The organism is Streptomyces endophytica, from assembly GCF_026153355.1.
GTDB classification, from domain to species: domain Bacteria; phylum Actinomycetota; class Actinomycetes; order Streptomycetales; family Streptomycetaceae; genus Streptomyces; species Streptomyces endophytica.
In genome coordinates this window covers 1384117-1439117 of sequence record NZ_CP110636.1, presented here as the reverse complement: position 1 = coordinate 1439117, position 55001 = coordinate 1384117, and the positions used below count along the sequence as shown (strand labels likewise).

The 55001-nt window shown below is 72.2% G+C and carries 54 protein-coding genes and 8 pseudogenes (2 of these 62 only partly in view); 26 read left to right on the top strand and 36 right to left on the bottom strand.

The window, feature by feature from the left end:
- Both OJ254_RS06535 and OJ254_RS06530 read left to right on the top strand, forming a co-directional pair.
- Nucleotides 1-395: the 3' portion of a C40 family peptidase gene (locus OJ254_RS06535; RefSeq protein WP_265361608.1), read on the top strand. It extends 706 nt beyond the left edge of the window; 395 of the gene's 1101 nt are visible here — the last part of the coding sequence; its start codon lies beyond the left edge, outside the window; it ends in the stop codon at nt 393-395.
- A 292-nt stretch (nt 396-687) separates the two neighbouring features.
- Nucleotides 688-2085, top strand: coding sequence for a PP2C family protein-serine/threonine phosphatase (locus OJ254_RS06530; protein ID WP_265361607.1), 1398 nt, complete (start codon nt 688-690; stop codon nt 2083-2085).
- A 71-nt stretch (nt 2086-2156) separates the two neighbouring features.
- Here the strand turns inward: OJ254_RS06530 and OJ254_RS06525 are convergent, their stop codons facing one another.
- The 3 genes from OJ254_RS06525 to OJ254_RS06515 all read right to left on the bottom strand — a co-directional run bounded on the left by OJ254_RS06525 (nt 2157) and on the right by OJ254_RS06515 (nt 3825).
- A complete protein-coding gene (locus OJ254_RS06525) occupies nt 2157-2501 on the bottom strand; it encodes a DUF2516 family protein (RefSeq protein WP_265361606.1) in 345 nt (114 codons plus the stop codon).
- A 189-nt stretch (nt 2502-2690) separates the two neighbouring features.
- Entirely contained in the window at nt 2691-3350 is a 660-nt protein-coding gene (locus OJ254_RS06520) for a hypothetical protein (protein WP_265361605.1), read from the bottom strand.
- A 31-nt stretch (nt 3351-3381) separates the two neighbouring features.
- Complete coding sequence (locus OJ254_RS06515) at nt 3382-3825, bottom strand: helix-turn-helix domain-containing protein (RefSeq protein WP_030415894.1); 444 nt, start codon at nt 3823-3825, stop codon at nt 3382-3384.
- Between the two features lie 194 nt (nt 3826-4019).
- On the opposite strand from OJ254_RS06515, the gene OJ254_RS06510 reads away from it, so the two are divergent.
- Nucleotides 4020-6416, top strand: a complete 2397-nt coding sequence (locus OJ254_RS06510; protein ID WP_265361604.1) for an ATP-binding cassette domain-containing protein — start codon at nt 4020-4022, stop codon at nt 6414-6416.
- 142 nt (nt 6417-6558) lie between these two features.
- The gene (locus tag OJ254_RS06505; RefSeq protein WP_265361603.1) at nt 6559-7611 is read left to right on the top strand and encodes a methyltransferase; all 1053 of its coding nucleotides are present in this window, start codon (nt 6559-6561) and stop codon (nt 7609-7611) included.
- On the opposite strand, the gene OJ254_RS06500 is transcribed toward OJ254_RS06505, so the two are convergent.
- Nucleotides 7608-8486, bottom strand: a complete 879-nt coding sequence (locus OJ254_RS06500) for an NAD(P)H-binding protein (protein WP_265361602.1) — start codon at nt 8484-8486, stop codon at nt 7608-7610. The genes OJ254_RS06505 and OJ254_RS06500 overlap by 4 nt on opposite strands.
- Nucleotides 8487-8679: 193 nt before the next feature.
- Between OJ254_RS06500 and OJ254_RS06495 the strand changes: the two genes are divergently transcribed.
- Complete coding sequence (locus OJ254_RS06495) at nt 8680-9084, top strand: winged helix-turn-helix transcriptional regulator (protein ID WP_265361601.1); 405 nt, start codon at nt 8680-8682, stop codon at nt 9082-9084.
- Between the two features lie 66 nt (nt 9085-9150).
- On the opposite strand, the gene OJ254_RS06490 is transcribed toward OJ254_RS06495, so the two are convergent.
- Both OJ254_RS06490 and OJ254_RS06485 read right to left on the bottom strand, forming a co-directional pair.
- Nucleotides 9151-9951 carry a maleylpyruvate isomerase family mycothiol-dependent enzyme gene (locus OJ254_RS06490; protein ID WP_265361600.1) on the bottom strand — a complete coding sequence of 267 codons (801 nt, stop codon included), beginning with the start codon at nt 9949-9951 and terminating at the stop codon, nt 9151-9153.
- A gap of 53 nt (nt 9952-10004) precedes the next feature.
- Nucleotides 10005-10912 (bottom strand): annotated as a pseudogene (locus OJ254_RS06485) (putative protein N(5)-glutamine methyltransferase).
- A 304-nt stretch (nt 10913-11216) separates the two neighbouring features.
- Here OJ254_RS06485 and OJ254_RS06480 point away from each other — a divergent pair.
- From OJ254_RS06480 to OJ254_RS06470, 3 genes are all read left to right on the top strand, one after another.
- Nucleotides 11217-11642: a hypothetical protein gene (locus OJ254_RS06480; RefSeq protein ID WP_265361599.1), complete on the top strand. Its 426-nt coding sequence runs from the start codon at nt 11217-11219 to the stop codon at nt 11640-11642.
- Nucleotides 11639-11965, top strand: a complete 327-nt coding sequence (locus OJ254_RS06475; RefSeq protein WP_265361598.1) for a winged helix-turn-helix domain-containing protein — start codon at nt 11639-11641, stop codon at nt 11963-11965. Before OJ254_RS06480 ends, OJ254_RS06475 begins: the two co-directional genes overlap by 4 nt.
- A gap of 136 nt (nt 11966-12101) precedes the next feature.
- Nucleotides 12102-13094: an aldo/keto reductase gene (locus tag OJ254_RS06470; protein WP_265361597.1), complete on the top strand. Its 993-nt coding sequence runs from the start codon at nt 12102-12104 to the stop codon at nt 13092-13094.
- A gap of 59 nt (nt 13095-13153) precedes the next feature.
- On the opposite strand, the gene OJ254_RS06465 is transcribed toward OJ254_RS06470, so the two are convergent.
- Both OJ254_RS06465 and OJ254_RS06460 read right to left on the bottom strand, forming a co-directional pair.
- A complete protein-coding gene (locus tag OJ254_RS06465) occupies nt 13154-13513 on the bottom strand; it encodes a VOC family protein (protein ID WP_265361596.1) in 360 nt (119 codons plus the stop codon).
- Between the two features lie 409 nt (nt 13514-13922).
- Entirely contained in the window at nt 13923-14525 is a 603-nt protein-coding gene (locus tag OJ254_RS06460; protein WP_265365073.1) for a TetR/AcrR family transcriptional regulator, read from the bottom strand.
- Between the two features lie 521 nt (nt 14526-15046).
- Between OJ254_RS06460 and OJ254_RS06455 the strand changes: the two genes are divergently transcribed.
- On the top strand, nt 15047-15463 hold the full coding sequence (locus OJ254_RS06455) for a VOC family protein (protein ID WP_265361595.1): 417 nt from the start codon (nt 15047-15049) through the stop codon (nt 15461-15463).
- A 79-nt stretch (nt 15464-15542) separates the two neighbouring features.
- Nucleotides 15543-16375, top strand: a pseudogene (locus OJ254_RS31460) (class I SAM-dependent methyltransferase).
- A gap of 12 nt (nt 16376-16387) precedes the next feature.
- Here OJ254_RS31460 and OJ254_RS06440 read toward each other — a convergent pair.
- Both OJ254_RS06440 and OJ254_RS06435 read right to left on the bottom strand, forming a co-directional pair.
- Nucleotides 16388-16740, bottom strand: a pseudogene (locus tag OJ254_RS06440) (winged helix-turn-helix transcriptional regulator).
- Between the two features lie 219 nt (nt 16741-16959).
- Nucleotides 16960-17313, bottom strand: a complete 354-nt coding sequence (locus OJ254_RS06435) for a VOC family protein (protein WP_265361592.1) — start codon at nt 17311-17313, stop codon at nt 16960-16962.
- Between the two features lie 174 nt (nt 17314-17487).
- Here OJ254_RS06435 and OJ254_RS06430 point away from each other — a divergent pair, with 174 nt between their 5' ends.
- Nucleotides 17488-18075, top strand: coding sequence for a TetR/AcrR family transcriptional regulator (locus tag OJ254_RS06430; RefSeq protein ID WP_265361591.1), 588 nt, complete (start codon nt 17488-17490; stop codon nt 18073-18075).
- A 151-nt stretch (nt 18076-18226) separates the two neighbouring features.
- Here OJ254_RS06430 and OJ254_RS06425 read toward each other — a convergent pair whose 3' ends face one another.
- From OJ254_RS06425 to OJ254_RS06405, 5 genes and pseudogenes are all read right to left on the bottom strand, one after another.
- On the bottom strand, nt 18227-18793 hold the full coding sequence (locus OJ254_RS06425) for an NADPH-dependent FMN reductase (RefSeq protein ID WP_265361590.1): 567 nt from the start codon (nt 18791-18793) through the stop codon (nt 18227-18229).
- A 227-nt stretch (nt 18794-19020) separates the two neighbouring features.
- The gene (locus OJ254_RS06420) at nt 19021-19452 is read right to left on the bottom strand and encodes an ankyrin repeat domain-containing protein (RefSeq protein ID WP_265361589.1); all 432 of its coding nucleotides are present in this window, start codon (nt 19450-19452) and stop codon (nt 19021-19023) included.
- 195 nt (nt 19453-19647) lie between these two features.
- A pseudogene (locus tag OJ254_RS06415) lies at nt 19648-20641 on the bottom strand (asparaginase).
- 56 nt (nt 20642-20697) lie between these two features.
- Nucleotides 20698-21243, bottom strand: coding sequence for an RsiG family protein (locus OJ254_RS06410; protein ID WP_265361588.1), 546 nt, complete (start codon nt 21241-21243; stop codon nt 20698-20700).
- A gap of 25 nt (nt 21244-21268) precedes the next feature.
- The gene (locus tag OJ254_RS06405; protein ID WP_265361587.1) at nt 21269-21550 is read right to left on the bottom strand and encodes a hypothetical protein; all 282 of its coding nucleotides are present in this window, start codon (nt 21548-21550) and stop codon (nt 21269-21271) included.
- A gap of 125 nt (nt 21551-21675) precedes the next feature.
- Here OJ254_RS06405 and dtd point away from each other — a divergent pair, with 125 nt between their 5' ends.
- Nucleotides 21676-22101, top strand: a complete 426-nt coding sequence (gene dtd, locus OJ254_RS06400; protein ID WP_265361586.1) for a D-aminoacyl-tRNA deacylase — start codon at nt 21676-21678, stop codon at nt 22099-22101.
- A gap of 150 nt (nt 22102-22251) precedes the next feature.
- On the opposite strand, the gene ygfZ is transcribed toward dtd, so the two are convergent.
- The 6 genes and pseudogenes from ygfZ to OJ254_RS06370 form a co-directional block, all read right to left on the bottom strand.
- A complete protein-coding gene (gene ygfZ / locus OJ254_RS06395; protein ID WP_265361585.1) occupies nt 22252-23232 on the bottom strand; it encodes a CAF17-like 4Fe-4S cluster assembly/insertion protein YgfZ in 981 nt (326 codons plus the stop codon).
- 44 nt (nt 23233-23276) lie between these two features.
- Nucleotides 23277-23714 carry a Fur family transcriptional regulator gene (locus tag OJ254_RS06390; protein WP_265361584.1) on the bottom strand — a complete coding sequence of 146 codons (438 nt, stop codon included), beginning with the start codon at nt 23712-23714 and terminating at the stop codon, nt 23277-23279.
- 67 nt (nt 23715-23781) lie between these two features.
- Nucleotides 23782-24814: pseudogene (locus OJ254_RS06385) on the bottom strand (ABC transporter substrate-binding protein).
- A gap of 9 nt (nt 24815-24823) precedes the next feature.
- A pseudogene (locus OJ254_RS06380) lies at nt 24824-25617 on the bottom strand (ABC transporter ATP-binding protein).
- Nucleotides 25617-26660 carry a FecCD family ABC transporter permease gene (locus OJ254_RS06375; RefSeq protein WP_265361583.1) on the bottom strand — a complete coding sequence of 348 codons (1044 nt, stop codon included), beginning with the start codon at nt 26658-26660 and terminating at the stop codon, nt 25617-25619. Before OJ254_RS06375 ends, OJ254_RS06380 begins: the two are co-directional and overlap by 1 nt.
- 232 nt (nt 26661-26892) lie before the next feature.
- Nucleotides 26893-27480, bottom strand: a complete 588-nt coding sequence (locus OJ254_RS06370) for a heme-binding beta-barrel domain-containing protein (protein WP_265361582.1) — start codon at nt 27478-27480, stop codon at nt 26893-26895.
- A gap of 261 nt (nt 27481-27741) precedes the next feature.
- Between OJ254_RS06370 and OJ254_RS06365 the strand changes: the two genes are divergently transcribed.
- Nucleotides 27742-28107, top strand: a complete 366-nt coding sequence (locus OJ254_RS06365) for a DsrE family protein (protein WP_265361581.1) — start codon at nt 27742-27744, stop codon at nt 28105-28107.
- A gap of 56 nt (nt 28108-28163) precedes the next feature.
- Here the strand turns inward: OJ254_RS06365 and OJ254_RS06360 are convergent, their stop codons facing one another.
- The 7 genes from OJ254_RS06360 to OJ254_RS06335 form a co-directional block, all read right to left on the bottom strand.
- Nucleotides 28164-28451 (bottom strand): DUF3099 domain-containing protein, encoded by a 288-nt coding sequence (locus tag OJ254_RS06360; protein ID WP_265361580.1) that lies wholly within the window; start codon nt 28449-28451, stop codon nt 28164-28166.
- Nucleotides 28452-28607: 156 nt separating this feature from the next.
- Nucleotides 28608-28895, bottom strand: coding sequence for a DUF1416 domain-containing protein (locus OJ254_RS06355; protein ID WP_030372838.1), 288 nt, complete (start codon nt 28893-28895; stop codon nt 28608-28610).
- Between the two features lie 39 nt (nt 28896-28934).
- Nucleotides 28935-29780: a sulfurtransferase gene (locus tag OJ254_RS06350; protein ID WP_265361579.1), complete on the bottom strand. Its 846-nt coding sequence runs from the start codon at nt 29778-29780 to the stop codon at nt 28935-28937.
- Nucleotides 29781-29997: 217 nt separating this feature from the next.
- Entirely contained in the window at nt 29998-30105 is a 108-nt protein-coding gene (locus tag OJ254_RS31455) for a putative leader peptide (protein ID WP_351531855.1), read from the bottom strand.
- Nucleotides 30106-30349: 244 nt separating this feature from the next.
- Nucleotides 30350-31051, bottom strand: coding sequence for an LmeA family phospholipid-binding protein (locus OJ254_RS06345; protein ID WP_261956276.1), 702 nt, complete (start codon nt 31049-31051; stop codon nt 30350-30352).
- Between the two features lie 239 nt (nt 31052-31290).
- On the bottom strand, nt 31291-32454 hold the full coding sequence (locus tag OJ254_RS06340) for a hypothetical protein (protein WP_265361578.1): 1164 nt from the start codon (nt 32452-32454) through the stop codon (nt 31291-31293).
- A 10-nt stretch (nt 32455-32464) separates the two neighbouring features.
- The gene (locus OJ254_RS06335; protein ID WP_261957493.1) at nt 32465-32710 is read right to left on the bottom strand and encodes a MoaD/ThiS family protein; all 246 of its coding nucleotides are present in this window, start codon (nt 32708-32710) and stop codon (nt 32465-32467) included.
- A gap of 208 nt (nt 32711-32918) precedes the next feature.
- On the opposite strand from OJ254_RS06335, the gene OJ254_RS06330 reads away from it, so the two are divergent.
- The 9 genes and pseudogenes from OJ254_RS06330 (at nt 32919) to OJ254_RS06290 (ending at nt 44343) form a co-directional block, all read left to right on the top strand.
- On the top strand, nt 32919-34652 hold the full coding sequence (locus tag OJ254_RS06330; protein WP_261956274.1) for an ABC transporter ATP-binding protein: 1734 nt from the start codon (nt 32919-32921) through the stop codon (nt 34650-34652).
- Between the two features lie 107 nt (nt 34653-34759).
- A complete protein-coding gene (locus OJ254_RS06325; protein WP_265365072.1) occupies nt 34760-36661 on the top strand; it encodes an ABC transporter ATP-binding protein in 1902 nt (633 codons plus the stop codon).
- A 163-nt stretch (nt 36662-36824) separates the two neighbouring features.
- Nucleotides 36825-38023 (top strand): annotated as a pseudogene (locus OJ254_RS06320) (RNA-guided endonuclease InsQ/TnpB family protein).
- 44 nt (nt 38024-38067) lie between these two features.
- On the top strand, nt 38068-38331 hold the full coding sequence (locus OJ254_RS06315; protein WP_265361577.1) for a hypothetical protein: 264 nt from the start codon (nt 38068-38070) through the stop codon (nt 38329-38331).
- A gap of 619 nt (nt 38332-38950) precedes the next feature.
- On the top strand, nt 38951-39796 hold the full coding sequence (locus OJ254_RS06310) for a response regulator transcription factor (RefSeq protein WP_265361576.1): 846 nt from the start codon (nt 38951-38953) through the stop codon (nt 39794-39796).
- Between the two features lie 24 nt (nt 39797-39820).
- Nucleotides 39821-40846, top strand: a complete 1026-nt coding sequence (locus OJ254_RS06305; protein WP_261956270.1) for a LacI family DNA-binding transcriptional regulator — start codon at nt 39821-39823, stop codon at nt 40844-40846.
- A gap of 108 nt (nt 40847-40954) precedes the next feature.
- Nucleotides 40955-42013, top strand: a complete 1059-nt coding sequence (locus OJ254_RS06300; protein WP_279349969.1) for a S1C family serine protease — start codon at nt 40955-40957, stop codon at nt 42011-42013.
- 93 nt (nt 42014-42106) lie between these two features.
- The gene (locus tag OJ254_RS06295; protein ID WP_265361575.1) at nt 42107-42844 is read left to right on the top strand and encodes a response regulator transcription factor; all 738 of its coding nucleotides are present in this window, start codon (nt 42107-42109) and stop codon (nt 42842-42844) included.
- Nucleotides 42841-44343, top strand: coding sequence for a HAMP domain-containing sensor histidine kinase (locus OJ254_RS06290; RefSeq protein ID WP_265361574.1), 1503 nt, complete (start codon nt 42841-42843; stop codon nt 44341-44343). Before OJ254_RS06295 ends, OJ254_RS06290 begins: the two co-directional genes overlap by 4 nt.
- Nucleotides 44344-44361: 18 nt before the next feature.
- On the opposite strand, the gene OJ254_RS06285 is transcribed toward OJ254_RS06290, so the two are convergent.
- Nucleotides 44362-45744 carry an LmeA family phospholipid-binding protein gene (locus OJ254_RS06285; RefSeq protein ID WP_265361573.1) on the bottom strand — a complete coding sequence of 461 codons (1383 nt, stop codon included), beginning with the start codon at nt 45742-45744 and terminating at the stop codon, nt 44362-44364.
- 189 nt (nt 45745-45933) lie between these two features.
- Between OJ254_RS06285 and OJ254_RS06280 the strand changes: the two genes are divergently transcribed.
- Nucleotides 45934-46794 (top strand): SDR family oxidoreductase, encoded by an 861-nt coding sequence (locus tag OJ254_RS06280; RefSeq protein ID WP_265361572.1) that lies wholly within the window; start codon nt 45934-45936, stop codon nt 46792-46794.
- On the opposite strand, the gene OJ254_RS06275 is transcribed toward OJ254_RS06280, so the two are convergent.
- The 4 genes from OJ254_RS06275 to OJ254_RS06260 all read right to left on the bottom strand — a co-directional run bounded on the left by OJ254_RS06275 (nt 46773) and on the right by OJ254_RS06260 (nt 49910).
- Nucleotides 46773-47303 (bottom strand): hypothetical protein, encoded by a 531-nt coding sequence (locus OJ254_RS06275; protein ID WP_265361571.1) that lies wholly within the window; start codon nt 47301-47303, stop codon nt 46773-46775. The two genes, OJ254_RS06280 and OJ254_RS06275, sit on opposite strands and share 22 nt — an antisense overlap.
- A gap of 90 nt (nt 47304-47393) precedes the next feature.
- Entirely contained in the window at nt 47394-47651 is a 258-nt protein-coding gene (locus OJ254_RS06270; RefSeq protein WP_265361570.1) for a type II toxin-antitoxin system RelE family toxin, read from the bottom strand.
- Entirely contained in the window at nt 47648-47971 is a 324-nt protein-coding gene (locus OJ254_RS06265) for a hypothetical protein (RefSeq protein WP_265361569.1), read from the bottom strand. The genes OJ254_RS06270 and OJ254_RS06265 overlap by 4 nt, the downstream gene beginning before the upstream one ends.
- Before the next feature lie 112 nt (nt 47972-48083).
- The gene (locus OJ254_RS06260; RefSeq protein ID WP_265361568.1) at nt 48084-49910 is read right to left on the bottom strand and encodes a bifunctional metallophosphatase/5'-nucleotidase; all 1827 of its coding nucleotides are present in this window, start codon (nt 49908-49910) and stop codon (nt 48084-48086) included.
- Nucleotides 49911-50129: 219 nt separating this feature from the next.
- Here OJ254_RS06260 and mshD point away from each other — a divergent pair, with 219 nt between their 5' ends.
- On the top strand, nt 50130-51050 hold the full coding sequence (gene mshD, locus OJ254_RS06255; RefSeq protein ID WP_265365071.1) for a mycothiol synthase: 921 nt from the start codon (nt 50130-50132) through the stop codon (nt 51048-51050).
- Here mshD and OJ254_RS31450 read toward each other — a convergent pair.
- From OJ254_RS31450 to OJ254_RS06245, 3 genes are all read right to left on the bottom strand, one after another.
- A complete protein-coding gene (locus OJ254_RS31450) occupies nt 50990-51250 on the bottom strand; it encodes a hypothetical protein (protein WP_423835843.1) in 261 nt (86 codons plus the stop codon). The two genes, mshD and OJ254_RS31450, sit on opposite strands and share 61 nt — an antisense overlap.
- Nucleotides 51247-51606 carry a hypothetical protein gene (locus OJ254_RS06250; protein WP_423835842.1) on the bottom strand — a complete coding sequence of 120 codons (360 nt, stop codon included), beginning with the start codon at nt 51604-51606 and terminating at the stop codon, nt 51247-51249. Before OJ254_RS06250 ends, OJ254_RS31450 begins: the two co-directional genes overlap by 4 nt.
- Before the next feature lie 287 nt (nt 51607-51893).
- Nucleotides 51894-52025: a hypothetical protein gene (locus OJ254_RS06245; protein ID WP_265361567.1), complete on the bottom strand. Its 132-nt coding sequence runs from the start codon at nt 52023-52025 to the stop codon at nt 51894-51896.
- A 417-nt stretch (nt 52026-52442) separates the two neighbouring features.
- On the opposite strand from OJ254_RS06245, the pseudogene OJ254_RS06240 reads away from it, so the two are divergent.
- Nucleotides 52443-54727: pseudogene (locus OJ254_RS06240) on the top strand (RNA degradosome polyphosphate kinase).
- Nucleotides 54711-55001, top strand: the 5' end (the start) of a protein-coding gene (locus OJ254_RS06235; protein WP_265361566.1) for a CHAD domain-containing protein. The gene runs 1017 nt beyond the window's last position; only the first 291 of its 1308 coding nucleotides appear in the window; its start codon is at nt 54711-54713; the stop codon falls past the right edge of the window. The pseudogene OJ254_RS06240 and the gene OJ254_RS06235 overlap by 17 nt, the downstream one beginning before the upstream one ends.

Here is a 55001-nt window from a genome sequence, read left to right as displayed (position 1 = left end):
CGTCGGCGGCCGGCCGTAAGGCGATTTCCTACGCCACCGCACAGCTCGGCAAGGATTACGTGTGGGGCGCCGAGGGCCCGGACACCTTCGACTGCTCCGGGCTCACCCTGCGGTCCTGGGAGCATGCCGGGCGGACGATTCCGCGGACCTCGCAGGAGCAGTGGCGGCAGCTGCCGCACGTCGCGCTGCAGGACATGCGGCCGGGCGATCTGATCATTTATTTCTCCGATGCCAGCCATGTCGGGATGTATCTCGGTGACGGCGCGATCGTGCACGCCCCGCGGCCCGGCCGGCAGGTGACGATCACCGGGGCCGGCTCGATGCCGATCCTCGGGGTGGTCCGGCCGGACGGTGATCCGCGGCACCATGACGCGGATCACGTCCGCGATAAATGACCGGATTGTTTCCTCTCCGAGAGTTGCCGGCTTGTCGCCGAATGCACTCAAGCGGGGTGATATTCGTCATTCCGTATTCCCCCCGGCCCAGGTCAAATGCCTTATCGGCCGCGGCATATGACGATGGCCGATTGCCGATGGCCATTCCGTACCGCTCCGTTCTGGCGCTATGGTCGCCTGTCAGTGCCCGGTGCGTGCCCGTTCGACAGACCCAAGAGCGGAGCGGAGCCGGGCACCGTGGTGCGCCGGTCGGCGCCCATGGCCCCTCGGGGGGAGGGAAGGAAGCAGACCCATGCCCGTACCCGTACCGCACCCGCGGACGGTCGTGCTGCCGCACCAGGCAGGACCGGTGGACGACGCCTGCGCGCTTACCGCGCAGGTCGCCGGCGCGCCGGGCGCGGGGGACGCGACGGACCGGGGCACGGACGCCCCGGAAATCGAACAGCGACTTTCGGCCGATCACGGCCCGGTCCACCAGGGCCTGACCCTGCTCCTCATCGGCGAGGACCCCAACAGCCACGTCCCCGACATGTGGGACTGGGCCGGCCGCAAGGTACGGCTGCGCACCGCCCGCAACCTCACCGAGGCCGAGCGGCTGCTCACCGACGACGTGCACTGCATCCTGCTCGACCTGCCGCCGGCCGAACCCGCCGACCGCGCCGACCGTGCCGCGGGCGAGCGCGGCAGCGGCCCTGGCGGCGGCCCTGGCGGCGGCCCTGGCGATGCCCTGGGCATGCTGCGCGACGTCCTGCGGCTGGCCCCCTCGCACGCCGTCCTCGTCCTCACCTACGAGACGGACGCCGAGCGCGCCGCCGACGCCGTACGCGTCGGCGCCCAGGACTACCTCTTCCGCGACGAACTGGACGGCGCGGTCCTCAGCCGCGCCGTGCGCTACGCCGTCGAACGCAAACGCGCCGACCTCGCCCAGCGCCAGCTCACCGAGTCGCGGATGCTCGCCCAGGAGAACGCCCGCCTGGAGCGCGGACTGCTGCCCACCCCGCTGCTGGACGGCTCCGACCTGCGGTTCGCCGCCTGCTACCGCCCCGGCCGCAGCCGCGCGCTGCTCGGCGGCGACTTCTACGACACCGTGCGCACCGCCGACGGCACCGTGCACGCCATGATCGGCGACGTCTGCGGCCACGGCCCGGACGAGGCCGCCCTCGGCGTCGAGCTGCGGATCGCCTGGCGCGCGCTGACCTTCGCCGGACTGTGCGGCGACGAGCTGCTCGCCACCCTCCAGAAGGTGCTGGAGCACGAGCGCGCGGACGACGAGATCTTCGCGACGCTGTGCACCGTCGACATCTCCGCGGACGGCCGCCGCGCCGGACTGTGCCTGGCCGGGCACCCCGCGCCGCTGCTGGCCCGGGCCGGTGAGCGCCCGCAGCTGCTGCCGTACGAATGCGGCGGTCCGGCGCTCGGCCTGCTGCCGGAGGCCCGCTGGCCGCGCCGCCAGGTCGAGCTGGGCGGCTCCTGGAGCCTGATGATGTACACCGACGGCCTGATCGAGGGCCGGATCGGCGAGGGCAACCAGCGGCTCGGCCAGGAGGGCATGGCGGAGCTCGTCGGCCGGCAGATGGAGTCCGGGCTGCAGGGCGACGCCCTGCTGGACGCGGCCGTCCGGGAGGTACGCGACCTCAACGGCGGCGAGCTGACGGACGACGTGGCCGTGCTGCTGCTGGACCGCCGCTGAGCGGCGCGGCCGCGGGCTTTCCGCACGAAGGATGACGAGGGCCCCGGAAGGATTCCGCGGGCCCCGGGGGCTCAGCGCCCGCCGTTGAACGGCCCGTAGGGCCCGTCCGAGCTGGAACCGCCGCGCCGCGGACCGCCGCCACCGCCGGAGACCGCACGCAGCGCCGGCCGGACGTCGACGGTGTAGACGATCACCGCGATCACGCCGATGATCGGCAGGAACGACATCACCGGCAGGATGAACAGCAGGGCCGTGGCGATCGCCAGGAAGATCAGCCACATGCCCTTGGTCTGCTTGCTCGCCGCGCGGTAGGCGTCCTCGCGGCGCACCGCGGCGTCGATCAGCATCACGGCGGCATAAATGCCCAGGGCGAGCTGCGCCCAGCTCAGAATCGACTGGAACCCGTAGATCAGCACGCCGTCCTCCGCCCGTTCGCCTGCCGTGTGGTCTGGTGCAGTGTGGTCCGACTGCCCGGCCATCGAGGGCCGGGGGGCGCCGGCTGCCGCCCGTGCGGCCCCACCGTACCCGCACAACGGGCCGGGCACGCCAAGTGTGCCCGGCCCGGCCGTGATCCGCGCCTCAGTGCGCGGTGCGCGGCCGTGCGCTCACTTCGCGGAGGGCGGGGTGCTCTTCTTGGCCGGCGCCGGCGCCGGCGCCGGTGCCGGCTTGCGCTGCGCGACCGGCTTCTTCGCCGCGGCCGACTTGGTCTGGGGCGAGCTGGTGGACTTGGCCGACGGGGCGGCCTTGCTCTGCGTCTTGGAGCCGTTGGCGGTGCCCGTCTTCGCGGTGCCGCTCTTGGCGGCGGGCTTGGCGGGGGCCGGCTCCGGCTCGATCGCCACCGCGACGTCCTCGGTGCGGTTGGCCACCTCACCGCGCCAGGTCGCCACCGCGCCCCGGCCGCGCTCGGCCAGCTCCTCGTAGCCCTCCCGGGCCTTCACCGCGGTCTCGGCGACCCGGCCGACGCCCTGCAGCGCCAGCTCCTGCGCCTGGTCGCGGAACTTCTTGAAGTCGCCGTCGAGCGACTCCAGCAGCTCGGCCAGCTTCTCCTGGGCGTCCTTGGCCTGCTTGGTAACCAGGGCCTGGACCTCCTTGGGATCGGTGCTGCGGACGGAATCGAAGCGCTTGGGCGCCTCGGCCCGGAGCCGCTCCACCAGCTGCGGCACCTCGCCGAGCTTCTCGGCGGCCAGATCGATGGTGCCGGCCACGGCGTAGAGCGGGGTTGCGTCGGTCAGGACCTTGCGGAGCTCATCGGTGTTGATGGCCATGACGTGGTTCCTCCTGGAACGAATCGGTTGCTCAGGTGGCGTGCGGGCCGTCGTCGGCCTCGGTCTCATGGGCGTCCGCCTCGCGTCCGTCCGCATGGCCGCCCGCTGCCCGGTCCTCGCGGCTGACCAGTCCGTTCTCCTTGCGGAAGGACTCGTAGATCTGCAGCAGGACCTGTTTCTGTCTCTCGTTCAGCGCCGGGTCGGTGAGTATCGCGGTCTGCACCTCGACCCCGTCCAGACCGCGTCGCTCATCCAGAATTCCGGCCTGGACGTACAGCGTCTCGGCGGATATACGCAGCGCCTTGGCCAGCTGCTGGAGGATCTCCGCACTGGGCTTGCGCAGGCCGCGCTCGATCTGGCTGAGGTACGGATTGGACACCCCGGCGGCATCCGCGAGCTGCCGCAGGCTCAGCTGCGCGGTGCGCCGCTGCTCCCGCAGGAACTCGCCGAGATTGCCGACGTTGAGTGATGCCATGCCTCGATGGTGCCTCGCCGTGCTAACTATTGCAAGCAAGCGCTAGCAAAAGTGGTACATGCGGGGAACGAGTGCCACACCGGTCAGGAACGAAGAAGCGCGGCCTGCCGCCCGCCCGTAGCGTGAGCCGCACGACGAGGCGCCTTCCCGCGACCCGGCGGGCACCATGGCAGTTCCAGCAGAGGGAGACACCGATGAGCAGGGCCCCGAGAGCGGACGGGCAGTCGCCGGCGCCGCACGTTGCCGACCGCCACGAGTGGATCCGCGTGCACGGCGCACGCGTGAACAACCTCAAGGACGTCAGCATCGAGATACCGAAGCGCCGGCTGACGGTGTTCACCGGCGTCTCCGGCTCGGGCAAGAGCTCGCTGGTCTTCGACACCATCGCCGCCGAGTCGCAGCGGCTGATCAACGAGACCTACAGCGCCTTCGTGCAGGGCTTCATGCCGAACCTGGCCCGGCCCGAGGTCGACGTCCTGGACGGGCTGACCACCGCGATCGCCGTCGACCAGCAGCGGATGGGCGGCGACCCCCGCTCCACGGTCGGCACCGCCACCGACGCCAACGCGATGCTGCGGATCCTCTTCAGCAGGCTCGGCAAGCCGTACGTCGGCCCGCCCGGGGCCTTCGCCTTCAACGTGCCCTCGGTCAGCGCGTCCGGTGCGATCAAGGTGGAACGCGGCGCCAAGAAGGCGGAGAAGGTCTCGTTCCACCGGGTCGGCGGCATGTGCCCGCGCTGCGAGGGCCGGGGAGCGGTCTCCGACCTGGACCTGTCCCAGCTGTACGACGACAGCAAGTCGATCAACGAGGGCGCGTTCACCGTCCCCGGCTACACCGGCGGTGGCTGGAACTCGCGGCTGTACGCGGAGTCCGGCTTCTTCGACCCGGACAAGCCGATCCGCAGGTTCACCAAGAAGGAGCTGCACGACCTCCTGTACCGCGAGCCGACCCGGATGAAGATCGCCGGCATCAACATGACCTACGAGGGTCTGATCCCGCGCATCCAGAAGTCGATGCTGTCCAAGGACACGGAGTCGATGCAGCCGCACATCCGGGCGTTCGTGGAGCGGGCGGTCACCTTCACCACCTGCCCCGACTGCGACGGCACCCGGCTCGCCGAGCACGCCAGGAAGGCCAAGATCAAGAAGATCTCGCTCGCGGACGCCTGCCGGATGGAGATCAGGGACCTCGCCGACTGGGTGCGCACCCTCAAGGAACCCTCGGTGGCGCCGCTGCTCACCGCGCTGCAGCAGACCCTCGACTCGTTCGAGGAGATCGGCCTCGGCTACCTCTCGCTCGACCGCCCGGCGGGCACCCTCTCCGGTGGCGAGGCGCAGCGCGTCAAGATGATCCGCCATCTCGGTTCCTCGCTCACCGACGTCACGTACGTCTTCGACGAGCCGACCGCGGGCCTGCACCCGCACGACATCCGGCGGATGAACGACCTGCTGCTGCGGCTGCGGGACAAGGGCAACACGGTGCTCGTCGTGGAGCACAAGCCCGAGGTGATCGCGATCGCCGACCACGTCGTCGACCTCGGCCCCGGCGCCGGTACGGCGGGCGGCACCGTCTGCTTCGAGGGCACCCTCGACGGGCTGCGCGGCAGCGACACCGTCACCGGGCGCCACCTCGGCGACCGCGCCTCGCTCAAGGACGCGGTGCGCACGCCCGACGGCGTCCTGGAGATCCGCGGCGCGACCGCGAACAACCTGCGGAACGTCGACGTGGACATCCCGCTGGGTGTGCTCACCGTGATCACCGGCGTCGCCGGCTCCGGCAAGAGCTCCCTCGTGCACGGGTCGATCCCGGCCGCGGAAGGGGTGGTGTCGGTCGACCAGGCACCGATCCGCGGCTCCCGGCGCAGCAATCCGGCGACGTACACCGGGCTGCTCGACCCGATCCGCAAGGCGTTCGCCAAGGCCAACGGCGTCAAACCGGCGCTGTTCAGCGCCAACTCGGAGGGCGCCTGCCCCACGTGCAACGGCGCCGGCGTCCTCTACACCGACCTGGCGATGATGGCCGGCACCGCCACCACCTGCGAGGACTGCGAGGGCAAGCGGTTCGAGGCCTCGGTGCTCGACTACACCTTCGGCGGGCGGGACATCGCGGAGGTGCTGGCGATGCCGGTGACGGAGGCCGAGGAGTTCTTCGCCACCGGGGAGGCACGTACCCCCGCCGCGCACAAGATCCTGCAGCGGATGTCCGATGTGGGCCTCGGCTACCTCACCCTCGGCCAGCCGCTCACCACCCTCTCCGGTGGCGAGCGGCAGCGGCTCAAACTGGCCACGCACATGGCCGAGAAGGGCGGCGGCCGATCCGTCTTCGTACTTGACGAGCCGACCGCGGGCCTCCACCTCGCCGATGTCGAGCAGCTCCTCGGCCTGCTCGACCGGCTCGTCGACGCCGGCAAGTCGGTCCTCGTCATCGAGCACCACCAGGCGGTCATGGCCCACGCCGACTGGATCATCGACCTCGGCCCCGGCGCCGGCCACGACGGCGGCCGCGTCGTCTTCGAGGGCACCCCGGCCGACCTGGTCGCCACCCGTTCCACCCTCACCGGCCAGCACCTCGCGGAGTACGTCGGGAGCTGAGGAGGGCCGGGCAGCGGGCCGCCCGCTGCCCGGCTGTCGCTGGTCGCAGGCAGGCCCCCGAACTCCCCAAAACCCTCCGTGACCTGGGCAAATACTCGATAATGGAGGTATGTCGACACATCACGACGACAGGAGTGAACCCTTGACCACCACCCCTGACCTCCGCCCGGACGCCCCCGCCGCCGGCGCACGTTTCTCGCCGCTGCAGGACCTGATGTACGGCCACATATACGCCGATGCCGTGCGCGCCGTCATCGTGCACGGCATCGCGGACCTCCTGGCCGACGGCCCGCGCACCGCCGAGGACCTGGCCGAGCGCTCGGGCACGCAGGCCGTACCCCTGCGCCGGATCCTGCGGATGCTCGCCACCCGGGGGCTGTTCCACGAGGAGAACGGGGCGTTCGCCCTGACGGAGAGCGGGACGGGCCTGCGCGCCGATGTGCCCGGCTCCCAGCGCGCCACCGCCCTGCTGTTCACCGACGAGATGTTCCGCCGGTCCGCCGAGAACATCCCCGACACCCTGAGAACCGGGGAACCCGGCTTCGAAACCGCCTACGGCGTCCCCTTCTTCGCGCACCTGTCCGCCACGCCCGACAAGAGCCGCCTCTTCGACGCCGCGATGACCTCGCGCACCGGCCAGGCGGACGAGGACATCGCCGGCGCCTACGCCTTCCCCGACAGCGGCACGGTCGTGGACATCGGCGGCGGCCGGGGCGGCCTGCTCCGCGAGGCCCTCACCCGCTCCCCGGGTCTGCGGGGCGTCCTCTTCGACCGGCCCGAGACCGTCGCCGGCCATCTGCTCGGCACCGCGGAGCTCGACGGCCGCTGGCGCACCGAAGGCGGCGACTTCTTCACCGCCGTACCGGAGGGCGGGGACCTCTACCTGCTCAAGAACATCCTGCACGACTGGCCCGACGAGGACTGCCTGCGCATCCTGCGCACCATCCGCCGGGCCGTGGCGCCCGGCACGCGGCTGCTCGTCGTCGACGCGGTGCTGCCCGCCGACGGCTCCCCGCACCCGGCCCTCGCCCTCGACATCGTCATGCTCATGGTCGTACGGGGCCGTGAACGCACCGCCGCCGAGTTCGAGGACCTCCTTACCCGCTCCGGCTTCCGCCTCCACCGCATCGTCCCGACCCGCGCCATGTCCTCCCTCATCGAGGCCGAGGCCACCGGCGAGGCGGTGCCGGACTAGGCCGCGGACGGCCCGGTGACCGCGGCCCGGTAGGCGTCCAGGGCGGGGCGGGGCTCGCGGCCGAGGAGCGTACGCAGCGCGTTCGCCTCGATGCCGGAGCCGTCCAGGAAGCCGCCGGCGATCGCCGAGTACGTGCCCACCAGCATCGGGACCTGGTACGGCAGCGCCCCGCCGGACGCGGCGATCGCCTCCCGGGCGGCGCCGAGCGAGCCGGGTTCGTACGAGCCGCCGACCGCGTCCGCCAACTCGGCGCCGCCCAGCGCCCGTTCGCCCACCAGCTCGTACACCCGCCCGGCGTGCCGCTCCGGCTCGGTCGCCACCCGTGCCGCCACGGCCGCGAGGTCGGCGCGGGCCACCGCGGCCAGCCGGCCCGTGCCCAGCGGCGCCGCGATGGTGCCGTCGGGCCCGGGGGCGGCGATGGCGGCGAGGAACTCGGCGTACAGCCCGTTGCGCAGCACCGTCCACGCCAACGGGCCGCGCGCGAGGCGGCGTTCGGTCCAGCGGTGGGCCAGCGCGTACGCCAGGTGGTCGCCGTCGCCGCTGAGGCTGGTGTAGACGAGGTGCCGCACGCCCGCCTTCTCGGCCGCCGTGATCGCGGCGTCGTGACGGGCGATGACGATGTCGTCCTCGCCGTAGCCCGCGGAGATGAGCAGCAGGGTGTCCACGCCGGTGAAGTCGAGGGAAGCCGGGTCGTCGAAGTCGATGCGGCGTTGCGGGGCTTGGGCGGGCCGGGGGGCCTGAGTGGCCTGAGTGGCCTGGGTGGAATCTGTGGTGGAGTCGGGTGTGCGGGTGCCGAGGACGACGTCGTCCCGGCCGGCCAGTTCGGCGGCGACGAGACGGCCGAGGGCGCCGTTGGCGCCGGTGATCAGAATCATGGGATCCCCCTCCTGAGCTGTGTGGTCCCATCATCCGGAGGGCAACTACGGCGCGTAAGGAGGCACTTTGATGTCAGTAGGGCACACGGGGGTAACCGCCTCGGCGGCACCGGAACCGGAAGCGGTGTCGGGGGCGGTTTCGGTGTCGGAGCCGGGAGCGGGGCCGGGGCCGGAATCGGGGTCGGCCGGGCTGGTGATCGAGTGTGAGACGCCGCAGGACGAGTGCGGTGTCCGGGACGCACTGGACCGGCTCGGGGACAAGTGGTCCGTCTACGTGGTGGTCGAACTCTCGCCCGGCACCAAGCGGTTCAAGGAGCTGCAGCGCGCCATCCCGGGCAACATCTCGCAGCGGATGCTGACCCTCACCGTCCGGCGGCTGGAGCGCGACGGGCTGGTGAAGCGGACCGTGTACCCCACCGTTCCGCCCAAGGTCGAGTACGAGCTGACGGAGCTGGGGCGCAGCCTCACCCACCTCGTGAAGGCCCTCGCGGACTGGTCGATCGCCCACCGCCCGGCCATCGCCGCCTCCCGGGCGGCCTGGGACGCCGCCCACGCGGACGGTGCGCACGCGGACGGTGCGCACGCGGACGGTGCGTAACGGTACGTCCCGAGGGCTGAGCCCCCTTCCGCCCCGGCTCCCGGCCCTTTCGCCCCGGCTTTCGGCTCACTCCCTGAGCCAGAAGCTGGTGGCGTCGAGCCAGGCGTCGAGCAGCGCCTCATCGCCGACGACCTCGACGTCGCCGCCGGGGCCGCCGGGGGCGAACCGCCGGCCGTAGACGAACAGCAGCAGGTCGGCCAGCGGGCCTCGGGCGGTGACGGTGGCCGGGCCCCTGCCGCGGCGCGAGGCGAGCGTGTCGCCGTCCAGGCCGACCAGCCATTCCGCGCCGGCATCCGGGGCGGTGCCGGTGGCCCGGAAGCACAGGGTCCGGCCGCCGGCCAGGAGGGCGGGCAGGTCGGGCCTGGTCTCGAATACGGGCGGCAGGTGGCCGAAGCTCATCCACTCGTCCAGGGCGTCGGCGGCGACCGCGTCGTCCACGGTGAAGTCGGCGCCGACGGCGAAGGCCGCGTCCGCGCGGTGCACCACCGTCTCGTGGGTCATACGGCGGGCCCAGAAAACCGGCGTGCCACCGGGGCCACGGTCCACACCGCGGCCTCCGGCCCCGCCGTCCGCAACGCGTCCGCCAGTTTGCCCGGCGCCTTCGGTGAGCCATCCGGCGAGTTCGGCCGGGTCCTGGTCCGTCGCGTCGGAGACGTTGTTGATCCGCTCCTCGGAGACCGGCCCGGTGGCCCGGGTCCGCACGATCGTCTCCACCCAGCGATGCGCCTCGCCCAGGTGGCGCAGCAGCTGGCCGAGGTTCCAGCCGGGGCAGGCGGGGACGGGCGTGGCCAGTTCGGCACCCTCGACATGGGACACCAACAGGGCGGTCTGCGCGACGATTTCGGAACAGTGGCGGTCATAGCTCATCGAAGCCATCGAAGGAGACATGGCGTCACGATAGGGCGCCACCGGACCGGCCCTCACCGGATTTCCCACCGGCGGTTCCCGTAGGGCGCCGGGTCCGGCCGGGTCCCGACGATCACCGTGGCGTACAGCTCCGCCGAGCGCGCGATCCGCGGGCGCAGCCCCGCCCCGGTGAACGCCTCGACGGCCCGCGGCGCCTGCCGTTCGCTCGTCTCGACCAGCAGATGCCCGCCGGGCGCCAGCCACTGCGGCGCGGCCCCGGTCACCCGGCGCAGCACGTCGAGGCCGTCCACCCCGCCGTCGAGTGCCACCAGCGGCTCGTACTCGCGGGCCTCCGCGGGCAACAGCCCCACCTCTTCGGTCGGTACGTAGGGCACGTTGGCCACCAGGACGTCGACGCGGCCGCGGAGCCCGGGGGCAGCGGGCCGAAGAGGTCGCCCTCGTAGACCGCGCCGCCGACGGGCCCGACATTGCGGCGGGCGCAGCGCACCGCGGCGGGCTCGACATCGGCCGCGTACAGCTCGACCCGTTCCAGACCGGCGGCCAGCGCGGCGCCCACCGCTCCGGAGCCGCAGCACAGATCGACGACCACCGTGGGCCGCCGGCGCGCCCCGGACTCCGGGCCGACGGGCCGGCGCCGCAGGCCGAGCGCCTGCTCCACGAGGAACTCCGTACGGCGGCGCGGTACGAAGACACCCGGGTCGACGGCGATCCGCAGCCCGCAGAACTCCGCCCAGCCCAGGACGTGTTCCAGGGGTTGGCCGAGGGCGCGGCGTTCCACCATGGCGGCGAGTTCATCGTGGCTACGGGCGGTGGCGCACAGCAGCGCCGCCTCGTCCTCGGCGAAGACGCAGCCGGCGGCACGCAGCCTGGCGACGACGTCCGGGGGTGAGGGGAGTGCGGAGCGTGCAGGGCCTGGGGGGCTTGCGGGGCCCGAGGGGCGTGCGAGGTGCGGTGACGGCATGGGTGGTGAGCCTTTCGGGGCGCCGAGGGCGGGCCCGGCTCACCTGTGCCGGAAGGTCACCTGAAGCGGTGGACCACGCGGACGGGAGACGGGCGCGCCTGCCTGAACTGGCGGGGTATCGGTCTCACCTCCTCGGTCACTCCACGGCTGGGACGGCACACAGTACCTGACGGCATGTGAGCGAGCGTCACTCGATCGAACTGATTTTCAGGAAAGTACTTGTCGAAGTGGAAAGTACTTGGCATGCTGAAAGCACGGGTTCGGCGGGGGAGCCGAACCGATGGAACGTCAGGGGGGGACTGATATGCCCGAGCAGGCATACGCATCCGAGGACGCGGCGGCCGCGCTGGCCCGCGCACAGGAGTTGGGCAGTACGGTCCGGGCGAGCACGAAGTGGTCCGTCCGCTACCAGGTGATCTTCGGCTGCGGGTCCGGGGTGATGGTGCTGGCCCTCGGATTGCTGGGACAGCCGTACGGAGTGGCGCTCAGCAGCATCCTCTGGTGCGCCACCGTGGGCGGACTGTCGGTCTACGCCGCCCGGCAGCGGGTCGCCCGGCGCGGCTTCGGCCGCTGGCACGCCGGCCTGATCATCGCCTGGGGTTTGCTCTACAACGCGGTGCAGGTGCCCGGCTTCATCTGGTTCCAGGGAGTCACGGCGTGGTGGGTGGCCGGAGCGGTCCTGGTGGCCCTTCCGGGGCTGATAGGCGGCTACGCGGAGGCCCGCCGGTGAGCAGCTCGCGGCAGTTGCCCCAGGGGGCTCATCCGCGGCACGGGCTCGACGAGGTCATCCACGCGCCCGTCCGCTTCTCCATCGTGGCGACCCTGGCGGCCGCCGACAAGGCCGAGTTCGCCTTCGTCCGCGATACCGTCGAGGTGAGCGACTCGGTCCTCTCGCGCCAGGTCTCCACCCTGGAGAAGGCCGGCTACGTCGCCGTCACCAAGGGCTACGTCGGCAAGCGCCCGCGCACCTGGCTCGCCCTGACCTCCGACGGCCGCAGCGCGTTCGCCGCCCACTGCCAGGCCCTGCGGGCGATAGCCGAGGGCATGGGCTGACGAGCGGAGGCCGAGGCCGGGACCGGTCCCGCACCGCGCCGTGTTGACTTGGAGCGCACTCCAACTCCTACCGTCCAGAACGGGATTGATCACACGGCCCGCCGGCCCGCCGGCCCGTCCAGGAGGTACCAGCACTATGACCACGACGACCGTTCCCCAGCGCAAGCTCGGTGAGCTGGAGGTATCCGCGCAGGGGCTCGGCTGCATGGGGATGAGCCACGGTTACGGGGAGTCGGACGACGCGCAGTCGATCGCCACCATCAACCGGGCGCTCGACCTCGGCGTCACCTTCCTGGACACCTCCGACTTCTACGGCGCGGGGCACAACGAGGAACTGATCGGCCGGGCCATCGCCGGGCGGCGGGACGAGGTCGTGCTGGCGACGAAGTTCGGGTTCGCCAACCGGCTCGGCGAGCCGACCGCGATCCGGGGCGACGCGGCGTACGTACGGCAGGCATGTGACGCGTCGCTGCGCCGGCTCGGGGTCGACCACATCGACCTCTACTACCAGCACCGGGTCGACCCCCAGGTGCCGATCGAGGAGACCGTCGGGGCGATGGCCGAGCTGGTCGCGGCCGGCAAGGTGCGCTACCTCGGACTGTCCGAGGCGAGCGTGGCGACGCTGCGCCGGGCGCATGCGGTGCACCCGATCGCCGCGCTGCAGAGTGAGTGGTCGCTGTGGACCCGGGATCTGGAGCAGGAGGTCGCGCCGGTCTGCCGGGAGCTCGGGATCGGGCTGGTGCCCTTCTCGCCGCTGGGACGAGGGTTCCTGACGGGGCGCTACACCAGCGTCGAGGGCATGGCGGAGACGGATGTGCGACGGACCCAGCCGCGGTTCGCCGACGGCAACCTTGAGCAGAACCTGGCCATCGTCGAGAAGCTGAACGAACTCGCCGCGGAGAAGGGAGTCACTGCCGGGCAGCTCGCGCTGGCCTGGGTGCAGCACCGCGGGGACGACGTGGCGCCGATCCCCGGGACCCGCCGCCAGAAGTACCTGGAGGAGAACATCGGGGCGCTCGCCATCGAGCTGTCCGCCGGGGACCTCGCCGCCATCGATGCCGCGGCCCCGGCCGGCCAGGTGGCCGGAACCCGGTACGACGAGGTGAGCCTGAGCTTCGTCGACGGCTGACCGGCCGGGGCCGGCCACCCCGGCCGGCTGGCCCTCCCGGGCCGGCTACGCGGGCGACATCACCTCGTAGAGGTTGCCGGAGTCGTCGGTGAAGAACAGGCCGCGGGGGCACAGCGGGTGGTCGATGCGGCCGTTGTCCGGGGCGCGGGGTCGTTGCCGTAGGGGATGCCGGCCGCCTCGATGCGGGAGAGGATCCCGTCGAAGGTCTCGGGGTCCACGTCGAAGGCGAGATGGTGGCCTTCGGCGTCCGGCACGGTCATGAAGTCGAGGGTGAGCGTCTCGTTGACCCGAACCGGCGCAAAATGCCCCAGCCGACCGGCCGGCGGAAGCTCCGTCAGCCCCATGACCTGCGCAAAGAACCGCGCAGCGGCACAGTGGTCGACGGCCGGGACGATCGTGTGGTTGAGGGTCACGGGCATGGAGGACTCCTGAGGGTCGGGGCGGACGGGCACGGCCACTCGTGGCTGGTGGGTGCGATCGTTCGTCGTTCCCCGGGCAAGGGGATGGGATGTCGTTGCCGGGAGCGCTGGTGCGTTGTCGCCGGGGTCGGGCGGCGGTCCATCGCGCATCGCCGGGCTGCGGCCGGGGCTGCGGCCGGGGCTGCGGCCGGGGCTTGCGAGGCGGTGGGGATGCGTCGCTGCGGGAACGGCCGTTGGCCGCCGGTGGGGCGGAACGCCTCGTGGCCGGCGTGCGGAGCGGGTTCGAGGGTGCTGCGCGGTCCGCGGGTTGTTGTTGTCGCCGGTGCGCGGTGGTGCGGCGTGGGCGGCGGACGGCCGGCGGCGGTGCGTTGCCTGAGGGGCGGAGTGGGGGCGTTGGCCGCGGGTGGTCCTACGTGTCGTTGCCGGGGTGGGTGAGGGTGCCGTGGAGGAGGACGGCGATGAGTTCCTCGCTGGTGAGGGGGGCATCGGCCTCGGAGACCGGGGTGGGGAGGCGGGTGAAGAGGAGGCCCAGGAAGGCGCCGGCGACCTTCTCGGGGGCCAGTCGGAAGGCGTCCCGGTCCGGCTCGATCAGTTCGGTGACGGCTTGACGTAGCGCGGCGGCGGACCGGGCCCGGGGGTCCTCCGGCGGTCCGTCCGTCTTGGCCCCGGCCTCCGGGGTGACGGGGCCGGGCTCGCGGCCGCGGCCGCGGAGGTGGCCGGAGGCGTGCAGGGAGCCGACGACCGTACCGATCCGCTCCATATGGGCGCGCAGCGCCTCGGCCGCTTCCGTCAGCCGGGCGGCGAGCGGCTCGTCCAGGGAGACCGAGGCCAGTTCGCGCAGGACGTGGTCCGTGCTGACCGCCTCGCGGACGCAGGCGTCCAGCACCTCGTCCTTGTCCTTGAAGGCCCGGAAGATCGTGGCCTCGCCGATGCCCGCCGCGCGGGCGATCTGGCTGGTGGTGACGGCCGCGCCGTACTCCGCCACCAACGGCAGCGCGGCGGCCACGATCATGGCCCGGCGCTGTTCCACACTCATGCCGGGTGCGCGCCGGCGTGCAGGTTGTGGGGTCATGCTCCCATGGTACGGAGTGAGTGCTCACTCCGTCAATCGCTCGTTCTCCTCGCCGGTCTCCCGGCCACGCCTGGTCTTCCGCCTCGCCGTCCGTGCCACGCCGTCCGTGCCACGCCGTCCGTGCCACGCCGTCCGTGCCTGGTCTTCCTTGCCGTGTCTTCCTTGCCTGGTCGTCCGCACCTCGTCATCCCTGCCTGGCCGCGCGCCGCGCATGACCGCCGAACGCTCCTTAGACTTCTTGCAGCGGATCGCTCGCAGCGGATTGCTCGCGGATTGCTTGCGGCAGAGTTTTCGCTTCGGGCTCCTCGCGGTGGACTTCGTGCGGCGCGGTGGGTCTGGTCAGCTCTCGTCAGCTCTCGTCATCGCGGCGGGGTCCCGTCGTTGCGGAGCGCGGAGTGCGGTGCTGCCGGGGCGCTCTGGTGCGGGTTTCTTGCCGTCGTCGTACGGAAGGGCGGCGTGTCATGGACTGGAAGCTCGAACTGGTGCCGGTTCCGGTGGCCGATGTGGAGCGGGCCAAGCGCTTCTACAGCGAGCAGCTGGGCTTCGACGTCGACCACGACGTCTCGGTCGGCGGCCAGGCGCGCATCGTGCAGCTGACCCCGCCCGGCTCGGAGTGCTCGATCGTCATCGGGGCGGGCACGGGGGTCACCGAGGTGCCGCCCGGTTCCGTGCAGGGGCTTCAGCTGGTGGTGTCCGATGTGGCCGCGGCCCGGGCGCAGTTGGTCGAGCGGGGGGTGGCGGCGAGCCCCGTGCAGCACGTCGAGGACGGCGCGCTGGCCGACGGGCCCGGCGGGGCGTGGAACTCGTTCGTCTACTTCACCGATCCCGACGGCAACGGCTGGTCGTTGCAGGAGGGGCCCGAAGGCGACGGGGGGTAGGCCACCCCGCAGCCGGCCGCCCCGCCCCGCTCCCCGCATCGCCCCGCCCGCCCCCCGAAGTCGTGTCTACGATCGGGGGATGGCGACGGTTCGGGAGCAGGAAGCGTTTTTGCGGGCGTTCCACGCGGCGCACCCCGCGGTGACCGTACGGACGATGGCGCACGGACGGGCCGAGGACGGGCGGTCGAGCTACGAGATCCTCCGGGACCGGGTGGCGGCCTGCGACCGGGTGCTGGATCTCGGTTGTGGTGACGGGCTGTTGCTCGAACTCCTCGCCGAGCGGGGGCGGCGGCGCGGCCGGGCGCTGTCCGGACTCGACCTCTCCGCCGAGGAGTTGGCGCTGGCCCGCCGCCGCCCCGGTCTCGCCCGGGCCGATCTGCGGACCGGACGCGCCCAGCAACTCCCTTCGAGGACGGCCGGTTCGACGGTTGTGTGTCCCATATGGCGCTGATGCTGATGGGTGACGCCGAGCAGGTCGCGGCCGAGGTGGCCCGGGTGCTGGCGCCCGGCGGCACGCTGGCGGTCGCCGTGGGCGGCGGCGCGGCCGGGGACGAGGCGTATGCGGCGTTCCTGCGCGTGGCCCGGCCGCTGTTCCAGGCCGCACCCGCCGACCAGCGGATTCCCTCGCTCGGCGACCGGCGATTGCGGAGCCGCGAGGGGTTCGACGCGGTGTTCGGCCCGGCCGGATTCGGGCCCGTGCGCTGGGAGACCGTACGGATCGATCTGACCGGACCGCCGGAGCGCGTCTGGGCGACCGTGGGCGGCATCTACGACCTGGGGCCGCTCGACCCCGCCGTCGCCGCGGAACTGCGGGTCCGCTTCGCGCGGGAGGCGGCGGCCCTGGCACTGCCGGACGGCCGGATCCCGTGCGCGATGCGGGTGCACATCGCCACGGCGGTGCGGGAGGCGTGACTCCCGCCCCCGCTACCCCGGGTGCCGTTGGTCGTACGTGGCCTCCAGGTGGGACATGTGGGCCGTGCCCCAGGCGCCGAGGGGGCCAGCGCTTCGTTGAGGGAGCGGCCGGCCTCGGTGAGGGAGTACTCGACCCTCGGCGGCACCTGGGGGAAGGTCTCGCGGTGCACGATGCCGTCGGCTTCCAGCTCACGCAGCTGCTGGGTCAGCACCTTCTCGGTGATCTTCGGCAGGCCGCGGCGCAGTTCGCCGAACCGGTGCGGGCGTTCGGCCAGCGCCCACAGCAGCAGCACCTTCCATTTGCCGCCGATGACGTCCACCGCGGCGTCCAGTCCGCATTCGTACGGCTTGTTGCGTGCGCTCATGACCGGGCCCGGCTCCCCCTGATGGCGTCCTGACGAGTTCTGGCGGGTGCTGACGCGTTCCGCGCGCTGTGGTGTGCTCCAGTGCGTTCTGACGCGCCCTTCCCGCTGGAACAAGTATCCAGGGCCGGGGAGCGGTTGGCGGGCGACGGCCGGCGCGCCCTCACAGCCCCTGGGCGGCCATCCACGCCGGGTCCGGGTCGATGGTCTGGAGGACCTCGATCAGGGTGCCTTCCGGGCCCAGACGTTGAAGCGGCGCTGCCCCCAGGGCTCGTCGCGCAGCGGTACGGCGATCGGGACCCCCTTGGCACGCAGGGCGGCCTCCTCGCCCGCGGCGTCCTCCACCATGAAGCCGAGGAGGGCGCCGGCGGTCTTCTGATGGCGGAAGTCCGGAGGCATGGCCTCGTGCCCGCGCAGGGTGAAGTCCAGGGCGCAGTCGGGGTGTTGGGGGTGCTGGAGGCTGGCGTACCAGTCGAGCTCGACGAGCGGCCGGAAGCCGAAGTGGTCGACGTAGAAGCGGGTGCTGGCCGCGACGTCGTCGGTGAGCAGGGCGGTGCCGAACTTGGCGAAGCGCATAAGGATCCTCTCCGGGCGCGGCCGGGCGGTCCGGCGGCGCGGTGGGGTGCCACCGGGTCAGGGCGGTTACGGCCACCACCGGTGCAACAACTCCAGTTGTAGTACTCTGACTGTAGTGGTTGCAAGAGGTTTTCGAAAACGTCCAGAGAATCCCAGATATCCGAGGTGTTCGAGATGGTGCGTAATCCGGAGCGGCGAGCGGCGTTGGTGGATGCCGCGATCGAGGTGCTGGCGCGGGACGGTGCGCGCGGGCTCACCTTCCGGGCCGTCGACGCGGCCGCGGGGGTGCCCGGTGGCACCGCGTCCAACTACTTCTCCAACAGGGACGATCTGCTGGGCCAGGTCACCGGCCGGATCCACCAGCGGATCGCGCCCGACCCGGACGAGGTCGCCGAGGTGATGGCGGCGCCGCGCAGCCGGGCGCTGGTGGCCGACCTGATGCGGTGGATCAACCGCCGGGTGACCGAGAACCGCACCGGCTATCTGGCGATGCTGGAGCTGCGCCTGGAGGCGACCCGCCGCCCCGAGCTGCAGGCCGAGTTGACCCGGGTCATGCGGGCGACGCTCGACGGCGACATCGGCTTCCACCTGGAGAGCGGGCTGCCGGGCGACCGGACCGCCGTGCTGCTGACGTATCTCGCCATGACCGGGCTGATGCTGGAGCAGCTCACCCTGCCCGGCGTGGTGCCCGCCGAGGAGACCGACGGGCTGATCACGGCACTCGTCGACCGCACGATCGGGCCGTCGGGGGAGCCGGGGTAGCGGCGTTCCGGCCGGTCCGGCCCCAGGGCCCGTAAGGGTGCGCCCCGGCTCCGATGGGCACGCGCCCTACCCCGTAAAGGCGCGCCCTCCCGCGTAACGACCCCGTAGGGGCTCGGACTGGGCCCCCTGGCTCCCCTAGCCCCCTAGCCCCTTAGCCCCCGTAAGGGCGTGCCGTGCGGGCCTCGCGGAGGGCCAGGGCCCACCACTCCAGCTGGCGGAGCAGCGCGTCGGCGGCCTTGTCGGCGGGGGCCGGGTCGTGCAGTCGGCCCTGGTCGTCGAAGAGGTTGCCGGCCAGCGCGAAGCTCACCGTTTCGCGCACCGTCGTCGCGTGCAACTCGGCGAAGACCAGCCGCAGTTGCTCGACGGCGCGGAGCCCGCCGGAGATCCCGCCGTACGAGACGAAGCCGACCGGCTTGGCCTGCCACTGCGGGAACAGCAGGTCGATGGCGTGCTTGAGCGGGGCCGGGAAGGAGTGGTTGTACTCCGGGGTGATCACCACGAACGCGTCCGCCTGTTCCACGCGCTTGGCGAAGGTCTCGTACTGCTCGCTGCCGTGGCGCAGCTCGTACGGGCGGACCTCGGCCAGGTCGATCACATCGAGGTCGACCTGGGCGCGGGTCTCCGCCTGCCGGGAGAACCAGTTCGCGATGACGGGCGCGAACCGGCCCTCCCGGGTGCTGGCGACGATCACTGCGAGGCGGTAGGTGTGCTCGGACATGCGGATCCTCCGTGGCGGACGGCCGGGGTCGGTGGACGGCGGGGTTCGCCGTCGGGATCCGAAGCTAGGACCTCAATCGAACTTGAGGTCAAGCGCGCCCCGGGACCGTCGCCGCGGAGCACCGCCCGCCGCCGTGGAGCACCGCCCGGCCGGACGGACCCCGCCGATCACTCCACGCCGATTACTCCACGCGCTCCACGCCGATCACCCCGCACCCGCCACCCCGATCACTCCACGCCGAACAGCTTCAGCAGCTCCGTCTTCTGGAACATCTGGGCCGTCTCGATCGCCGACGGCGCGCCCGCCGACGGGTCGGCCCCGTGCGCCATCAGCACCTTGACGACCTCGTCGTCGCCCTTGAACACCGCACCGGCCAGCGGCGTCTGGCCACGGTCGTTGGGGCGGTCGGGATCGGCGTCGCGCTGCAGCAGCGCCTCCACCGTCGCCGGATGGCCGTGGTACGCCGCCAGCATCACGAGCGAGTCGCCCTTGTCGTTCGTCAGATTGGCGGGCACGCCGGCGTCCACGTACGCGGCGACGGTGTCGGTGTCTCCGTGCCGCGCCAGGTCGAACACCTTGGACGCGAGCTGCAGTACCTCGGGGTCATGCGCATGCTCGATCGACTCGGGCCCCTGCGGCTGGGGATTCGCGTCGCTCATGGTCGCCGGCCTCCTGCTGTCGTGAGTGGTACGTGCATGATCGGTACGGGACGAGTGCGTGATACCCGTGCGGTACCTGCGTGCACTTGGTTCCTGCACCGTCATCGCCACTTTATGCAGGCCACCGCCCTCCCGGCAGCGCCGGCGCACCCCGCACCGGCGCCACCCCCGGGGGAGTCGGCGTCAGCGGCCGGGTCAGAACGCCGCGCGGATCTCGCCCACCCGGACCCCGCCGCCCAGCAGCGGGACCTCCGCCAGACGGGACAGCACCGGCGCGTCGACGCCCATCAGGCGGAGGGTGCGGACGAGGACCGGGCCGAGCGCGCGCCCGGCACCGTCGTCGATCTTGAAGGCCAGCGCCCGGCCGTCCGGCAGGGCCACCGCCTGCACCGCCTCGGCGCCCATCTTGGACAGCGTGCCGGGCAGTTCCCGCATCAGCCAGGTGTCGGGGCGGCGGGTGCCGGCGACGTACTCCGGGTGGGCGCGCATCGCGTCCGCCACCTGCCGCTCGGGCGTGCCCGGGTCCGCCAGCACGAAGTGCCGGAAGGCGCGGGCCAGGCCCGTCAGGGAGAGCGAGAGCAGCGGGGCACCGCAGCCGTCCGTACCGACGTGTGCGACGTCCTCGCCGCTCGCGCCGCGCACGGCCTCGGCCACCAGCTGCTGCAGCGGATGCGCCGGGTCCAGGTACGACGCCAGCGGCCAGCCGTTGCGCGCCGGCGGCGAGCATCGCGGTGTGCTTGCCCGAGCAGTTCATGGCCAGCCGGTCGCGGACCTGGCCCCCGGCGAGGTACGACTCCGCCTCCTCCGGGTCCAGCGGCAGGTCGGGCGGCGTCTGAAGCTGGTCGGCGGTGAGCCCGTGCTCGGCCAGCATGGTCCGGACGAGATCGAGGTGGAAGGACTCGCCGGAGTGGCTCGCGGCGGCCAACGCCAGCCGCTCGCCGGAGAGCTCAAGCCCCGCGCGCAGGACGGCCGCGGCCTGCATCGGCTTGTTCGTGGAACGCGGGAAGACCGGCGCCGTCACGTCTCCCAGAGCCGTCTCGACGCTGCCGTCCGCCGCCAGCACCACCAGCGAGCCGCGGTGCCGGCCCTCGACGAAACCGGAGCGCACGACCTCCGCGAGGACGGGGGAGACGTCCTCCGGGGAACGCGGGGTCGGAACGGATATCGGGGTGGGCGAGGACGAGGTCATCGGCGGCCTTCCGGACGGGGACGGGGCCGACCCGCGCCCGGGAGGCTCGTGGCCCGTCAGGACAGCAGGTCGTCCACTTGTGCTTCGCCTTCACGGTACCTGCGGGCGATTTCCGCACTGCACTCGTCGGTGGTGCGCTGCAGCGCCCCACGGCGCTGTGAGACCTGGCGTTCGTAGCGGATCAGCCGGCCCATCGCGTCGTGCAGCTCCTGGTCGGTCCGCGCGGTGAGGTCGGACAGCTCGACCTCACCGAGCATCTCGTCCGCCATCCTGCGGTACTCCTCGCTGTGCGGTGTGCCGAGCGTCACATGCCGGGCCGACGAGCGGTGCCGCGACGGCAGGTCCGTCAGGATCTCCGGCAGCCGGTCCAGCAGCGGGGAGTGCTGGGCGGTACGGCGGGCGATCTCGGCCCGCAGGATGTCGATCCGGCCCTGCAGCAGCCGCCGTAGATAACTCAGGTCGGCCTCCTCCTGCTGGGAGTCCCGGCGTACGACGCGCAGCTCGGGCAGCTCCAGTCCGGAGAGATCGGGTGTGTCGGCCGGGCGGCAGCGGTCGCGCTGCTGCGGGGGGCGGGGGTGCTGCGCCTGGCCTGCCTGGAGCATGGGGCCGTCCTTGGTGCCGGCCGGCTCACCGGGAGCCGCTGCCGTGGTCGTCGTGGTGGCTGTGGTGGATGTGGTGGGGGATGCGGTGGTGGCCGTCGACGCGCCGGGGGCCGCCGGGGCGGCGGGTGCCGACCGGCCGGTGCCGGATGCGGTGGTGGCGGCCGGAGCCGGTGGTTCGGTCGATGTCGTACGGGCGCTCGGTGTCGTACGGGCGCTCGGTACGGGACCGGGTGTCTGTCCGGCGCCGGCAGTGCTCATGAATGGTTCCGTCCCCTCGTCCGGGCCGCGTCCAGGGCATGTTGTCCATGAAACGCACCACGTGCACGCATCGTGCCACTCTGTGCGGTCCTTCTGCAGGGCCATGGCACCCGAACGGCCCCCGTAGGGGCACGGCTGTCCGAAGCCGTACCGCCGACCGGCATGATGGCGGGTATGCGAGCCGTGGTGCAGAGAGTTGACGGCGCCCGCGTCGAGGTGGCGGGCGAGACGGTCGGGGAGATTGTCGGGGAGGGGCTGTGCGTCCTGGTGGGCGTCACCCACGAGGACACCCCGGAGAAGGCGGCACAGCTCGCCCGCAAGCTGTGGTCGGTACGGATGCTGCAGGGCGAGAAGTCCTGCTCGGACACCGGGGCGCCGCTGCTGGTGATCAGCCAGTTCACTCTCTACGGTGACGCGCGCAAGGGCCGCCGTCCCACCTGGAACGCCGCGGCCCCCGGCCCGGTCGCCGAACCGCTCGTCGACGAGGTCGTCGCCCAGCTGCGAGCGCTGGGCGCCCACGTCGAGACCGGCCGCTTCGGCGCGCAGATGAAGGTCTCGCTGACGAACGACGGGCCGTTCACGGTCCTGGTCGAGGTGTGAGGGACGGGGGGCCGGGGCGGGGGCTCGGGCGGCGGCTTCAGGGGGACGAGGCGCCGGTCAGGGCCCGTAGGGGGAGGCGAACGGATTCCCTAGGGGACGTGAACGCCCCCTGCGGGGCCACAACGGGGTGGAGCGGGGCGGGTATTCCGCCTACGGCTCCACCACCGTCTCCTGTGCCGCCGCCGTGCCGCCCGCGGTCAGTTGTGCGTCCACGGGGACGTTGCGCTTGACCAGGGCCAGGGCGATGGGGCCGAGTTCGTGGTGGCGGGCCGAGGTGGTGACGAAGCCGAGTTGGCGGCCCTCCTCGCCGTCGGCGGCGAGCCGGACCGGGGCGCCGTGCGGGGGCAGGTGCACCTCGCTGCCGTCCAGGTGCAGGAAGACCAGCCGGCGCGGCGGCTTCCCCAGGTTGTGGACCCGGGCGACGGTCTCCTGGCCGCGGTAGCAGCCCTTCTGGAGGTGGACGGCGGTGCCGATCCAGCCGAGCTCGTGCGGGATGGTGCGGTGGTCGGTCTCCAGGCCGAGCCGCGGGCGGTGCGCCTCGACGCGCAGCGCCTCCAGCGCCAGCACGCCGATCGCCGGGCCGTGGGCGTCCGCGAACGCCGGCAGCTCCGCGCGCGGCAGGAACAGGTCACGGCCGTGCGCGGTCTCCCGGACGACGGTGCCCTCGGGTACCTCGGTGATGGACCCGGCCGGCAGGTGGACCACCGCGATCTCGTCGGTCCGGTCGGCGATCTCGACCCGGTAGAAGAACTTCATGCTCTCCAGGTAGGCGATCAGCGCCTCCTGGCCCCCCGGCTCGGTGTGCAGCCAGGTCGTCTCCCCGTCGTCGACCAGGTACAGCGCATGCTCGATGTGGCCGTGCGCGGAGAGGATCAGCGCCTCCGTGGCCTGGCCGGGCGGGAGTTCGCTGACGTGCTGGGTGAGCAGCAGATGCAGCCAGCTCAGCCGCTCGGGGCCGCTGACGGTGAGCACGCCGCGGTGCGAGAGGTCCACGAAGCCGGTGCCGTCGGCGAGGGCGCGCTGCTCCCGGAAGAGGTCGCCGTAGTGCGCGGCGACGCCTTCGTCGGGGGCCTCGGCGGGGACGGCGCCGGGCAGCGACAGCAGCGGGCTGACGGGTGATTGTCGCAGCATGGCCCCAGCCTACGACGCGGTCGCGGCTTTCGGCCGGGGTGGCTTCAGCCCTCGTCGCCGGCGGCCTTGGCGCGGCAGGCCGCACACCGCCCGAAGATCGCGAAGTGCTTCATATCGGTCTCGAAGCCGAACTGTTCGCGCAGCGTCGCGGTGAACGGCTCGGCCACCGACAGGTCCGCCTCGATGACCTCGGTGCAGTCCCGGCACACCAGGTGGATGTGGTGGTGGCGGTCGGCGAGGTGGTACGTCGGCGCGCCGTGGCCGAGATGGGCGTGGCTGACCAGGCCCAGCTCCTCCAGGAGCTCCAGGGTCCGGTAGACCGTGGAGATGTTCACGCCGCCGGCCGTCTTGCGCACCTCGGTGAGGATGTCGTCCGGGGTGGCGTGTTCCAGCCTGTCCACGGCCTCCAGGACGAGCTGCCGCTGCGGGGTCAGGCGGTATCCGCGCCTGCGGAGGTCGCTCTGCCAGTCGGTGGTCACCACACCGCCAGTGTAGGAGGGTGGACGGCGGCGGGGTACGCGCCGCGTCAGCCCCCGCCCGTACCCGGCGTCAGCCGCCCGCGGGTACGCCCCGCAGGTAGCGCGCCAGGGCGCCGACCGCGGCCGGGTTGCGGGGGCTCTCGACGAGCTCGGCGTAGTCCATCGCGTAGATCCGCCGGTGCTTGATCGCGGAGACGTGGGCGAGCGGCGGGTAGGACAGCAGGAACGCCTTCTTCTGCGCGGCGGAGGTGTCGCCGTAGTCGTTGATGACGATCACGTCGGGGTCGCGCTCGACGACGGTCTCCCAGCCGACGGTGGTCCAGGAGTCCTTGAGGTCCGCCATGGCGTTGGCCCCGCCGGCCTTGGTGATGATGTCGTGCGGACCGGCGTACCGGCCGGCGGTCAGCGGCTTGTCGCGGCCGTCGTCGTAGAGGAAGACGGAGGGCCGGCGGGCGGGGGCCCGGTCGGCGGCCTCGGCGATCTGCCGCCGGTAGCGCTTCACCAGGGCGGCGGCGCGGTCCTCGACGCCGAAGATCTTCCCGAGGTTCGTCAGGTCGGTGTAGAGCGCCTCCAGGGGCGGCATGACGCCGCGGGCGCCGCCGTCCGCGCCGTGCCGGCAGGACTCGGTCAGCACGTAGGCGTCGATGCCGAGCTTCTCCAGGGACGCCGGGGTCAGGCCGTTGTCCTCACCGAAGCCGTAGTTCCAGCCCGCGAAGACCAGATCGGCCCGGGCGTCCAGGGCGAGTTCCCTGGTGAGGGTCTTCTTCGACAGCCAGGGACCTGGTCGTAGGCGGCCTTCCACGGGACGGCGTCGACCCGGCCCTTGTCGTCCGGCATGACGTAACCGGCCATCCGGTCCGCGAGGCCCAGCGCGAACATGATCTCGGTGATGCCGACGTCGTTGGTGACCACCCGGCGCGGCGCGTGGTCGTAGGTCTTGCGCACCCCGCAGTTCTCGACGGTGACGGGGCGCTGGCCGGGCGCCCGCCGGCGGTCTCCCGGCCGGCGGTGCCGGCGCCGGCGGGATCGTCGGCGACCCGGGCGCCGCAGCCGGTCAGGGCCAGGGCGAGGACGGTGAGCAGCGCGGCGGAACGGCGGGGCATGACGGGTCCTTAGGACGAGGCGGGCGGCAGACGGTCGAACAGCAGCTGGACGGCGCCGGATTCGGGGTGCCGGACGCGGTGGGCGCGGACGCCGAAGACCTCGGCCAGCAGCTCGGGGGTGAGCACGTCGTACGGCGGGCCGGCGGCGACGATCCGGCCCCGGGAGAGGACGTGGAGCTCGTCGCAGAACCGGGCGGCCAGGTTGAGGTCGTGCAGGGCGGTCAGCACCGTCAGGCGTGCCCGGGCGGCGTCGCCGTCCCGGACGAGGGCCAGCACCGCCAACTGCTGGGCGATGTCGAGGTGGTTGGTCGGTTCGTCGAGGACCAGGACGCGCGGCTCCTGGGCCAGCGCGCGGGCGATCAGCACCCGCTGCTTCTCGCCGCCGGACAGCCCGAGGAAGCCCCGCCCGGCCAGGTGGGCCGCGCCGACCCGGGCCAGGGCCCGCGCGCACACCGCGGTGTCCGCGGCACTCGCCCGGCCCGCGCCGCGCTGGTGCGGCAGCCGCCCCATCGCCACGACCTCGGCCACGGTGAAGTCGAACTCGGTCCCGGACTCCTGGGCAGTGCGGCCAGCAGCCGGGCGCCGGCCCGGGCGTCCATGGCGTGCAGGTCCGCGCCGTCCAGCCGGACCGCGCCGGCGGCCGGGGGCAGCGCCCGGTAGACGCAGCGCAGCAGCGTCGACTTGCCGCTGCCGTTGGGCCCGACCAGGCCGACGACCCGGCCGCTCGCGGCCCGCAGGGTGATGTCGTGGACCAGCCGGGTCCCGGCCACCTCCACCGACAGACCGGTGATGTCCAGCCGCATCAGGCACCGCCCCCGAACGTGTAGCCGCGCCGCCGCATCAGCAGCACGAAGCACGGGACCCCGATGACGGCGGTGACCACGCCGACCGGCAGCTCGACGGGCGCCAGCAGCACCCGCGAGACCAGGTCCACCCACACCAGCAGCACCGCGCCGACCAGCGGGGCGACGGCCAGCACCCGGCGGTGGTCGGCGCCGGTCAGCATCCGCGTCACATGCGGCACCATCAGCCCGACGAAGCCGATCGCGCCGCTGACCGCGACCACCGCGCCGGTGACCGCGGCGGCCACCACGAACAGCTCCCGGCGCAGCCGCCCGGCGTCCACCCCGAGCGCGGCGGCGGTCTCGTCGCCCATGGCCAGCGCGTTCAGCCGGCCCGCGGAGAGCCGCAGATGGACCAGCGCGGCGGCCACCGCCACCACCGCGATCGGCAGCGACCCCCAGCCGGCCCCGCTCAGGCTGCCCAGCAGCCACATCATGGCCGAGCGGGCCGCCTCGCCGCGGTCGGCGGTGAACACCATCAGGGTGCTGATCGCGGAGAAGCCGTAGTACATCGCGGTGCCGGTCAGCACCAGCCGCAGCGGGGTCAGCCCCTGGGCGGTGCGGGCGGCCGCGTAGACCAGGGTCATGGCGAGCAGCGCGGAGCCGAACGCGGACACCGACAGCGCCCAGACCCCGAGCCCGCCCAGCGCCCCGAAGAGCAGCACGGCGTTGGCGCCGACCGCCGCGCCGGAGGAGATGCCGAGGACGAACGGGTCGGCGAGCGCGTTGCGGACCAGCGCCTGCACGGCGACGCCGACGGCGGAGAGCCCGGCGCCGACGACCGCGGCCAGCAGGGCCCGCGGGAAGCGCAGCTCCCACACGATGGTGTAGGCGGGGACCTCGCCGGAGGTGATCGTGCCGCCGGTCAGCCCGGCGGTGAGGTGGTGCACCACCTCCGCCCAGCCCACCCCGGCGGCGCCGAGGCCGGTCCCGCACAGCACGGAGCCGAGCAGGGCGAGTAAGAGCGCGGCCACCAGGGGCGCGGTGCGGGCGGGGCGGGCCAAGGGGCGGACACCTCAACGCTCGGGCCGCGTCCTGAGGGAGGAAGGAGCGGCGGCCCGGCGCGCTGGTGCCCGGCGGCGTCCCCTCGCAGTCCACGGCGAGTTGTCGGGAACGTGCGCCGCCGCGGGCGATCGGACTTGCGGAAGGGAGGCTTCCGCTCACCGTTGCGGGTCAGTGCCGGACTCTCACCGGACTTCCCCCGCGGGGGCGCGTCAAGCTGTGTGTGCGGGCCGGTCAGCCCTGGTACGGAGTGCCGTCGGGGTTGAAGAAGGAGACCCCGTCCGGCATGTCGTCGGGCAGGCTCTCGGCCCACTCCTTCAGGCCGGCGACCTTCTTCAGGTGCGCGGACATGTACGGCCGCAGCGGCACGTCCGGGGTCGACTTCTCGCCGACCCACATCAGGTCGCTGTTGACGTAGCCGTAGAGCCGCTTGCCGCCGCTGTACGGGCCGGACGCGGCGGTCCGCGCGATGGCGTCGGTGGCCAGGTCGATCTGCGGCTTCTGGTGGGCCAGCTCGCCGTACCAGACCTCGACGACGCCCTGGTCCCGGACCATCACGACCTCGACCTTGCGGTCCGCGTCCACCCGCCAGTAGCCGCTCTCGCTCTCCAGCGGGCGGACCTTCTTGCCCTCGGAGTCGAGCACCCAGCTGTGCGAGGTGTACTCCAGGAAGTCACGGCCGTCGTGGGAGAACGTGACCTCCTGCCCGAAGTTGCACTTCTCGGCACCGGGGAAGTCGGCGACGCCGGCGCCCTCCCAGTGGCCGAGGAGGAAGGCGAGCGGCACCAGGGCCGGGTTCAGGTCGGAGGGGATCTCGATCATGAGAGCTCAGGCGATCTGTAGAGAGGGGAAAGGGGTGTCCGCGTGCGTCAGCGCTGGCCCTGGAACAGCTTCGCCCAGGTCAGACCGGCGAACGCGATCACGCCGACGGCGACCAGGACCAGCAGGGTGGTGAAGAATGCCTCAAGCACGGGTGCGCTCCTTGGACGGAGTGAGGAAGTAACGGACCGCTTGCGAGTCTAGTCGGCGGCATCGGCCACGGCGCTGTGAGGTCTGCCGCCGGCCCGCGCCTACTCTTGCCCCATGGCGAAGAAGCTCGTGATCAAGGTGACGGCGGGGTCGGATGCACCCGAGCGGTGCTCGCAGGCGTTCACGGTGGCGGCGGTGGCGGCGGCCAGCGGCGTCGAGGTGTCGCTCTGGCTGACCGGGGAGTCGGTGTGGTTCGCGTTGCCCGGGCGGGCGGCGGAGTTCGAGCTGCCGCACGCCGCACCGCTGCCGGAGCTGATCGACGGAATCCGTGCGGGCGGCGGCGCGATCACGGTCTGCACGCAGTGTGCGGCCCGCCGCAACATCGAGCAGAAGGACCTGATCGAGGGCGCGGGCATCGCCGGGGCCCAGGTCTTCGTCAGCGAGATCATGCCGGACGACGTGCAGGCGCTGGTGTACTGACCACTCCCGGGAGCCGACCGCGGTGCCCCTGGCCGTCCCCGGGCGGCCGGGGGGCGCTACCGCGGGTGCTTGTCGTCGCCGCGGTCGTCGAGCTCCCGCCACCAGCGGTCCGATTCCGGGTCGCCGGACTCGTCCCACCAGCGTTCGCCGGGCTCGCGGCGGTTGCCGATGATCGCCGCGACCGGCGGGATGACCATGGCGACGACGCACATGCCGACCGCGACCGGTACCGACCACAGCCGGACCACGCCCCAGGCCAGCACGAACAGCACGAGGCACACGCCCATCAGCACGAAGTACCGGCGGTGACGGCGCTCTGCGGGGGTCTGTTGGTGCGCGTACACGATTCCACGGTAAATCCGCGGGGGTCCGGAAAGAAGCCGGGGCGCGGCCCGGTTCCGCGGCCGGGGCAACGCGAAGGGCCGCACCCCCGCCAAGGCGTCCAAGCCTCGGGGGTGCGGCCCTCACGGCCGTACGGAAGGTACGGACAGGGGTCGCCGTCAGACGGCGATGGCGACCTCCGCCAGCCCGCCCTGCTGGGCGACGACGGTGCGGTCCGCCGTGGCGCCGGGGACGAGCGCGCGCAGCGTCCAGGTGCCCTCGGCCGCGTAGAAGCGGAACTGTCCGGTCGCGGAGGTGGGAACCTCGGCGGTGAACTCGCCGGTGCTGTCCAGGAGTCGGACGTAACCGGTGACGGGCTGGCCGTCGCGGGTCACGCTGCCCTGGATCGTGGTCTCACCGGGCTTGATGGTCGAGGCGTCCGGGCCGCCGGCCTGTGCTCCACACATAGGGGTACTTCCTTGAGGGGTTCGGGGGAGAAGCCTTGTTTACTTGTTGGCGCCGAGCTCGATCGGGACGCCGACCAGGGAGCCGTACTCGGTCCAGGAGCCGTCGTAGTTCTTGACGTTGGTCTGGCCGAGCAGCTCGTGCAGCACGAACCAGGTCAGCGCGGAGCGCTCACCGATCCGGCAGTAGGCGATGGTGTCCTTGGCCAGGTCGACCGACTCCTCCTCGTAGAGGGCCGTGAGCTCCTCGTCCGACTTGAAGGTGCCGTCGTCGTTGGCGTTCTTCGACCACGGGATGTTGCGGGCGCTGGGCACGTGGCCGGGGCGCTGCGACTGCTCCTGCGGCAGGTGCGCGGGGGCGAGCAGCTTGCCGCTGAACTCGTCGGGGGACCGGACGTCGACCAGGTTGAGGCTGCCGATCGCGGCGACGACGTCGTCACGGAAGGCGCGGATCGAGGTGTCCTGGGCCTTGGCCTTGTACTGGGTGGCCGGGCGGTTGGGGACCTCGGAGCCGTCGACCAGGTCGCGGGAGTCCAGCTCCCACTTCTTGCGGCCGCCGTCGAGCAGCTTGACGCTGTCGTGGCCGTAGAGCTTGAAGTACCAGTACGCGTAGGAGGCGAACCAGTTGTTGTTGCCGCCGTAGAGGACGACGGTGTCGTCGTTGGCGATGCCCTTGGCCGAGAGCAGCTGCTCGAAGCCCGCCTGGTCGACGAAGTCGCGGCGGACCGGGTCCTGGAGGTCCTTCTTCCAGTCGATCCGGACCGCGTTCTTGATGTGGTTCTTGTCGTAGGCCGAGGTGTCCTCGTCGACCTCGACGATCACGACCTTCGGGTCCTCGAGGTGGGCCTCGACCCAGTCGGCGTCTACGAGGACGTCGCTACGGCTCATGTTCTTCTCCTCCGGGGCAGTTACGGGGGCGGTTGGGGAGGTGGCACGCGGGTACGCCGGGCGCGCCGGAGGCTTCCGGACGGCCCACTGACGATCGTCGGGGCGCCGGAGCGGCGCGGTGCGGGGGACACGCGGGGGATTCGGCCGGAGCGGCCGGCCGGCCGGGCGAGGGGAACACCCCGTGCTCATGACGAGCCTGGGGGAGGGGCGCACCCCGTCAGACAGGGCGACAGAGCATGGCGGCGACGCGGCACAGGTCCACTGCCCGCCGCTTCGTGAGGACCGCCAGTCCCCGCGGACGGGAACGGCTCAATGCGCTCTGCATGGCACCGATCGTAGGGACGCGAAGCCGGGCATGTCACCGGCGTGTCGAATGATGAGACGCGTTTGTCCGCGATGTGAGATACGAGGCGGGAGCGGGCGGCCACCGGCCGGGCGCCGGAGGCCGTTCGGCGGTGGGGGGTCTGGGGTGCGGACCCGGGTGTCTCAGCAAATGGACGGCCGGGTGGTCGAGTCAGTGTCGGGCCGGGCGGCGGGCCGGTGGGGCGGCCCGCCGCGGGCGCCCGGGGTCAGCCGGGAAGCTTGACGTCCGTGCCGGAGGCGGAGATCGACAGCCCGTCGGCCAGCGTCGCCACCTTGTCCAGCTTCAGGTTGCCCGGCAGCTGGTCCAGCTTCCAGTCGTGGTCGGTCTGGGCCCGCACCTTCGACTCGCAGCCCGGCAGCGCCCGGCACATCGCGGGCAGCCCGTCGGCGCGCAGCCGCACGGTGGTGCCGTGGACGATGCTGATCGAGCCGGTCACGTCCAGCGAGCTGAGGAGCGGCAGGTTCGGCGAGATCTTGACCTGGCTGCGGCCGTTCTTCTGCCCGCCGTAAGTGATCTTGACGCCGCCGCCCGCGGCCTTGGTGAGGTCCGCGTAGCTGATCCGGGCGTTGCCGGTGGCCGTGGCCGCGCTCTCTATGGACATGTAGTCGCTGGTCAGCGCCACGTCGTGGAACTGCGCCGACAGCTTGTCGATGCGCAGCGCGTGCCCGCCGGCGCGGGCCTCGATCCCGCCGAGCTCGGCGTCCACCTCCTGCAGGTCCCGCCCGGCGACCTGGGTCAGGAACGGGAAGCCCTTGATGGTGACCTCCGGGTTCTTGTCGAGCCCCTGGCTGCTGCGGATCTTCTCCGCGGCCTTGTCCTCGACGAGGTTCACCGCCACCCGGTCGGCGGCCACGAAGAGCCCGCCGAATATGACGACGAGGACCAACAGCACCTTCAGTGCACGCATCGAACCACTACCCCCACACTGGGCCGGCACTGCCCGGCCGGCCCGTCGCTTGGCGTGCAGGCCCCCTGCCTGCGATCCGGACGGTCCCCAGGGGCCTGTCCGGTGGATCAGACCCTAAACGACGCCTTCCCCAAAGGGGAGCGGCGGCCGCGGGCGGGCGCCGAAGCGCTCGCCCGCGGCCGCCGCTGAGGCATCCGGCGCGGGTCGTCGGGCCCAGGGCCCGCCCGAGGGGTCCGGGTCTAGCCCAGCGCCCGCCCCAGGACGTACACCGCGGGGGCGGCGAGGGCCAGCGGCAGGGCCACGCCGGCCGTCATGTGGACGAAGCGGGAGGGGTAGTCGTAGCTGGCCACCCGCAGGCCGATCAGGGCGCAGCCGCCGGCCGCCAGGCCCAGCAGGGCGCCGGACGTGCCCAGGCCGGTCAGCTGGCCGGCCGCGATCCCGGCACCGGCCGCCGCAACCAGCGAGATCCCGACCGAGACGAACGAGGGCAGCGGCAGCGCCCGGGCGAGCGTGGCCACCCCGACCGCGGCCGCGCCGACGACCACCGCGTGCGGGTTCGCGGCCAGGTGGCCGGCCGCGAGCACCGCCAGCGCGGTCGAGGTCAGGCCCGCGGTCAGCGCGTACATCCGCTCGTCCGCGCTGCTGCGGTTGCGCAGCTGGAGGATCAGGACCAGCAGGCACCACACGCCGAGCGTGCCGATGCCCACCAGGGGCGCGCTCGCGGGGTCCGTGCCCAGCAGCGCCGCGTCGGTGGCCAGCCCGGCCAGGAACGCCAGCGCGATGCCCTGGCGGGCCGGCCACATGCCGTTCAGCCGGAACCAGCCGGCGGCGGTGACCGCCTGGAGGAGCACCACCGGCACCGCGAGCACCGGCTGGGCCAGCGGCGCGGTCAGGGCCAGCAGCAGCGCGAGGACGGCGGTCAGCGCGGCCGGCTGGATGCCCGGCGGGATGATCGGCGAGCGGCCCTCCAGGCGGGCGCGCTGGTTGGGCGCGAGCGGTGCGGCGGGCAGCGAGGGCGGGGCGGCCGCCATGGTGGCGGTCGCGGCCGGCTGCGGAGCGGGCAGCGGCGCGGCGTGCCCGGGCTGCTCCGGTCCGGGCCGGTCGTGGCCGTACCCGGACTGCCCGTAGGGGTCGCCGTAGGCGGCCTGGGGGTCGTGCGGGGCGGTGGCCGGCTGGTGCGCCGGCTGCCCGTAGGGGTCGGGCCCGCCGTACTGCTGCTCCTGGTAGGGCTCGGGCTGCCCATAGGGAGCCGGACGGCCGTATGCGTCCTGCGGGGCGTAGGGGCCGGGCTGCCCGTACGGGGCCTGCGACCCGTACGGGTCCTGGGGGGCGTACGGGCTCTGCGGGGCGTACGGGTCGTGCGGCTGGTACGGCTGGTGGCCCTGCGGCTGGTGGTCGCTCATGATCGGCTGCTCACCCTCCCGCGAACGGCGGCAGGACCTCGACGGTGCCGCCCTCGGCCAGCGGCACCCCGGCGTGGTCGCGGGTGCCCACCGGATCGCCGTCCACCAGGAACGAGCAGCGCATCAGCACCCGGGCGAACTCGGGGTTCGCGGCGTGCGCGGCGCGCGCCGCGTCGAGCGCCTCGGCGAGCGTCGCCGCCCTGTAGGGCTCCTCTGCCGTGCCCGCGGCGGCCTTGGCCGCGGCCCAGTAGCGCACGGTGCCAGTTGTTGTCACGGCGGCCTCTTCGTCGTGTCGGTCGGGGGACCGCCCTCGATGGCGGCGGCCCCGTCGTTGCCGCCTCCATGATGGCGTACGCGGCGGCCGGGGCCGTCCGGGGCGAGTTCCGGTGGCGGCTTTCGTCCCGCTCCCGGCGGCCTTCCGGAAAATCGATTGCCGAAGGCAAGTGTTCACTTAGGCTCATTGTGTGTTGGTACGACTCGCGCGGGCGCATTTGCGCCCCCACCGGCGCTCGATGACCCTGATCGTGCTGCTCCAGCTGATCCAGACCCTGGCCACCCTCTACCTCCCCACCCTCAACGCCGACATCATTGACAACGGTGTCGTGCAGGGGGACACGGGCTACATCTTCCGTACCGGCGGTTTCATGATCGCCGTCACCCTGCTGCAGATCGTCTGCGCGATCGGTGCCGTCTACTTCGGCGCGCGCACGGCCATGGCCCTCGGCCGGGACATCCGCGCCGCGGTCTTCGACCGGGTGCAGTCCTTCTCCGCCCGCGAGGTCGGCACCTTCGGCGCCCCGTCGCTGATCACCCGTACCACCAATGACGTCCAGCAGGTCCAGATGCTGGTGCTGATGACGTTCACGATGATGGTCTCCGCGCCGATCATGTGCGTCGGAGGTGTCGTCATGGCGCTCAACCAGGACGTGCCGCTGTCCGGCCTCCTGCTGGTCATCGTCCCGGTCCTCGGGATCCTCGTCTCACTGATCGTGCGCCGGATGCGGCCGCTCTTCCGCGGCGTGCAGGAGCGCATCGACACCGTCAACCGCGTACTGCGCGAACAGATCACCGGCATCCGCGTGATCCGCGCCTTCGTCCGCGACAGGCACGAGCGCGAGCGGTTCGCCGGGGCCAACACCGGCCTCTACGACGTCTCGCTCCGCGCCGGCCGGCTGATGTCGATGATGTTCCCGCTGGTCATGCTGATCGTGAACCTCTCCAGCGTGGCCGTCGTCTGGTTCGGCGGACTGCGCATCGACAGCGGCGGGATGCAGATCGGCGCACTGACGGCCTTCCTCAGCTACCTGATGTACATCCTCATGTCGATCATGATGGCGACGTTCATGGTGATGATGCTGCCGCGCGCCGAGGTCTGCGCCGAGCGCATCCAGGAGGTGCTGGCCACGGACTCCAGCGTCGTCCCGCCGCAGGACCCGGTCACCACGCTGCGCCGCCGCGGCGAACTGGAGCTCCGCAACGTCGAGTTCCGCTTCCCCGGCGCCGAGCAGCCGGTCCTGAAGGACATCTCGCTGACCGCCCGCCCCGGTGAGACCACCGCCGTCATCGGCTCCACCGGCAGCGGCAAGTCCACCCTCCTCGGGCTCGTGCCCCGGCTCTTCGACGCGACCGGCGGCGCGGTCCTCGTCGACGGCGAGGACGTCCGCGGCCTCGACCCGGAGACGCTGGCCGGCGCCATCGGCCTGGTCCCGCAGAAGCCGTACCTCTTCTCCGGCACGGTGGCGAGCAACCTCCGCTACGGCAACCCGGACGCCACCGACGACGAGCTGTGGCAGGCCCTGGAGACCGCCCAGGCCCGCGACTTCGTCGAGCGGATGGAGGGCGGTCTGGACGCGCCCGTCGCGCAGGGCGGCTCCAACGTCTCCGGCGGCCAGCGGCAGCGGCTGGCGATCGCCCGCGCACTGGTCCGCCGGCCCGAGATCTACCTCTTCGACGACTCGTTCTCCGCGCTGGACTACGCCACCGACGCCGCACTGCGCGCCGCGCTCTCCCGCGAGACGGACCGGGCGACGGTGGTGATCGTCGCCCAGCGGGTCGCCACCATCCGCGGCGCCGACCGGATCGTCGTGCTCGACGAGGGCCGCATCGTGGGCACCGGCACCCACACCGAGCTGATGGCCGACAACGAGACCTACCGGGAGATCGTGCTCTCCCAGCTCACCGAGCAGGAGGCGGCGTGACCACCGCGGACAAGGGGGCGGCCACCCGCGCCCCGGCGGCCACCGAGGGGACGACCACGGCGGCCCCGAGACGAGGGCCGGCCCCGGCGGCCGGCCCGGCCCGCTTCATGGGCGGGCAACCCACCGAGAAATCCATGGACTTCAAGGGCTCCGGCAAGCGCCTGCTGGGCCAGATGCGGCCCGAGCGCGGCATCATCTCCGTCGCCCTGCTGCTGGGCGTGGCGAGCGTGGCGCTGACGGTCGTCGGCCCCAAGGTCCTCGGCCACGCCACCGACCTGATCATGTCCGGCATCATCGGCCGCCGGCTGCCCGAGGGCATCACCAAGGCCCAGGCCGTGGCCCGGCTGCGGGCGCACGGCCAGGGCGGACTGGCCGACATGCTCGGCGCCATGCCGTTCGTGCCCGGCCGCGGCATCGACTTCGGCACGGTGGGCGTGGTCCTGCTCTGGGTCGCCGTGATCTACGCCGCGGCCTCGCTCTTCGGGTTCGTCCAGGCCCGGATCGCCACCAAGGTCGTCCAGCGGACCGTCTTCCGGCTGCGCGAGCAGGTCGAGGAGAAGCTCGGCCGGCTGCCCCTGAGCTACTTCGACAAGCAGCAGCGCGGTGAGGTCCTCTCCCGGGCCACCAACGACATCGACAACATCCAGCAGACGCTCCAGCAGACCCTCAGCCAGATCGTGTCCTCGCTGCTGACCATCCTCGGCGTGCTCGCCATGATGTTCTGGATCTCCTGGCTGCTGGCCCTGGTCGCGCTGGTCACCGTCCCGGTCTCGGTGGTCGTCGCCACCAAGATCGGCAAGCGGGCGCAGCCGCAGTTCGTCCAGCAGTGGAAGACCACCGGCAAGCTCAACGCCCACATCGAGGAGATGTACACCGGCCACAGCCTGGTGAAGGTCTTCGGCCGGCAGAAGGAGTCCGCCGAGCTCTTCCGCGTGCAGAACGAGGCGCTCTACGCGGCCGGCTTCCGGGCCCAGTTCATCTCCGGCATCATCCAGCCCGCGATGATGTTCATCGGCAACCTGAACTACGTGCTGGTCGCGGTGGTCGGCGGGCTGCGCGTCGCCTCCGGGGCGCTGTCCATCGGTGATGTCCAGGCGTTCATCCAGTACTCCCGCCAGTTCAGCCAGCCGCTGACCCAGGTCGCCTCGATGGCCAACCTCGTCCAGTCCGGCGTCGCCTCCGCCGAGCGGGTCTTCGAACTCCTCGACGCCCGGGAGCAGGACCCCGACCCCGAGCGGCCGGCCCGCCCCGAACACGTCCGCGGCCACGTCGGGTTCGAGTCCGTGTCGTTCTCCTACGCCGAGGACAAGCCGCTGATCGAGGACCTGTCGCTGGCCGTCCACCCCGGCCAGACGGTCGCCATCGTCGGCCCGACCGGCGCCGGCAAGACCACCCTGGTCAACCTCCTGATGCGGTTCTACGAGGTGCGCGGCGGCCGGATCACCCTGGACGGCGTGGACATCGCCGCGATGTCCCGCGAGGAGCTGCGGGCCAACATCGGCATGGTCCTCCAGGACACCTGGCTCTTCGGCGGCACGATCGCGGAGAACATCGCCTACGGCGCGCCGGCCGGCACCTCGATGGACAAGATCGTGGCGGCCGCCAAGGCCACCCACGTGGACCGCTTCGTGCGCACCCTCCCCGACGGCTACGACACCGTCCTCGACGACGAGGGCAGCAACGTCTCGGTCGGCGAGAAGCAGCTGATCACCATCGCCCGGGCCTTCCTCGCCGAGCCCGCCATCCTCGTCCTCGACGAGGCCACCAGCTCGGTCGACACCCGCACCGAGGTCCTCATCCAGCACGCGATGGCCCAACTGCGGTCCGGGCGCACCAGTTTCGTGATCGCGCACCGCCTCTCCACGATCCGGGACGCCGACACCATCCTCGTCATGGAGAACGGCGCCATCGTCGAACAGGGCTCCCACGACGCCCTGTTGGCGGCCGACGGCGCCTACGCCCGGCTGTACGCGGCCCAGTTCGCCGAGGCGGTGGTGGAGGCCGACTGACCCGGCCCGCGCGCCGGCCGGCCCCTTACCGCACCCGCGCCCGTATGACCTGCGAGTAAACCCAACTCCCCCTGGAGATTGCGGATTTATGTGTAGGTCATACGGGCGCGCCGCTATCGTGTGGTCAACACGTCACGCACGGCGACGAAAGGGGGTGGGTCGGGTGATCCGTGCGTACAAGTTCCTCATGCGGCCCACCGTGGGTCAGGTGGCGCGCTCGCCGAGATGCTGCGTGATCACTGCTCGCTCTACAACGCCGCGCTGCAGGAGCGTCGTGACGCTTACCGGCACAGCTCGAAGACGACTGTTCGGTACGGGCAGCAGTCCGCACAACTCAAGGACATCCGTGCCTTTGATCCGGAGCGTCAGGGGCGCTGGTCGTTCTCCTCCCAGCAAGCCACGCTTCGCCGGTTGGACAAGGCGTTCGCCGCCTTCTTCCGCCGGGCCAAGGCCGGGGACAAGCCGGGCTATCCGCGCTTTCGCTCGGGCAAGAGGTTCGACACCGTGGAGTGGCCGAAGGACGGCGACGGCTGCCGCTGGGATGCAGCCCCGCACGACCCCGTTACCCGCGTCCGGCTGCAGGGCGTCGGGCACGTCAAGGTGCACCAGCACCGGCCCGTGATCGGCAAGGTCAAGACGATCAGTGTGAAGCGGGAAGGACGACGCTGGTACGTGGTCCTCACCGCCGAGCGGACCGCACCCCAACCGCTTCCGGCGACGGGAAGCGTGGTCGGCATCGACATGGGCATAGCCAACTTCCTCGCAGACTCCAACGGCGAGTTCGTACCCAATCCGCGACATGGCCGGAAGGCCGCCGCCAAGTTGGCAGCTGCGCAGCAGGCACTCTCCCGGTGCAAGCGCGGCAGCAAGCGGCGTCGCAAGGCCGTGGAGGCTGTGGCTCGTCTGCATCGCAAGGTCCGTCGCCAGCGACTCGATCATGCGCACAAGACCGCTTGCGATCTCGTTCGTGAGCGCGAGTTCATCGCGCACGAAGACCTCGAGATCCGCAACATGAGCAAGACCCCGGCCCAGGTGCCGGACCCCGAGAGGCCCGGCAGCTTCCTGCCCAACGGGGCTGCTGCGAAGGCAGGGCTCAACCGTTCGATCGCCGATGCCGGATGGGGGGTGTTCCTCCAGATACTCACCGCCAAGGCAGAATGCGCCGGACGGGAGGTGATGGCCGTGGACCCCCGCGACACCTCCCGGCGGTGCCCCGAGTGCGGGCACACCGCCAAGGAGAACCGGCCCACACAGGAGACCTTCCACTGCGTCTCGTGTGGCCACCAGGAGCACGCTGACACGGTCGGGGCCCTGAACGTTCTACGGGCCGGGCTGGTCCGTCGCGAAGCCGTACGGGCATAGCGAGAAGCCCCCGCATTCACGCGGGGGAGGAGTCACGCCAAGGGGTGCGGCCGCGTACCGGCCAGGAGGTGCTGGACGTCGACGATCCCCAGGTCACCGGCATGGACGCGGACGGGCGGCCGCAGGCGATCCTGCGCTACGAGTACCGGGGCCTGGCGCATCTCCGGAAGTACATCTGGCAGACCGTCCACGCCACGTTGCACATCAACTCCTACGAGGAGTCGATCCTGGCCTGGCGGGTGACCTGGGCGCTGATCGTGCACCCGGTCGTCATCGCTTTCACCGACGGCACCGAGACCGACGACTGAGGCGTGGGGAGTGTGCCGGTGCGCGCACCCGTGCGCTCCCCGTGCGCTCCCCGGCCCCGGGAACGGCCGCCCGCCGCCGGTCGCCGGGGACGCGGCGTCCCGTGGTCCGGACTGATCATGTCCGCATGCCGGGACGCCTCGGGGGGCGGATCGAGGCGCCGCGGGGCCGGACGGACCGCTGGTCGAAGGGCGTGGGCGGGCCGGCGGCGGGGGGTGTCCGCAGGCTCCCAACTCGCCCTCCTACTGGGCCGTTCGGGCGGTTCGGGAAGTCATGATCCCTGCCCCGGCGGCCGTCAACGGAGACCCGTGACGACCACTCGAAGTGATCGACGGAACACAAGAACGTGCAAAATCAGCCTCGGGTCGGGTACCCATCTGAGCTATTCTGCTGGGCAAGAAGGATCCGGGCAGCGTTGCCCCCGGGTCCTTTTGTGCTTTCAGCCACGTTCCGCGCGGCTGCGAGGACCGTACGAAGCAGTGCCGCAGACACCCCGGCCGAGCCGGGAGGTGCCCCCGTCGCAGGGACCGAGGAGGAACCAGACGTCATGGGCGAGCGAAGCAGGCAGGACCGCGAGCAGAAGAGGATGCAACACCCCGAGAACCGGGTAGGTGGTCGCAGGTGAGTTCGCTCCTGCTGCTGACCAACGCACTCCAGCCGTCGACGGAGGTGCTCCCGGCGCTCGGGCTGCTGCTGCACAGCGTGCGGGTGGCCCCGGCCGAGGGTCCGGCGCTCATCGACACCCCCGGCGCCGACGTCATACTGATCGACGGCCGGCGTGACCTTCCCCACGTGCGCTCGCTGTGCCAGCTGCTGCGGTCCACCGGACCCGGCTGCCCGCTGATCCTGGTCGTCACCGAGGGCGGCCTGGCCGCCGTCACCGCCGACTGGGGCGTCGACGACGTCATGCTGGACACGGCCGGCCCCGCCGAGGTCGAGGCGCGGCTGCGGCTGGCGATGGGCCGCCAGCAGATCACCACCGACGACGGGCCGATGGAGATCCGCAACGGCGATCTCTCGGTGGACGAGGCCACCTACAGCGCCAAGCTCAAGGGCCGGGTGCTGGACCTGACCTTCAAGGAGTTCGAGCTGCTCAAGTACCTCGCGCAGCACCCGGGCCGGGTCTTCACCCGCGCCCAGCTCCTGCAAGAGGTCTGGGGCTACGACTACTTCGGCGGCACCCGGACCGTCGACGTCCACGTCCGCCGGCTGCGCGCCAAGCTCGGCCCCGAGCACGAGTCGCTCATCGGCACGGTTCGCAACGTCGGCTACCGCTTCGTCACCCCCGAGAAGCCCGAGCGCTCCGCGGAGAGCGGCGGCAAGGCCAAGGACGAGGGGGCGAAGCGGGCGGAATCCGACCGTAAGGAGGGCACTGCGCAGGGCCGCACCACGTCGGGCGCCGACGGCCCGGACCCGGCGGTCTCCGCGACCGCGGACTCCGCAGGCCCACGGCCTGCCCGCAGGTAGAACGACCCGCGTAGACTGCCGCGCGTGGCCAAGGTGACGCGGGATGATGTGGCAAGACTGGCGGGGACGTCCACCGCCGTTGTCAGTTACGTCATCAACAACGGACCACGGCCGGTCGCCCCGGCCACGCGCGAGCGGGTGCTCGCCGCCATCAAGGAGCTCGGCTACCGGCCGGACCGTGTCGCGCAGGCGATGGCGTCCCGCCGGACCGACCTCATAGGCCTGATCGTGCCGGACACCCGGCAGCCGTTCTTCGCGGAGATGGCGCACGCCGTCGAACAGGCCGCCGCCGAGCGGGGCAAGATGGTGCTGGTCGGCAACGCCAACTACCTCGACGAGCGCGAGGTGCACTACCTCCGGGCGTTCCTCGGCATGCGAGTGGCCGGGCTGATCCTGATCAGCCAGGGCCCCAGCGAGCACGCCGCCGCCGAGATCGACGCCTGGGACGCCCGGGTGGTGCTGCTGCACCGCCGGCCGGACGCCATCGACGACGTCGCGGTGATGACCGACGACATCTGGGGCGCCCAGCTGGCGACCCGGCACCTGTTGGAGCACGGGCACCCGTACGTCGCCTTCCTCGGCGGCACGGAGGAGACCCCGAAGTCCGGCGACCCGGTCACCGACCACGTCGAGGGCTGGCGGCGCGCCATGCTGGAGTCCGGCCGCTCCCCGGACGGCCACTACCACCAGGCCGCCTACAACCGCTACGACGCCTACCAGGCCGCGTTGAAGCTGCTGGCCGGGCCCGACCGGCCGCCGGCCATCATGTGCGCGACCGACGACCAGGCCATCGGCGTGCTGCGCGCCGCCCGCGAGCTGCGCATCGACGTGCCCGGCGAGCTGGCGGTGGCCGGCTTCGACGACGTCAAGGAGGCCGGGCTCACCGACCCGCCGCTGACCACGGTCGCCTCGGACCGTCAGGCGATGGCGCGGGCCGCGGTCGACCTGGTCCTGGACGACGGGCTGCGGGTGGTCGGCTCCCGCCGCGAGCGGCTGCGGCAGTTCCCGTCGCGGCTGGTCGTCCGGCGGTCGTGCGGCTGCGGCGGCTGACCGCGCGCGGCGCCGCACCGGTCCTCTTTATACCGGGCATATCTACTTCTGCCGGGTCTCTCACGGCGTTCTCAGACGGTTCTCATGCACCGCACGCACAGTCATCTCATGACCGACAGCTACCGCCGAAGCGGCGATGAGATCCACCAGCAGGGGTTCGCGCAGGGGTTCGCGCACGGGGCCGGGCAGGCCTTCCCGCCGCCGCCCCCGTACGCACCGGGACACGGCGGGACGGCCGGGGCGGCCGAGGCACCGCCCGGTGCGCCGCCACGGGCCCGTAAGCCGGTCGCGCTGATCGCGGCGGTCGCGCTCGCCTCCGGTCTCATCGGGGGCGGCAGCGCGGCGCTGATCGCCGGCGCGACCACGCGCGCCGACCAGAACACCGTCGGCACCCCGCTGGTGAACGCGGGCAAGGACAGCGGCAGCGGCGTCTCGGCGGTGGCCAAGGCGGTCAGCCCGTCGATCGTGGAGATCAAGGCGCGCACCACCGACGGGGAGTCCACCGGCTCCGGCGTCGTGCTCACCCGCAGCGGCGAGGTCATCACCAACAACCACGTGGTCTCCGGCGCCGACACGGTCCAGGTGACCTTCAGCGACGGCAGCCGCAAGACCGCCAAGGTCGTCGGCACCGACCCGGACAAGGACCTGGCGCTGATCAAGGTCCAGCAGGCGAAGGGGCTCACCCCGGCCTCGCTCGGCGACTCCGACAAGATCGCGGTCGGCGACGGCGTGGTGGCGATCGGCTCGCCGGAGGGCCTGACCGGCTCGGTGACCAGCGGCATCGTCTCCGCCCTCAACCGCGATGTGACCGTCCCCAAGGAGGACCGCCAGGGCCGGCAGGACCGGCAGGGCGGCCCGGGCGACGGCGGCGGCTGGCCGTTCGAGTTCGGCGGCAACCAGTACAACGGCGACACCGGCTCCTCGAAGACCTCGTACAAGGCGATACAGACCGACGCCTCGCTCAACCCCGGCAACTCCGGCGGCGCCCTGATCAACCTCCAGGGCCAGATCGTCGGCATCAACTCCGCGATGTACTCGCCGAGTTCGGCCAACAGCAGCACCGCGGGCAGCGTCGGCCTGGGCTTCGCCATTCCGATCAACACCGTCAAGGCCGACCTCGACTCGCTGCGCGGCGGCGGCAGCGGCGGAAGCAACAGCGGCGTCTGACCGGCGCTCCGTGTCACCCCCACATCGCCCCCTGCCGTGCGAGGCTGAAGAGCAGCCGTCCGTTTCCGTATCCCAGCCGAGGTAACCACGCACATGAGTCCCGCCGAGCACGGTGACCACCCCGCCCGCATCCTCATCGTCGACGACGAGCCCGCGGTCCGCGAGGCGCTGCGGCGCTCGCTCGTCTTCGAGGGGTACGGGACGGAGGAGGCGGTCGACGGTCTGGACGCGGTCGAGAAGGTCGCCGGCTACGACCCCGAACTGATCGTGCTCGACGTCCTGATGCCCCGCATGGACGGGCTGACCGCCGCCCGCCGGCTGCGGGCCAGCGGGGTCACCGTGCCGATCCTGATGCTCACCGCCCGCGACACCGTCGGCGACCGGGTCACCGGCCTCGACGCCGGTGCCGACGACTACCTCGTCAAACCCTTCGAGCTCGACGAACTGCTGGCCCGGATCCGCGCCCTGCTGCGCCGCAGCTCCTACACGGCGGCGGCCGGCGCGCAGCCCGCGGAGGACGAGACGCTGGGCTTCGCCGACCTGCGGATGAACCTCGCCACCCGGGAGGTGATCCGCGGCGGCCGGCCGGTCGAGCTGACCCGTACGGAGTTCACCCTGCTGGAGATGTTCCTCGCCCATCCGCGCCAGGTCCTCACCCGTGAGCAGATCCTCAAGGCCGTCTGGGGGTTCGACTTCGAACCCACCTCCAACTCCCTCGACGTGTACGTGATGTACCTGCGCCGCAAGACGGAGGCGGGCGGCGAACCGCGCCTGGTGCACACCGTGCGGGGGGTCGGCTACGTCCTGCGGGCGGAGGGCGGGGCGGAATGAGCACCGGCCGTCCGGGCCCGATGGCCCGGTTCCACCGGCTGCCGCTGCGCTCGCGACTGGCGATGCTCACGGCGGTGGCGGTGGCCTTCGCGGTGGCCCTCTCGGCCGCCGCCTGCTGGCTGATCACCCGGGACCGGCTGACCGAGCAGCTCGACACCCAGCTCAGCAGCGTCGAGGTGGACGCCGGGTACGTCCGGGCGCTCACCGCCTACTGCAACAGTCCGGACGGGGTGCACTTCCAGCCCACCCCGTACACCATCCAGCTGGTGTCGGCCGGCGGCTACGTCTGCACCTCGCCGGACAAGTCGCCGATCCCGCCGCAGCGCGCGGACACCGCGGTGGCCGCGGGACGGCTGGCGACGTCCCAGCACACCACCCGGGCCCAGGACGGGGCCGAGATGCGGGTGTCGACCAAGCCCTTCGAGGGGCCGCTCACCGACGCGGCGGGCAACCGGCTGGCGATCTCCGTCGCGATGCCGATGAAGCAGGTCACCGACCCGCTCAACCAGCTCGCGCTGGTACTGCTGGTGGTCGCCGGAGTGGGCGTGCTGGGCGCGGCGACCGCCGGACTGTGGGTGGCCCGGGCCGGCCTGAAGCCCGTCGACCGGCTCACCGACGCCGTCGAGCACGTCGCCCGTACGCAGGACCTGGCCATCCGCATCCCGGCGGACGGCGACGACGAGATCGCCCGGCTGTCCCGCTCGTTCAACGCGATGACCGCGGCGCTGGCCGCCTCCCGCGACCTCCAGCAGCAGCTGATCGCGGACGCCGGCCACGAGCTGCGCACCCCGCTGACCTCGCTGCGCACCAACATCGACCTGCTGGTGCGCAGTGAGCAGTCCGGCCGCCCGATCCCGCCCGCCGACAAGGCGGCCCTGCTGGCGTCGGTGAAGGCACAGATGGGCGAGCTGGCGGCGCTGATCGGCGATCTGCAGGAGCTGTCCCGGCCGCCCGAGCCGGGGCAGAGCGCGGTCGAGGTCGTCGCGCTGCACGAGATCGTCGGATCGGCGCTGGAGCGGGCCCGGCTGCGCGGCCCGTCGCTGACCCTCGCCGCGGACGTCGCGCCCTGGTACGTGCGCGCCGAGCCGGCCGCGCTGGAGCGGGCGGTGGTCAACCTGCTCGACAACGCGGTGAAGTTCAGCCCGCCGGGCGGCACGGTCGAGGTCCGGCTGGCCGGCGGGCAGCTGACCGTGCGCGACCACGGCCCGGGCATCCCGCAGGACGAACTGCCGCATGTCTTCGAGCGGTTCTGGCGCTCGCCGTCCGCCCGCAGCCTGCCCGGCAGCGGGCTGGGCCTGTCGATCGTGGCCCGTACGGCGGAGCAGGCGGGCGGCGCGGTACGACTGCGCTCCGCCGACCTCGGCGGCACCGAGGCGATCCTCACCCTGCCGGGCGCACCGACCCCACCACCGGGGAGGCCCGTCCCACCGGGGAGGCCCGCCCCACCGGAGCCGCCCACCCCGCCACCCGGCCCGCCGGAGCCGCCCGCGGCGGGCTGAGCGGCCCGCCGCGCCGCGTCACTTCTTCTTGGCCGCGTCCCCGAACGGCAGGTTCGTCCCCGACAGCTGGGCCCGGATGCCGTCCCGTTCGACGGAGATGTTGCGCAGCCGGACGTCACCGGGGGTCTTGGGGAGCTGGAAGGAGAGCGACAGCCGGTCCGCGAGCTGCGGCTTGGTCAGGCCGCTCAGCGCGCCGAGGACCTTCGGGTCGATGCCGACCTTCCGCAGCAGCCAGGGGTGGTCCATCACCACGTCGACGAGGTTGACCTTCATCAGCTCGTGGACGAAGCGCGGCGACCCGGTCAGCTGGTGCAGCTTGTCGTCGCTGCGCAGCGCCTCGTCGAGGTACGCCTTCGGGATGCCGATCCGCTGGGCGATCGCCGGGATGCTCAGCATCGCCTTGACCTTGGCGGCCTGTTGGCTGAGCTCGGCGGCGGCCTTGCGGGTCAGCCGCAGGCCCTCCTCCTTGCCGGTGCCCGGCCGGTAGACGGCGACGTCGCCGATGTCCAGTCGCATCCGGCTGATGTCGGTGGACACCCCGCGGTCGCCGGCCCGCCGGATGCGCGCCTCGGCCCGGACGCGGAGCTCCTGCCCGGCGATCGGCAACTGGCCCACCGCGCGCACGGAATCGTGCCCCAGGCCGCTGAACTTCACCTGGGAGGCGCCGAGTTCGCGGTTCATGTCGTCGAAGGCGAGCAGCACGTCGCCGTGCATGGAGCCGATCGTGGCGCCCTTGATGGAGCTGGGCAGATCGCCGTCGAGGCGGACGTCGCGCGCGGTCGCCTCGAACTTCGCCAGCGAGACCCGGTCGGCGGCCAGGTCGGGGATGGTGACCTTCACCTGGTCGACCCGCTTGTCCAGGACCTGGGTGAGGAACGGGAAGCCCTGGATGTCGACTTCGGGCGTGGCGTTCAGATGCAGCGCGCTCTTGAGCTTCTCCGCGGTCTTGTTCTGCGCGTACAGCACCGCGAACCGGTCGAAGAGGGTCAGGAAGGCGGTGCACACCAGCACCGCGACCAGCAGCTTCACGGTGATCGGGACGGCGGCGAAGCGGCTGATCCCGCGCTTGGTCCGGCGGTGGTTGGGCGGCGACCAGGCCTCGTCCTCGTCGGGGCGCAGCCCGAGGCCCAGCGGATCGTCGCTGTCGTCACGCTCGTTGAGGTAGCCGCGGCGGCGCGTGGTGCCGGCGTACGCGGAGGCGTCGTCCTCCGGTCCGGTCTCCGCGGCGGGGTCCGGCTCGGGGTCGGCGAGGGCGGCCAGGTCGGCGTACGGGTTGATCGGGGAGAGCCTTCTGGTGTCGCCGGCGGGATCGTCCTGGGCGCCGCTCGTGACGGGGGTGTGGGGGCGGTACGAGGCGGCGGGCTCGGGCGAGGGTGAAGATATGCGTGTGGGGGTTCGCATCCGTACATCCCACCACGATCGGGGCCCTCGAACGCAAGTCTTACCGAAGGTATGTCGGATACGCGAAGCTTGTCGTAGCGCTCTTGAGGAAATTTTTCCGCGCCGCCAACGGTTGCTGAATTACCGTCAGCGCTCTTCCGGCGCCTCCCGCGCCTCCGCGCTCCTACCGTTCCTCCCGAAGGTGGCCCCATGATCGTGGTAACCGGAGCAACCGGCAACATCGGCCGCAGCCTCGTCGACCGGCTCCTCGCGGACGGCGCCGCGGTGCGCGCCCTGACCCGCGATCCGGCGCGCGCCCAACTGCCCGCCGGGGCGGAGGTGGTACGCGCCGATCTCACCGGCAGCGCCGCCGACTTCGCGCCGCTCCTCGCCGGGGCCGACGCCCTCTTCCTCAACCTGGCGGCCGGCGGCGACCGGGCCGCGCTCGCCCTCGTCGAGGCCGCCGCCAAGGCCGGCGTCCGCCGGATCGTCCTCAACTCCTCGATGGCGGTGACCGACACCCCCGCCGACGAGAACAACTTCATCGCCCGCATGCACGCCACGGTGGAGCGCGCGGTGCGCGACTCCGGCCTGGAGTGGACCTTCGTGCGCGGCGGCAACTACGCCACCAACGCACTCGCCTGGGGTCCGGCGATCCGCGAATCCGGAGTGGTCCGCGACGCCCACCCGGGCGCCCAGGGCGTCCCGGTCCACGAGGCGGACCTCGCGGACGTCGCCGCCGTCGCCCTCCTGGACCGCACCGGCACCCACACCGGCCAGGCCTACCTCGTCACCGGCCCCGAGGCGCTGACCGTCGCCGACCAGGTCGCCGAGATCGGCCGGGCGATCGGCCGCGAGACCCGGGTCGAGCAGATCACCGAGGAGGCCGCCGCCGAGGCGATGTCCGGCCCCCACCTGCCGAAGGAGGCGGCCCTGGAGCTGGTCCGGATGTTCGGCAGCACGGTCGACGCCCCGGCCTTCCCGCTCTCTGACGCGGTCGAACGGGTCACCGGCCGTCCGGCCCGCACGTTCGCCGAGTGGGCGCGCGATCACGCGGCCGACTTCTCCTGACCGGCCCGGTGCCGACGGCGGCTCCGCACCGCCAGCGGCACCATCAGCACCGCGCCCACGAAGAAGTACGTATTGATCGCCATCTCCGTCCAGAACCCCCCGGACGCGGGATCGGCGGGCTGCTCCGCCAGCCCCAGCAGGCCGTACGGGGTGAGCCCGGCCGCCGTCGTGATGTTCTCGACCAGGCCCGGCACGCCCCGTACGACCAGCAATCCGGCACCGCACCACAGCGGCACCGCCACCATCCACCAGGGCAGCCGCCGCCCCCACGGCCGTACGGTCGCCAGGCTCACGACCGCGCCGACCGCCGACATCGCCACGATCAGCCCGTCATAGGCGAGGAACACCCACACGGGCACGTCGTCCTGCGCGCCCATCGCCGTGCGATGGTCCACGCCCATCCACACGTGCCACACGAACGACACCACGAGCCACCCGAAGGCCCCGTAGGCCCAGGCGCTTGTCGCCTGCCGACTCTTGGGACCCGCCCCACCGCGTATCGACGTCATACCTGCACGCTAGGAGCGGCCCCGCGGCCGGGTCGTCCTCCTCATGGTGGGGCCCCTCCGCCGCACGGCGGAGGGGCCCCACAGGGGGTGCTAACTGACCGGCGTATTGCCGACGAGAAGGACCTTGACGTGGACGCGTCCCGCGTTGATCTCGTATGTCGCCCGGTAGCTTCCGATGCGTAAGCGCCACACATCCGTGGAGCCGAGCTGCGTCGCGCAGGACGGTTTCGGGTTGCGGGCCAGGGCGTTGACCGCGTCCTTGAACGGTTTCACCTTGTCACCGTCGCGCTGGATGAGCTTGCGCATCGCTGCGGTGGCTTCGGCCGTCCATACCAGGGTGTACTTCACGGCTGCGCCTCCCGTGCGTCCTCGGCAAGGAGCGCCTCCACTTCGTGGTGGGCCAGCAGCGGCCGCTGAGAGGACTTCACCCGCTCGGCGAGATGCAGCTCCGCCGCCTCCTCCAGCTGAGCCCGGCGAAGGTCGTTGTCGCCAGCGCTGTCGACCACGGCCTGGAGCCACCAGTCGTCCAGCAGGAGTTCCAGGTCGTCGCCGTCGCCCAGGGCACCCACCTGCTGCCAGAAGCCGGGGAGCCGGTGTTCGGGGAGTGCCTCGGCGATGGCACCGATGGTGCGTGGGATATCCGGAAGGCGGACCTCGGAGTCGTCCATGCACAGTCCTTTCATGAGGCCGGGGGCTTCCTCTCTGCTCTTCCGGCTGATCGTGGTGGTGCAGCCTGGACAACGAGAGGAAGCCCCCGGGGCTACTGCGGGCCCCTGCCCGTCACTTCACCACCGTGATGCGGTTGGCCGCAGGCGGCGTCAGTGGCGACGACGCCGAGGAATGGGCGGTCAGGTACGCCGTGAAGGCGTCGAGGTCGGACGGGCCGACGTACTTGTTCTTGGCGTCCTTGAAGGCGGGGAAGCCGTCGCCGCCGCCGGCGAGGAACTCGTTCATCGCGACGCGGTAGGTCTTGGCCGGGTCGAGCGCGGCGCCGTTCAGTTTGACCGAGTCCTTGACGACGCGGTCGGCGCCCTTCTTGGTCATGTCGAGGGTGTAGGTGAGGCCGTCGGAGATCTGGAGGATCTTGGGGGACGCCTCGTTGGGGCCGCTGACCTGCTGCTGGAGGGCGGTCAGCAGCTGGGCGCCGGTGAGGTCGACGACGTTCATCATGTTGGTGAAGGGCTGGACCGTGAACGCCTCGCCGTAGGTGACGACGCCGTCGCCCTCGGGGCCGGACGCCTGGTAGGCGAGGTCGGAGCGGATGCCGCCGGGGTTCATCAGGGCGAGCTGGGCGCCGCCCTTGTCGGCGGCCTTGGTCGCTTCGAGCTGGGCGTCGGCGATGACGTCGCCGAGCGGGGACTCGGGGGCCTCCGCGCCGCGGCCGGCGATGTCGGCGGCGATGTGGCCGACCGGGCGGGCCGCGACCGGCGCGGCCAGCTTGTTCCAGCGGCCGATCAGGGACGTCATGTCCGCGGCCTTGGGCTGGGTGCGGTCGACCACGTGGTTGACCGCGCCGGGCGCCTTGACGCTGGTGCGGACGATGTCGTGGGTGCGCCGGTCGTAGGTCAGCTCGGTGTCGGTGTAGAGCTTGCCGTAGGACGCGGCGGAGGTGACGGTGCGCGGCCGGCCCGACGGGTCGGGGATGGTGCAGGCGTAGGCCTGGTGGGTGTGGCCGGTGACCAGCGCGTCGACCTTGGACGTGACGTGCTTGGCGATCTCGGTGATCGGACCGGAGATCCCGTCGCCGGGCCCAGGGCTGTCGCAGTTGTAGTTGTACGAGGTGGAGGCGGGCAGGCCGCCTTCGTGGATGAGGGCCACGATCGCCTTGACGCCCTGCTTGTTGAGGACCTTGGCGTACTTGTTGATCGTCTCGACCTCGTCGTGGAACTTCAGGCCCTTGACGCCGTTGGCGCTGACGATGTCCGGGGTGCCTTCGAGGGTCACGCCGATGAAGCCGATCTTCACGCCCTTGTGCCGCCACACGGTGTACGGCTTGAGCAGCGGCTTGCCGGTCTTCTCGTCGGTGACGTTGGCGGTCAGGTACGGGAAGTCCGCGCCGGCGAACTTCTTGCCGTCCTCGTAGCAGCCGTCCTTGGGGTGGCAGCCGCCGTTCTGCAGGCGGGTCAACTCCGCGCGGCCCTCGTCGAATTCGTGGTTGCCGACGGAGGTGACGTCCAGGCCCAGCTTGTTCATGGCCTCGATGGTCGGCTCGTCGTGGAACAGCCCGGACAGCAGCGGGCTGGCGCCGACCAGGTCGCCCGCCGCCGCGGTGACCGAGTAGGGGTGGCCCTTGCGGGCCGTGCGCAGGGACTGGGCCAGGTACTCGACGCCGCCGGCCGGCACGCTCTTCTTGGTGCCGTCGGCCTGCAGCTCCTCGACCGTGCCGGAGGAGCCCTGCGGCGGTTCGAGGTTGCCGTGGAAGTCGTTGAAGGAGAGCAGCTGGACGTCGACGGTGCGGCCGGGGTGACCGGTCCGGTCCGGGTGCACGGTGTCGGCCCCGGCCGGCAGGGCGGCGACGGTGACGCCGATCCCGACGGCGGCGGCCAGTGCGGCCGAACCGGTCCTCAATCTGCTGATGGCGCGGCGCCGTTGCGGTGTCGCTGGCATGGGTTCCCCTCCTGGATGGTCCTGAGCGGACCGCAGCTTATTGTCGACGCGCGTAGCGCAACAGGGGGTGCCGGGTTACGGGACGGTTGCCGGGGAGCGGCGGACCGGCGGGCGGCACCGGCGTGGCCCGGCGGGCAGAACCGTACGGCGGCGCCCTGATGCCGGTGCGACACCCCGGCAGGGTCGTACGCTGCACACATGACTGACGCTGCACAGGAGATGGGCCGGACCGGCCGCAGGATCCAGGTGGTCGACGAGGTCGCGCCGGAAACGGCCGCGGCCGTCCTGGAGCTGATCGAACGGGCCGCGCGCACGGACGGGCAGCCCGCGGTGTCCGAACAGGGACGGCTGCAGCTGCGGGGCGGCAAGCGCCCGGGTGTCGCGCATGTGCTGGTGTACGCGCACGGGGAGGCGGGCGAGGAGCTGCTGGTCGGCTACGGCCAGCTGGAGGACACCGATCCGGTGGAGGCGCCGGCCGCCGAGCTGGTGGTGCACGCCGGGCACCGCGGCCGCGGGCACGGCCGGGCGCTGGGCACCGAGCTGCTGGAGCTGTCCGGGCGCCGGCTGCGGGTCTGGGCCCATGGCGGGCACCCGGCCGCCCGGCACCTCGCGCAGACCCTGGGCCTGACGATGTTCCGCGAGCTGCGGCAGATGCGGCGCTCGCTGGGCGACCTGGAGCTGCCCGAGCCCGTACTGCCCGAGGGCGTGACCGTACGGACCTTCCAGCCGGGCACCGACGACGCGGCCTGGCTGGAGGTGAACGCGGAGGCCTTCGCCCACCACCCCGAGCAGGGCTCGCTGACCCAGCGCGACCTGGAGGACCGCAAGGCCGAGGCGTGGTTCGACCCCAAGGGCTTCTTCCTGGCCGAGCGGGGCGGGCGGCTGGTCGGCTTCCACTGGACGAAGGTGCACGCCGAGGAGGGCCTGGGCGAGGTCTACGTCCTCGGCGTCCGGCCGGGCGCGCAGGGCGGCGGCCTGGGCAAGGCGCTCACCTCGGTCGGTCTGCGCCACCTGGCCGGGCAGGGGCTGCCGACCGCGATGCTGTACGTCGACGCCGACAACGCGGCGGCGGTGAGCGTCTACGAGCGGATGGGGTTCGTCACGCACGAGACGGACCTGATGTACCGGTCGGAGACCTGACCTCCGCCAACCGGGGCCGGCTGCCCGGTGGTTGACCGGTGCGGCCGGGCGTACGTCCCGGCGCGGGCGAGCAGTTCCGCGTGCCGGCCGGACTCCAGCAGCCGGCCGCGGTCGAGCACCAGGATCCGGTCGGCGTCCGGGGCCGGCTGGAGGTCGTGGGTGATCAGCACCGGCTCGCCCGGCCGGGCGGTGAACGTCACGGCGTCCAGGGCGGGGGCGCCGGCCGGGGCGTCCGGGGTGGCGGCCCCGGATTTCGCGGCGGCAGGGGCGGGGTAGCGGAACGAGACCTCCTCGAAGGCGGCCCCCCGCGGGCCCGGCGGTACGAGGGGACGGTCCGGGCCGGCGGATCGGTGACCGCGGGCCGGGCGTCGAGGATCTCCGGCAGCCGCTCGGCACCGGCGGTGGCCGCCGAGACGGTCAGCCCGAGCCGGCCCAGCGCCCGCACCGGCGGGTAGAGGCAGCTGAGGAAGGCGGCGAACGCGAGCAGCTGGCCGAACCCCCGGGCCCCGCGCACCGAGGCGCGCAGCCGCGCGCGGGCCTCGGTCGCCAGCCGCATATCACCGCCAGCCAGCGCCGGTCACCTTTGAGCAGTGGCCAGAAAGCGCGGAACGAATGCCGGACCGCTCTGCCGCGTCCGCCTTTCTCCTGCGCCGTGTACGTCGTCGTCATTCCCGCTCTTCCCGGCTCTTTTCCCGGCCTTCCGGTGGCCTTTCACAGCATTTCCCCGGCCTTTCCGGTGCCTTTCTCGGGTTTTTCTCAGGTTCCGCCCGACGTTCGCCGGCCCGGTCGCGGCGACCCGGGACGGGTCCCGGCGCGGCACCGGGGCCCGTCGCCGACGGTCCGTCAGCCGTCGAGCACCCGGCGGGCGGTGGCGGTCGTTCGCGCGCCGCCGCGGTGGCCGGCGACGACGTCGCCGTGGCCGCAGTGGTGGGCCGGGCGGGCAGGGACGGCGATGACGACCCTGCGGAAGCTCATGGATTTCTCCTCGGCTCGATGAATTTCTTTTGCATTCCCCCTTCGCGGCCCTTTTGTTGCGACGTGGAAAACCCTATTGCGGAAAATCCGGTGCACCTCGCCGAATTGCATGAGGTCTTGCTTAATTGCGGCTGAGGGTATTACTCATGTGGAACGGCGGCGGTGACAGGGTGGCGGCGCGGTGGCACAGTGGCCGCGGAACCGCCCGCTCCGGGCGGCGCCGCGGCCGGCCGCCCGGCCCCGCGCCGTAGCGTCCCGCTTGCCTGTGCGCCACATCCGCGTTACCGCTGATTCAAGGTCGGTTGCGAGCATCGCTGAATGCAGCCCGCTGTGCCGAACCTCCCCAACCCGAGGCTCCATCTCGCGCCGCCTCCTCCTGACGCGCCTGGAACCCCCCGGACGCGGAAGAATAAGGCCATGAACCAGCAGCCCAGCGCTCAGGCACAGATCCAGCCCGAGATGCCGGCCACCAGGCCCGCCAAGGCCCCGGCGGCCCCCTCGGCCCAGCCTTCCGTGGGCTCCATCGCCGCGCACCGGCCGCACGCGGTCCGCGGGACGGTGCCGGGCCTGGAACCCGACCTCGACGCCGACCCGGACGCGTACGTGGACCAGGGCGAGGTGGGCGCGGACGGCGCCGAGCTGCCCGCCGACCGCTTCCTGGACCGGGAACGCAGCTGGCTGGCGTTCAACGAGCGGGTGCTCGAACTCGCCGAGGACCCGGCCACCCCGCTGCTCGAACGCGCCAACTTCCTGGCGATCTTCGCCAGCAACCTCGACGAGTTCTTCATGGTCCGGGTCGCCGGACTCAAACGGCGGATAGCGACCGGCGTCGCCACCCGCTCCGCCTCCGGCCTCCAGCCCCGCGAGGTGCTGGACCTGATCTGGACCCGCTCGCGCGAGCTCATGGCCCGGCACGCCGCCTGCTTCCAGCAGGACATCGCCCCGACCTCGCCGACCAGGGCATCCACCTGATCCGCTGGCCCGACCTGACCGAGAAGGAACAGGCCCGGCTGTTCACCCTGTTCCGGCAGCAGATCTTCCCGGTGCTCACGCCGCTGGCCGTGGACCCCGCGCACCCCTTCCCGTACATCTCCGGCCTCTCGCTGAACCTGGCCGTCGTCGTCCGCAACCCGGTCAGCGGCCACGACCACTTCGCCCGGGTCAAGGTCCCGCCGCTGCTCTCCCGCTTCCTGGAGGCCTCCCCGCAGCGCTACGTCCCCATCGAGGACGTCATCGCCGCCCACCTGGAGGAGCTGTTCCCGGGCATGGAGGTGCGCGCGCACCACATGTTCCGGGTGACCCGCAACGAGGACCTGGAGGTCGAGGAGGACGACGCCGAGAACCTCCTCCAGGCACTGGAGAAGGAGCTGATGCGGCGGCGGTTCGGCCCGCCGGTCCGGCTGGAGGTCGAGGAGTCCATCGACCCGGCGGTGCTCGACCTGCTCGTCCAGGAGCTGAAGATCTCCGACGCCGAGGTCTACCCGCTGCCCGGCCCGCTGGACCTGACCGGGCTGTTCGGCATAGGTGCGCTGGACCGGCCCGAGCTGAAGTACCCCAAGTTCATCGCCGGCACCCACCGCGACCTCGCCGAGGTGGAGTCCGCCTCGGCCCCGGACATCTTCGCCGCGCTGCGCGCCCGAGACGTCCTGCTGCACCACCCGTACGACTCCTTCTCCACCTCCGTGCAGGCGTTCCTGGAGCAGGCCGCGGGCGACCCCGACGTGCTCGCCATCAAGCAGACCCTCTACCGCACCTCCGGTGACTCGCCGATCGTCGACGCCCTGATAGACGCGGCCGAATCCGGCAAGCAGGTCCTGGTGCTCGTCGAGATCAAGGCCCGGTTCGACGAACAGGCCAACATCAAGTGGGCCCGCAAGCTGGAGGAGGCGGGCTGCCACGTCGTCTACGGCCTGGTCGGCCTGAAGACGCACTGCAAGCTCTCCCTGGTGGTCCGCCAGGAGGGCGACATGCTGCGCCGCTACTCCCACGTGGGCACCGGCAACTACCACCCCAAGACGGCCCGGCTCTACGAGGACCTCGGGCTGCTCACCGCCGACCCGCAGGTGGGCGCCGACCTCTCCGACCTCTTCAACCGGCTGAGCGGCTACTCCCGCCGGGAGACCTACCGCCGCCTCCTGGTCGCCCCCAAGTCCCTGCGCGACGGCCTGATCCAGCGGATCACCAAGGAGATCGCGCACCAGCGCGCGGGCCGGCCCGCCTACGTCCGCATCAAGGTCAACTCGATGGTCGACGAGGCCGTCATCGACGCGCTCTACCGCGCCTCGCAGGCCGGCGTCCCGGTCGACGTCTGGGTGCGCGGCATCTGCGCGCTGCGCCCGGGAGTGCCCGGCCTCAGCGAGAACGTCCGGGTCCGCAGCATCCTCGGCCGCTTCCTGGAACACTCCCGGATCTTCGTCTTCGGCAACGGCGGCGAGCCCGAGGTGTGGCTCGGCAGCGCCGACATGATGCACCGCAACCTCGACCGGCGGATCGAGGCGCTGGTCCGGGTCACCGACCCGGCGCACCGCGCCGCCCTCAACCGGCTCCTGGAGACCGGTACCTCGGACACCACGTCCTCCTGGCACCTGGGCCCGGACGGCGACTGGACCCGGCGCGCCGTGGACGCGGACGGCGCGCCGCTGCGCAACGTACAGGAAATGCTCATCGACGCCCGGAGGCGCCGGCGTGGCCCAGCGACCTGACCAGCGGACCGGGGGGCCGGCCGGTCTCCTCGGCACCGGATGCGAGCCCGGCGGGGCGGCCGGCGCCCGTGCCGCGGTGGTGGACGGACCTTACGGACCGTACGGTCCGCCGGCGCCGTACGACGACCCGGCGGCCGGTGCCGGAGCCGGCCCGCACCTCGCCGGGCGCACCGCCGAGGACGTTCTCGCCGGCTACCTCCACCAGCAGTCCGCGGACTTCCTGCGCGGTCTGCGGCTGCACCGGGAGAGCGGGCCGGACGCCGAGGGCGCCGGG

Excerpts from the sequence above, each read along its gene's own strand:
- OJ254_RS06530 (WP_265361607.1), top strand. The coding sequence starts at position 688 with ATGCCCGTACCCGTACCGCACCCGCGGACGGTCGTGCTGCCGCACCAG.
- OJ254_RS06520 (WP_265361605.1), bottom strand. The coding sequence starts at position 3,350 with ATGGCCATCAACACCGATGAGCTCCGCAAGGTCCTGACCGACGCAACC.
- OJ254_RS06515 (WP_030415894.1), bottom strand. The coding sequence starts at position 3,825 with ATGGCATCACTCAACGTCGGCAATCTCGGCGAGTTCCTGCGGGAGCAG.
- OJ254_RS06510 (WP_265361604.1), top strand. The coding sequence starts at position 4,020 with ATGAGCAGGGCCCCGAGAGCGGACGGGCAGTCGCCGGCGCCGCACGTT.
- OJ254_RS06500 (WP_265361602.1), bottom strand. The coding sequence starts at position 8,486 with ATGATTCTGATCACCGGCGCCAACGGCGCCCTCGGCCGTCTCGTCGCC.
- OJ254_RS06490 (WP_265361600.1), bottom strand. The coding sequence starts at position 9,951 with ATGAGCTATGACCGCCACTGTTCCGAAATCGTCGCGCAGACCGCCCTG.
- OJ254_RS06480 (WP_265361599.1), top strand. The coding sequence starts at position 11,217 with ATGCCCGAGCAGGCATACGCATCCGAGGACGCGGCGGCCGCGCTGGCC.
- OJ254_RS06470 (WP_265361597.1), top strand. The coding sequence starts at position 12,102 with ATGACCACGACGACCGTTCCCCAGCGCAAGCTCGGTGAGCTGGAGGTA.
- OJ254_RS06465 (WP_265361596.1), bottom strand. The coding sequence starts at position 13,513 with ATGCCCGTGACCCTCAACCACACGATCGTCCCGGCCGTCGACCACTGT.
- OJ254_RS06460 (WP_265365073.1), bottom strand. The coding sequence starts at position 14,525 with ATGATCGTGGCCGCCGCGCTGCCGTTGGTGGCGGAGTACGGCGCGGCC.
- OJ254_RS06455 (WP_265361595.1), top strand. The coding sequence starts at position 15,047 with ATGGACTGGAAGCTCGAACTGGTGCCGGTTCCGGTGGCCGATGTGGAG.
- OJ254_RS06435 (WP_265361592.1), bottom strand. The coding sequence starts at position 17,313 with ATGCGCTTCGCCAAGTTCGGCACCGCCCTGCTCACCGACGACGTCGCG.
- OJ254_RS06430 (WP_265361591.1), top strand. The coding sequence starts at position 17,488 with ATGGTGCGTAATCCGGAGCGGCGAGCGGCGTTGGTGGATGCCGCGATC.
- OJ254_RS06425 (WP_265361590.1), bottom strand. The coding sequence starts at position 18,793 with ATGTCCGAGCACACCTACCGCCTCGCAGTGATCGTCGCCAGCACCCGG.
- OJ254_RS06420 (WP_265361589.1), bottom strand. The coding sequence starts at position 19,452 with ATGAGCGACGCGAATCCCCAGCCGCAGGGGCCCGAGTCGATCGAGCAT.
- OJ254_RS06410 (WP_265361588.1), bottom strand. The coding sequence starts at position 21,243 with ATGCTCCAGGCAGGCCAGGCGCAGCACCCCCGCCCCCCGCAGCAGCGC.
- OJ254_RS06405 (WP_265361587.1), bottom strand. The coding sequence starts at position 21,550 with ATGGACAACATGCCCTGGACGCGGCCCGGACGAGGGGACGGAACCATT.
- dtd (WP_265361586.1), top strand. The coding sequence starts at position 21,676 with ATGCGAGCCGTGGTGCAGAGAGTTGACGGCGCCCGCGTCGAGGTGGCG.
- ygfZ (WP_265361585.1), bottom strand. The coding sequence starts at position 23,232 with ATGCTGCGACAATCACCCGTCAGCCCGCTGCTGTCGCTGCCCGGCGCC.
- OJ254_RS06370 (WP_265361582.1), bottom strand. The coding sequence starts at position 27,480 with ATGATCGAGATCCCCTCCGACCTGAACCCGGCCCTGGTGCCGCTCGCC.
- OJ254_RS06365 (WP_265361581.1), top strand. The coding sequence starts at position 27,742 with ATGGCGAAGAAGCTCGTGATCAAGGTGACGGCGGGGTCGGATGCACCC.
- OJ254_RS06355 (WP_030372838.1), bottom strand. The coding sequence starts at position 28,895 with ATGTGTGGAGCACAGGCCGGCGGCCCGGACGCCTCGACCATCAAGCCC.
- OJ254_RS06350 (WP_265361579.1), bottom strand. The coding sequence starts at position 29,780 with ATGAGCCGTAGCGACGTCCTCGTAGACGCCGACTGGGTCGAGGCCCAC.
- OJ254_RS31455 (WP_351531855.1), bottom strand. The coding sequence starts at position 30,105 with ATGCAGAGCGCATTGAGCCGTTCCCGTCCGCGGGGACTGGCGGTCCTC.
- OJ254_RS06345 (WP_261956276.1), bottom strand. The coding sequence starts at position 31,051 with ATGCGTGCACTGAAGGTGCTGTTGGTCCTCGTCGTCATATTCGGCGGG.
- OJ254_RS06340 (WP_265361578.1), bottom strand. The coding sequence starts at position 32,454 with ATGAGCGACCACCAGCCGCAGGGCCACCAGCCGTACCAGCCGCACGAC.
- OJ254_RS06325 (WP_265365072.1), top strand. The coding sequence starts at position 34,760 with ATGGGCGGGCAACCCACCGAGAAATCCATGGACTTCAAGGGCTCCGGC.
- OJ254_RS06300 (WP_279349969.1), top strand. The coding sequence starts at position 40,955 with ATGACCGACAGCTACCGCCGAAGCGGCGATGAGATCCACCAGCAGGGG.
- OJ254_RS06295 (WP_265361575.1), top strand. The coding sequence starts at position 42,107 with ATGAGTCCCGCCGAGCACGGTGACCACCCCGCCCGCATCCTCATCGTC.
- OJ254_RS06290 (WP_265361574.1), top strand. The coding sequence starts at position 42,841 with ATGAGCACCGGCCGTCCGGGCCCGATGGCCCGGTTCCACCGGCTGCCG.
- OJ254_RS06285 (WP_265361573.1), bottom strand. The coding sequence starts at position 45,744 with ATGCGAACCCCCACACGCATATCTTCACCCTCGCCCGAGCCCGCCGCC.
- OJ254_RS06280 (WP_265361572.1), top strand. The coding sequence starts at position 45,934 with ATGATCGTGGTAACCGGAGCAACCGGCAACATCGGCCGCAGCCTCGTC.
- OJ254_RS06275 (WP_265361571.1), bottom strand. The coding sequence starts at position 47,303 with ATGACGTCGATACGCGGTGGGGCGGGTCCCAAGAGTCGGCAGGCGACA.
- OJ254_RS06265 (WP_265361569.1), bottom strand. The coding sequence starts at position 47,971 with ATGGACGACTCCGAGGTCCGCCTTCCGGATATCCCACGCACCATCGGT.
- OJ254_RS06260 (WP_265361568.1), bottom strand. The coding sequence starts at position 49,910 with ATGCCAGCGACACCGCAACGGCGCCGCGCCATCAGCAGATTGAGGACC.
- mshD (WP_265365071.1), top strand. The coding sequence starts at position 50,130 with ATGGGCCGGACCGGCCGCAGGATCCAGGTGGTCGACGAGGTCGCGCCG.
- OJ254_RS06250 (WP_423835842.1), bottom strand. The coding sequence starts at position 51,606 with ATGCGGCTGGCGACCGAGGCCCGCGCGCGGCTGCGCGCCTCGGTGCGC.
- OJ254_RS06245 (WP_265361567.1), bottom strand. The coding sequence starts at position 52,025 with ATGAGCTTCCGCAGGGTCGTCATCGCCGTCCCTGCCCGCCCGGCCCAC.